We start from the raw sequence: 56,214 nt of genomic DNA on the forward strand, positions 1-56,214 counted from the left end.
CACGCGGGCGAGCTTGGCCGCCGGCGCGGTGCTGAGCTGCGCGATCTTGGTCGCCGGGGCCTGGATGAGGCCGACCAGCTTCGCACGCAGTTCATCAAGGGACGGCATGGTGGCCAGAGCCTTCACACCATCCACATTCAGGGCCGTGGTGCCGAACGCTCCGCCGAGAATGACGAACTTGTCATTCGCCTTGGCGAAGTCGACGGCGACCTTCGGAGCCGCAACAGGATCGCTCGAATAAGCGATGATGGTCGGACCCTTCAGCAGGGAACCGACATGTGCGACGTCCGAACCTTCGAGAGCGATCTTGGCGAGGCGGTTCTTCGCCACCTTCACGGTCGCACCATTCGCCTTCATCTGCCGACGCAGGGTCTGCAGCTGAGCGACGGTGAGGCCGGAATAGTGGGCCACGACGACGACCGACGTGTTGTTGAACACCTCGGTGAGCGACGTGACGAGCTCTTCTTTTTGTGCTCGATCCACTTCACTTGCTCTCCGGTGGCGAGGAAGGGTGACTTCCCCGCCGGGTTTGCGCCTTGCTGCCCCTCCTTGCGGAGCGGCAGCGGTGGTATCCTGTCCCCTGGGACCGGAAAACCGGCCAAGGCGCTGGTTCGAGCCGAAAGCCAGGACCGGCGAACCGGAACCGTGCATCGGTCGTAACCCCGTCTATGCTGGCCCCGGAATGGGATTAAGCCGCCTCGAAGAGGGGCACCGGCAGTCTCGGACAGGACATAAAGCCGGCAAGGCGAACCCTGCCGGCCTCTCCGCCCGGTTTTAAGCGGGCGAAAGCTGAAAATTCATCGGCACGCGGCCGACAATATCGGCAACGAAACCGCCCATATAGTGAGTCGCGTGGGATTTGTCACCCCTGATAGCACCGAGGGCTTGACAAATCCACACCGTCGCAATCACGGGACCGCGACCGGCCCCGTGATGCGCGCGCAGTAACAATCAGCCCGCAACCAGCACAGAAGCCGGCTCGACCTTCAGGCCGGGGCCCATGGTCGAGGAGACGGCGACGCGCTGGACATAAGTGCCCTTCGCGCCGGTCGGCTTGGCCTTGACCACCGCGTCAGCGAAGGCCCGGATGTTCTCGGCGAGCTTGTCGACCGGGAACGAGGCCTTGCCGATGCCGGCGTGGATGATGCCAGCCTTCTCGACACGGAACTCGACGGCACCACCCTTGGCGGCCTCGACCGCACCCTTCACGTCCATGGTGACGGTGCCAACCTTCGGGTTCGGCATCAGACCGCGCGGGCCCAGCACCTTACCGAGACGGCCGACGAGCGGCATCAGATCAGGGGTGGCGATGCAGCGATCGAAATCGATCGTGCCGCCCTGGATGGTTTCGAGCAGGTCCTCGGCACCGACAATATCGGCACCGGCGGCCTTGGCCTCATCAGCCTTGGCGCCGCGCGCGAACACGGCGACGCGCACGGTGCGGCCCGAGCCGTTCGGCAGGTTGCACACGCCACGGACCATCTGGTCGGCGTGACGGGGATCGACGCCGAGGTTCAAAGCCACTTCGATGGTCTCATCGAACTTGGCGTTGGCGCGATCCTTCAGCAGCTGAATCGCCTCGTCGAGACCATACAGCTTGGCGGGATCAATGCCCTCGCGGACGGCGCGAACACGCTTGGAAATCTTGGCCATCAGCTCAACCCACCACTTCGAGGCCCATGGAACGGGCGGAGCCCTCGATCATGCGCACCGCCGCGTCGACGGTATCGCAGTTGAGGTCCTTCATCTTCTTCTCGGCGATCTCGCGCATCTGGTTCTGCGAGATCTTGCCGACGAAGCCGCCCTTGCCCGGGGTCTTGGAACCGGAGCCGGGCTTCTTCTTGGTCTCAAGGCCAGCGGCCTTCTTCAGGAAGTAGGAAACCGGCGGGGTCTTCAGCTCGAAGGTGAAGGAACGATCCTGATAGGCGGTGATAACGACCGGGATCGGCATGCCCTTTTCGAGCTGGCCGGTCTGGGCGTTGAACGCCTTGCAGAATTCCATGATGTTGAGGCCGCGCTGACCGAGCGCCGGGCCGATCGGCGGGGCCGGATTGGCCGAGCCGGCGGGCACCTGCAACTTGATGTAGCCGGTGATCTTCTTCGCCATAGTGAACTCCTCGGCGGCGCGACAGCCAGTCGCAAACGCCAAAGCACGCCGTCGCGACGGCTTCATCGCGTGCGGCGTAAATGGAGGATCGCGGTAGCGGCACGTTTACAACGCTGGCTGGCGAACCGGCCGTGCCTCCCGCGTATGAGTGCATGCCGGAGACCGACGCCTCCTGCTTGCAGGGCCTCGCATACAGGATCAACCGGCCTAATGCAACCGGGCCGACATTTCCGCTGGCCTGCACTACGGCCGGCTCACGCCGCCGACGGCAGCGCCCGGCGGCGGCGATGCGCTTCGCGGGCGAGGATCGCGTCCGCATCAAGGCTGCGAATCGGCTGGCTGAGATCGCGCGGCACATCGCCTTCCATTTGGAGAGCGAGATAGCGCCCGCAGCACACGCGTAGAAAAGACGCGAAGTTCTCGACGCCCCCATGGGCGAAGGTCAGTTCCTCATGCAGCTTGGCGAGCAGCTGCGAGAGACTCATGCCGTCGCGCAGGGCGATCTCCTCCAGCACCTGCCAATACAGGTTCTCCAGCCGCACGCTGGTGGAGAAGCCGTTGAGCCTCAGCGATTTGAGCCGCGTCTGCCACAGGCTCGGATCGGCCTCGATGAAGAGCTTGCACATGGAGCGCCTCCTCGGCGGCGGGGTCCCCTCCCCGCCACACGCATCATAGCCCCGAACCCCGGAGAGGCGAAGATCGGGGCAGGCAGCGTAACTCAGGCCGCCTCGCGCGCCCCGGTCGTTACCTCGCCATGGGCGATGGTCGTGCCGAGTACGGCAAGGAACTGGGCAATCCACGCCGGGTGCGCCGGCCAGGCTGGCGCGGATACCAGATTGCCGTCCGTCACCGCCGCGTCGATGGCGATATCGGCATAGGTACCGCCCGCAAGCTCCACTTCGGCGCGACACGCGGGGTAGGCCGAACAGGTCCGTCCTTCGAGAACGCGGGCGCCGGCGAGCAGTTGGGCGCCGTGGCAGATAGCGGCGACCGGCTTGTCGGCCGCGAAGAAGTGGCGAACGATCTCCAAGGCGCGGTCGTTCATCCGCAGATATTCCGGCGCCCGGCCACCGGGAATCACCAGCGCGTCATAGCGAGCGGGATCGACCTCGGCGAAGGTCGCGTTGAGCGCGAAATTGTGGCCGCGCTTTTCCGAATAGGTCTGCTGACCCTCGAAATCGTGGATCGCGGTCGCGACACTGTCACCGGCCCGCTTGTCCGGGCAGACCGCATGCACCGTGTGCCCGACGGCCAGCAGCGCCTGGAACGGCACCATGGTCTCGTAGTCTTCGACAAAATCGCCGACGATCATCAGAATGCGTTTGCCAGCCATTCTCTCCTCCCAGGTTACGCCGCCGTCCGCAGTCGGGCGGCGGCAGGTCTTGGAGAGAGATTAGAACAGCCGGCGCGCAGAGAGGTGTTAACCCGTTAACGCGCAGGCCAACGAAAAAGGGCGCCGCCGAAGCCGCGCCCTTGCAAAATCTCGGTCGAAAGCGAACTGACCATCAGACCTTTTCTACCTGCCCAAATTCCAGTTCGACGGGCGTGGCGCGGCCGAAGATGGACACCGCCACCTTGAGGCGCGAGCGGCCCTCGTCGACCTCTTCGACCACGCCGTTGAACGACGCGAACGGGCCGTCCGACACCTTGACCGTCTCACCGACCTCGAAGGTGATCGAAGGCTTGGGACGCTCAATGCCCTCCTGCACCTGCTGAAGGATGCGCATGGCCTCCTTCTCGGCGATCGGCATCGGCTTATTGTCAGCGCCGAGGAAACCGGTGACCTTCGGCGTGTTCTTGATGAGATGGAAGGCCTCGTCGGTCAGGTCCATCTTCACCAGCACGTAGCCGGGGAAGAACTTGCGCTCGGCGTCGACCTTACGACCGCGGCGCACTTCGACGACCTTCTCGGTCGGCACAAGCACCTGCTCGAACAGGTCGGTAAGGCCGCGCTGCGCGGCCTGCTCCTTGATGGAGTCCGCGACCTTCTTCTCGAAATTGGAATAGGCGTGGACGATGTACCAGCGCATCGGCATCGCGTCTCTCCTCAACGGCCGATCTGCAGGATCTGAGCAACCGCGAAGCTCAGAATCTGGTCGGCGACCAGGAAGAACAGCGAGGCCAGCACCACCATGACGAACACCATCGCGGTAGTGATGAGCGTCTCGCGACGGGTCGGCCAGGTGACCTTGCGGGCTTCCGCGCGGACCTGCTGAAAGAACTCGACCGGGTTCGTCTTCGCCATGCTCGTCTCGAAACGCCTCTGATGCGGCCCGCGCCGATATCGGCTGATCGCGGCGCGCCGCCTGCGGGTCCCGCCCTGCACGCCTTTCGGCGTCCCGGCAACACGACCCTCTAAAAATGCACGAAGCGGGCGTATAGCCCGCAAAGCCGCCTCGCGTCAAAGAACCTTTGGCGCTCTTGCCTGCCACTTCCAGGGAAAGTGGCAGGAGTGGAGGGACTCGAACCCCCAACCCCCGGTTTTGGAGACCGGTGCTCTAACCAGTTGAGCTACACTCCTAGAAGAGTCGGACGGGGCGACGCCCGGGTCGTCCGACTCTCGAATCGCGAGGCACTATAACCGGCCGCGCGCCTACGTCGAGGGGCGCGAGGCCCGGTTTCAACAGTTCGGCAGCAAAGCGTGAAAAACTTTGTTGCCGGAAAGGGATGCGACCCGCGCACCCCCTGCTCGTGGCGTCACTCGATGATGGAGGCGACGACGCCGGCGCCGACGGTGCGGCCGCCTTCGCGGATGGCGAAGCGCAGCTTCTCTTCCATCGCGATCGGAACGATCAGCGCCACGTCAACCGTGATGTTGTCGCCCGGCATCACCATTTCCGTGCCTTCCGGCAGGGTCACGATGCCCGTCACGTCCGTCGTGCGGAAATAGAACTGCGGACGGTAGTTGGTGAAGAACGGCGTGTGGCGGCCGCCCTCTTCCTTCGTCAGGATGTAGGCTTCGGCCTTGAACTTCGTGTGCGGCTTCACCGAACCCGGCTTGCACACGACCTGGCCGCGCTCGACGTCCTCGCGCTTCGTGCCGCGGACAAGGATACCGACGTTGTCGCCGGCCTGGCCCTGGTCGAGCAGCTTGCGGAACATTTCCACGCCCGTCACCGTCGTCTTCACCGTCGGACGGATGCCGACGATCTCGACTTCCTCGCCGACCTTGATCACGCCGCGCTCGACGCGACCGGTCACCACGGTGCCGCGGCCCGAGATCGAGAACACGTCTTCGATCGGCATCAGGAACGGCAGGTCAACCGGACGCTCCGGCTGCGGGATGTAGGCGTCCACCGACTCCATCAGCTTCAGGATGGCGTCGCGGCCGAGCTTGGCATCGCCGTTCTCGAGAGCCACAAGCGCCGAGCCACGGATGATCGGAATGTCGTCGCCCGGGAAGTCGTACTTCGACAGAAGCTCGCGAACCTCGAGCTCCACCAGCTCAAGCAGTTCCTCGTCGTCGACCATGTCGCACTTGTTGAGGAACACCACCAGAGCCGGAACGCCGACCTGACGCGCCAGCAGGATGTGCTCGCGGGTCTGCGGCATCGGGCCGTCCGCCGCCGACACAACCAGGATCGCGCCGTCCATCTGCGCCGCGCCCGTGATCATGTTCTTCACATAGTCGGCGTGGCCGGGGCAGTCGACATGCGCGTAGTGGCGGTTCGTCGTCTCGTACTCAACGTGAGCGGTCGAGATCGTGATGCCGCGCGCCTTCTCTTCCGGCGCCTTGTCGATCTGGTCGTACGCCGTGAACGTCGCGCCGCCCGTCTCCGCAAGAACCTTCGTGATCGCTGCCGTCAGAGACGTCTTGCCATGGTCAACATGGCCAATCGTCCCGATGTTGCAGTGAGGCTTCGAACGGTTGAACTTCTCTTTGGCCATAACTCGTTTCCTTCAGCGGCATACGGGCCGCGAAAAATCGGGCCGTGGGATAGGCGGTTTCCCGGCTTTCCGCAAGTGGCGCGTTGCGCCGCAGCTGCGGTAGGGACAAACGCATCGCCCTCGGGCTGGTTCGGCGCAGGACCGCGCCGTCGCCTCATATAGGGGCTTGGGAGAAAAGTGGAGCGGGTGAAGGGAATCGAACCCTCGTCATCAGCTTGGAAGGCTGTTGCTCTACCATTGAGCTACACCCGCGAGGTCGGCATAGATTAGCGGAAGGCGACGTGGTGGGGGAGGTAGGACTCGAACCTACGAAGGCATAGCCAGCGGATTTACAGTCCGCCCCCTTTGCCGCTCGGGACACTCCCCCTCGCACGTCGGCCGATCTGCGATGCGTCGAAATGCATCGGCTTGTCGACCTGACCGGAAACCTACGCGATGCGGCTCCCGTGCGGCCGGCTTTATGGTGAGGTGCCCCTTCCCTGTCAACCCCGCTCCGTTCGTCGGCTTTCAAGGCTGTGGATCACGTGGCGATTTCGCGCGAGGCTGGGGGAATGAAAGTCGCGCGCGCCGGACAGGAAGAGCGGCCGCGACAAGGCAAATTGCCAAGCGGCGCGCGCCGTGACAGAACGCGCGCATGAACGATCGCTCCAGCCGTCCGCCCGGCCGTCCCAAGCCTTCCGCCTCCCGTACTCGCCAGCCCCGCCCGCGTCCCGCCGGCCGGCCTTTTGGCGCATGGCCGGACGATGTGGCGATTCTGTATGGCTGGCACAGTGTGGTCGAAGCGCTGCGCAATCCGCGCCGCAAGCTGCGCCGGCTGATGCTGACTGAGAACGCCGCGCGGCGTCTGCAGGAAGAAGGAATCCCGCACCGGCTGGATCCCGAAATCGTACGCCCCGGTGAGATCGACCGGCTGCTCGACCCCGATGCGGTGCACCAGGGCATGCTTGCCGAGTGCGACCCTCTGCCTTCGCTTAGCCTTGCCAAGGCGGCGGAATGCGATCTTCTGCTGGTGCTCGACCAGATCACCGATCCGCATAATGTCGGCGCCATCGTGCGCTCGGCGGCGGCGCTGAAGGTCGGCGCCATCGTCACCACGGCTCGCCATAGCCCCGCCGCGACAGGCGTGCTCGCCAAGAGCGCGAGCGGTGGGCTGGAACATGTGCCCTTTTGTTTTGTGGGCAATCTGGCGCGTGCGCTCGACGAACTGAAGCAGAACGGCGTCCAGGTCGTCGGGCTCGACAGCGAGGGGCCGGCTGATCTGGTCGACACCCCCCTCTCCTCTCCCGTCGCGCTGGTGCTCGGCGCGGAGGGCAAAGGGCTGCGGCAGCTGACGCGGCAAACCTGCGACACGCTAGCGCGCATCGATCTTCCCGGCGCCATCGTCAGCTTGAACGTGTCAAACGCCGCCGTGCTCGCGCTCTATATCGCCCGCCGGGCGATCGGCGCCCCGGCCTGAACCAAGGCATGGTGTCGCCCCGGCTTTACTTGAGAAACGCCGGCTCTTCTGCTGCATTGCAACATAAGCGGCAGTTTACGACCAATTGCCAATCGTCAAAACGCCCCGCTTTCGCCACTCTCCCCTGAGGCAAGCGACGGAATCGGAGAATTCCGCGCGCCAGGACACCGGGGAAAGGCATCATGCCCATCGTGGCGGGCCGCCTCCGGGAGGAGACAGCCCGAGCCTAAGGCGTTCCCCGCAGGGACTCCCAAACTCGGCCATCACAAACGCGGCTCTCACGAGCTGGCTTCATCGCGCGTGCGATCGATCTCGCACGTCACTGCATTGGCGCGACTTTACTTTGGGGAAGGGAAACACATGAGCGTAACCACTGCGGGGCCCGCCGGGAAGGCGGCTCCCATGACCCGCGAGGAAAAGAAGGTCATCTTCGCTTCTTCGCTCGGCACCGTCTTCGAATGGTACGATTTCTATCTCTATGGCTCGCTCTCGGCGATCATCGCGGCGCAGTTCTTCTCGGGCGTCAATCCGACCGCTGCCTTCATCTTCGCCCTCATGGCCTTCGCTGCCGGCTTTGCCGTGCGCCCGTTTGGCGCCATCGTGTTCGGCCGGCTCGGCGATCTCGTCGGCCGCAAATACACCTTCCTCATCACCATTCTGCTGATGGGCGCCTCGACCTTCGTCGTCGGCATCCTGCCCAACTACGCCAGCTGGGGCATCGCCGCGCCGGTGATCCTCATCATTTTGCGCCTCTTCCAGGGCCTCGCGCTGGGCGGTGAATATGGCGGCGCCGCCACCTACGTCGCCGAGCATGCGCCGAATGGTCGGCGCGGGTTCTACACGTCGTGGATTCAGACCACGGCGACGCTGGGCCTGTTTCTCTCCCTGCTCGTCATTCTCGGTACCCGCACCTATCTCGGCGAAGCGGCGTTCGCGGAGTGGGGCTGGCGTATTCCGTTCCTAGTGTCGATCCTTCTGCTCGCAGTGTCGGTCTGGATTCGTCTCACCCTGAACGAATCGCCGGTCTTCAAGAAGATGAAGGAAGAGGGCAAGACCTCGAAGGCGCCGCTCACCGAAGCGTTCGGCCGTTGGGAGAACGCCAAGGTCGGCCTCATCGCGCTGTTCGGCGGCACCGCCGGCCAGGCCGTTGTCTGGTACACGGGCCAGTTCTACGCCCTGTTCTTCCTCACCCAAACGCTGAAGGTCGATGGCTGGACCGCCAACGTCCTGATCGCCATCTCGCTGCTGATCGGCACGCCGTTCTTCATCGTGTTCGGCTGGCTGTCCGACAAGATCGGCCGCAAGCCGATCATTCTCGGCGGCTGCCTTATCGCGGCGCTGACCTACTTCCCGATCTTCGCGGCCATCACCCACTACGCCAACCCGGCGCTTGAGAAGGCGCAGGCCTCCTCACCGGTCACCGTCGTCGCCAATCCGGCCGAGTGCTCGTTCCAGTTCAACCCGGTCGGCACGGCGAAGTTTGTGAGCTCCTGCGACATCGCCAAGTCGTTCCTGGCGCGCAACTCGGTGAACTACGCCAATGAGGCGGCACCGGCCGGCACCGTGGCCAGCGTCAAGGTGGGCGACAAGGTCATCCCGTCGTTCAGCGGCGTCGGTCTCGACGCGGCGGCGATGAAGACCCAGAGCGACGCCTTCAACGCCAGCATGACCGAGGCCATCCGCGCCGCCGGTTACCCGGCGAAGGCCGATCCGGCCGCGATCAATACGCCCATGGTGGTGGTGCTGCTGACCATCCTGGTGCTGTTCGTCACCATGGTGTACGGGCCGATCGCAGCATGGCTGGTCGAACTGTTCCCGACCCGCATCCGCTACACCGCCATGTCGCTGCCCTATCACATCGGCAATGGCTGGTTCGGCGGCTTCCTGCCGACCACCGCGTTCGCCATGGTGGCGGCGACCGGCGACATCTATTACGGCCTCTGGTACCCGATCATCGTCGCCCTGGCGACCTTCGTCATCGGCCTGGTGCTGGCGCCGGAGACCAATAAGCGCGACCTCGAAAACTGGCACTGAGCCAGAGCAAGGCTCCCGGTTCCGCTCGGAGAGCCCCAGAAACGAAAGGCCCCGTCCTGCGACGGGGCCTTTTTTGTATTTAGATCGCCGGCGATGATTGCCGGCGGCCCCTCAGATCGCGGCCGCGACGACGATTTCCACCTTGTACTCCGGCGTCGCAAGCGCCGCCTCGACCGTGGCGCGAGCCGGCGTGTTGCCGGCCGACACCCACGCGTCCCACACCGCGTTCATTTCCGCGAAGGTAGAAATGTCGGCGAGGTAGATGGTGGCGGTCAGCAGCTTGGTCTTGTCGGTGCCGGCCTTCGCAAGCAGCGCGTCGATCTGGCCGAGAACGGCCTGCGTCTGCGCGGTCACGCTGTCGCCCTTGGCAACCTGGCCAGCGAGGTACACAACGGACCCGTGGACCACGGCCTCGCTCATGCGCGGGCCGACTTCGATTCTGGTGATGCTCATCTGCTGAAACTCTGGATGTAACGGGAAACGGGGCGGCCAAAACAAAGCCGGCCGGTGCGTGGGGCACCGGCCGGCTTCCTATCACAGGAAGATGCGAGCGTCCCGTTCAGGGAGCGCTGGTGGGCACCGGATTGCCCATCGGGCCGACCGTGCCGATCGTGAAAATCTGCACGCGGCGATTGATCGGGTCCTGCGGCTTGGAGGGCACCTGCAGCGCCTCCTGGCCGAGGCCGACAGCCTCCAGGCGATCCGGCGAGATGCCGAACACCACGACCAGCGCCTGCACGATGGCGTTGGCGCGCTCCTGGCTGAGCTTCAGGTTGAAGGCGCGCGTACCGGTCGTATCGGTGTTGCCGACCACGATGAACTTGTAGTTCGCCAGGATCGGGTGGTGCATGGCGTCGGCGATGGAGCCGAGCGTCGCGTAGGACTCCGGACGGATGATGTCCGAACCAAGCGCGAACTGGATCTGCACGGTGATCTGCGCGAGCTTGTCGAGCCGCTTGGCGATCTCGGACTTGTCGAGCGTCAGCGGCTGGTTCTTGGTGACGGCGTCCTGCGCCATCTGGCGCAGCACCTGGGCGGTGAGCGACGGGTCGAACATGGTGGCCTGCGACAGGCCCTGCATGATCTGCGCGTCGGAGTCAGCGGTCTGCGCGGTCGCGGCGCCGGCCAGCGGCGCGGCGAGCGCGGCGGCGAGGGCGAGCCCGCCGACGAAACGGGTGATACGGGTCATGATCTGTCTCTTTCCCTAGCGTTTCGTCGTTCCGTCACTGCCACCAGCCGGCATCGACCAGAATGTCCTTGCAGGCCGGCCGGATCACCTTGCTGGCCGACTGCAGGCAGGTCAGGATGTTGGCATCGCCCGGCTGAACGCCGGCGCAGGCCTGGCGGATGTTCGCGTTGCACACATTCCAGGCGTCGCCCTGCGCCGCAATGCGCTTGGCGATAGAAGCCCGCGCGGCGGCATAGTCGTCGAAGCACTGCTGCGGCACCTGGTCCTGATGCGCCATCAGACAGTTGCGAACCTCACCCGTGCCGAGATTGGCCTTGGCACAGAACTTTTCGATCGAGGGGCCGCAGTTCTTGGCGATCAGCGCCCCGGCCTCGGCATAGCTCATCGTCTGGGCCGACGCGCTGCCGGCCATGCCGGCCAGCAGCATCGCCGCCAGTCCGAACAAAAATCGCTTCATAGTCCAGCCTCCCAAATGGCGTGCCCGCGGTGGTCGTCACCCCGGGGGGATTCGGCACGCGCCGGTGCGAACGATTTCCCAAGGATTCGTCTCGCAGAAGGCCGCGCTTGGCGCAATGGCGTATTTTGTCGGTTTTCGGCAGATAGTCGGTATTTCAGGGGTGGATACGACTTCGCATCCTTTTACCAGCGGCGATGGACCATCCTACCGGCACCGAGTGAGCGCGCTGGGGCGAACTGAGGGTGTCGCAGCACCGGGCCGCGCGCCTTGACAGCTCCGCCGGGCCGCCGCAGGCAAAGGTCAGTTCACGGGGGACCACGAATCTTGAAACAGCTGCTTGCGGCCGTGACGGCGGTGCTGGTCACCAGCGCTCCCGCCCTCGCCCAGTATTATCCGCCGCCCGCGCCCTATCCGCCGCCCTACGCGCCGTCTTATCCGGCTCCTTACCCACCGCCCTACCCTACGCCGGACCAGGCCGACGATGCCAAATGCCGGTCCTGGGGGCTTGTGCCGGGCACCCGCGCCTATTCCGACTGCCGGATCACGCTCGATCAGAATCGGTCGCCCCCGCCGCCGCCCTATCCCTATCCGCCAGGTCCGGGCCCCGGGCCGGGGCCCCGGCCAGGTCCTGTGGAGATTTCCGACCGGGACGCCCTCAATTACTGCGAGAAGGCCGCACGGACGGCGCCCGCCTACCCCATCGTGAAGCTTGCCGCGAAGTCTGTGCGTCCCGGTCGCGAGAAGGTGGTGACGCTCTCATTCAGCGTCATCAAGTCCCCTGGCAAACTGGGTTTCTGGAATGTCGAATGCCGGTTCCGCGGCGGCAAGATGACGAGCTTCAGCGGGCCGAGGTGAGTGCCAGACCCGAGGTCGACTACGCGTCCGTCTTGACCGGACGGCGGCCATCGGCGAAGAGAAACGGTCGCTGCCGGCACGATGGCCGGCGCGGCCAAGGGCATCGACCGTGTTTCCGTCGCTCGGGCGGGCCATGTCGGGGCCGAGCCGGGGCCGGCTTAGCACAGCGGTAGTGCAGCGGTTTTGTAATTGGAGGGCCGAGAGGCTAGAAGACGAGTCGGATCATGCGCTTAAGCCGCGCGCGGTCCGAGTAAGTACCGAATAGGCACCGGATTTCGGTGTCCGAGGGCCGGATTAGCACAGCGGTAGTGCAGCGGTTTTGTAAACCGAAGGTCGGGGGTTCGATCCCCTCATCCGGCACCATTCACCACCCAACGGCAGGCGCGCGCCAGAACGCTCCTTTTTCCTCTCATTCCTCGTCGGAATAGCGCTCTTCCTTCCAAGGATCGGCGTGGTTGTGGTAGCCGTTCTCCTCCCAGAAGCCGCGCTTGTCGGCGACGACAAACTCGATCTTCTTCAGCCATTTGGCGCTTTTCCAGAAGTAGAGATGCGGCACCACCAGTCGCGCCGGGCCTCCATGCTCGATGGTGAGCGGCTTGTCCTCCCAGCTGTGGACGATGAGCGCGTCCTCGGCCGCGAAATCCTCCAGCGCCATATTAGTGATGTAGCCGTCATAGGAGTGGACAAGCACGAAGCGCGCGCTCTCACGCGGCATCACCACGTCGAGCAGGTCACGGGTGGCGAGGCCTTCCCAGTGATTATCGTAGCGCGACCACGTGGTGACGCAGTGAATATCGGTCATTTCTCGGGTCTGTTTCTGCGCGCGGAAGGCCGCCCAGTCCCAGGAAATGGGATTTTCCACCTCCCCGGTTATGTCGAGCCTCCAGCGATCAAGGGCGATACGCGGCTGCATACCGAGGTCGAGCACCGGCCAATCGCGCACGAGATGCTGGCCGGGCGGCAGCCGGTCCTCTTCCGGGCGTGCGACGCGACCGGTGAGGAACTTGCCGGCTCGGGCCCAGGCACGCTTGGTACGGGTGAGTTTGCTGTCGGGCGGGAGGTCCCCGCCCTCGTCAGCGGGGAGATGCGGCGCGGGTGTGTCCGCCATGGACCGGGCTCCTTCTCTGGAGGGACGCCCGATCCTATCAGTGTCCGGCGGCGCGGGCTTTTCCTTTCCCACGCCGCCCCTTCACATTCAGGCATTCACGCGGCTGTGTTCGGCAGGCGACGCGTCCGGCGCGGGGCTGTGATGATGCCCCGCAACGGCCTGCCCCGCCGCCGTCGGCCGGCGCTTGCGCTGCAGCATGTTCAGGCCTTCCACCAAGGCCGAGAAGGCCATGGCGGCATAGATGTAGCCCTTCGAAACATGGGCGCCGAAGCCTTCCGCGATCAGCGTCGTGCCGATGAGCAGCAGGAAGCCGAGAGCGAGCATCACGATGGACGGGTTGCGGTTGATGAAATTCGCCAGCGGGCCGGCAGCGAAAAGCATGGTGAGCACCGCAAACACGACGGCGATGACCATGATCGGAATGTGCTCGGTCATGCCGACCGCCGTGATGATGCTGTCCACCGAGAAGACGAGGTCGAGGATAAGGATCTGCACGATCGCAGCGCTGAAGCTGACCTGCAGGGTGCCGCCGAGCGACGCCTCCTGCTCGTCATGCGGCGCCATGCTGTGATGAATCTCCTTGGTCGCCTTCCACACCAGGAAGAGGCCGCCGGCGATCAGGATGATGTCGCGCCAGGAGAAGGGATGGCCGAAGACGGAGAACACCGGCTCGACAAGGGTGACGATGATGGCGATGGTGCTGAGCAGGCCGAGACGCATGACCAGCGCCAGACCGATGCCAATCCGCCGGGCGCGGGGTCGGATATCTTCAGGCAGCTTGTTGGTCAGGATCGAAATGAACAGGAGGTTGTCGATGCCGAGCACGACTTCCATGGCGACAAGCGTAACAAGCGCCGCCCAGGCCGCCGGGCTGGCGGCAAGTTCCATCAAATATTCCACCGGATCACTCCCCAGAGATCGCCAAGAGACGGGTCGGCACAGCCATGGCCGCGCGGCGCATTAACGCACCAACGGGCCGTTCGGATCGAGAGGGGGGTAAAATAATCATCTGCGAGACAATCCTGCCGGCGCGACGTCGGAAAGCGATCCGACATCACGCGAACGCCGGCGGCTCGCGTCAGAGGGGCCCGGATCAACGGGTCGTGAGAAAGTAAGGCAGACGCGCATCAAAGCCAGCCGTCCATTGCATGACAGATTGTCGCACCCTCGACAAGTTGATGGGGCAGCCATATACGACTTTTAGTTGCTTCCGATGAGCGGCCACTACCTCACATTGGTTATTTGCGACAGTGGCTTCCACGCGCGGATTTACCGTGTCATCGTCCGTTCATCGCCCCGAACTAGAGCGAACGCCGTTTCGCCCCCCGGGGGCAAAGGGAGGTACTGATGACCCGCTTTTCTCGTCGCGACCTGATGAAGGCCGGCGCCTTCGCGATCGCCGCGCCCGCCGTGCTCCGCGCCCACGACGCGCTCGCCACCTCCGGCTCGCTCAACGTCTATGCCTGGGGCGACTATTTCGACAAGAACACCCTGCTGGCCGACTTCACCAATGCTACCGGCGTCAAGGTGAATCTGTCGACCTACGGTTCCAACGAAGAATGCGAGAACAAGCTGCGCGCCGCTGGCGGCAAGGGCTTCGACATCATCTTCCCGTCCGTCGACACCGGCCCCAACTACTACAAGGACAACCTGCTCCAGCCGATCGACGAGGCGAAGTTCCAGTCCTCGCTGATCATCCCCTCGATCTATCGTAACTCACTCAAGCTCGGCGCGGCCTATCGCGGCAAACGCTATCTCGTGCCGTTCGACTGGGGCACCGAGGGCATCACCTGGGATTCCACCAAGTTCCCCGGCAAGAAGTCCGGAGAGATCTCCTATGGCGACATGTGGCTCGCCGACCACCCGAAGCAGACCGCCATCCGCCAGAAGTCGGTGTTCAACGGCGTCGCGCTCTATCTCGACGCCACCGGCGAGCTGAAGTCGGACCGCGGCATGGACCTCTACAAGTCCGAGGCCGATTCGCGTCGCGTCTTCGAGGGCGTGCTGAAGTACATCCTCGCGCATAAGGGCAATATCGGCGCCTATTGGAACAACGCCACCGAGGCGACCGCCGCCTTCACCGACGCTGGCTGCACCATTGGCCAGACCTGGGATACGACCGGCATCCTGCTCCACCGCAACACCGACAAGAAGTGGAGCTACGGCATGCCGAAGGAAGGCGGCCTCGCCTGGACCGACACGCTCGGCATCCCCTCGGGCGCCGCGAATGTCGAGCAGGCTTATGCCTTTGCCAACTTCATCTACCAGCCGGAAGTCGGTGCCCGCTTCGCCAACACCACCGGCTACAACAGCTGCGCCGCTGGCGCCCAGCAGTTCCTCTCCGAGGAAGCCCGCGCGGCGTTCGATGCGGCCTATCCGGCAGGCACCATCGACAATCTGTTCTGGTGGCCGATGCAGACGGACTTCTACGCCAAGCTGCGCGGCGAGTATGTCGAGAAGCTGACCAACAGCTGATACGGCGCTGTCACACGACACCACGGCATCTCCGGGCCTCGCCCGGGGGTGCCCGCCGCCCCGGCGGAATGCCTCGATGACGTGGACGGCCGGACAGAACGGCCAGGACGGACCCCACCATGGCTGATGCGACCCCGCTACGCGGCAAAGACGTGCGTCTCGACAAAGTGTCGATCCGCTTCGGCGATTCCACTGCCGTGCAGCCAACCGATCTTTCCATTCACGCGGGCGAGTTCTTCTCCATTCTCGGGCCCTCCGGCTGCGGCAAGACCACATTGCTGCGCACCATTTCCGGCTTTATCGAGCCCACCGCCGGTCGGGTGCTGATCGGCGGCGAGGACATGGCGGGCAAGGGCCCGAATGAGCGCCCCACCGCGCTGATCTTCCAAAATCTCGCCCTCTTCCCCCTGATGAGCGTGGCCGAAAATGTCGCCTTCGGGCTGGAGGCACGCGGCATCCGCAAGGCCGAGCGGCTGAAGCGCGCGCAGGAACTTCTCGAACTCGTGGCGCTTGGCGGCTATGGCGACAAGAAGCCGGCCGACCTCTCCGGCGGCCAGCGCCAGCGCGTCGCCATCGCCCGGGCGCTCGCCGTCGAACCGGCTGTGCTTCTGCTGGACGAGCCGCTTTCCGCGCTTGACCTCAAGCTTCGGCAACATATGCGCAGCGAGCTGCGCGCCATTCAGAAGCGGGTGGGAATCACTTTCATTTACATCACCCATGATCAGGGCGAAGCGCTCGCCATGTCCGACCGCGTGGCGGTGATGAGCCGCGGCAAGCTCGAACAGGTCGCGGACGCTGATACGCTCTATGCCGATCCCGCGACGCCCTTTGTCGCCACATTCGTCGGCGAGCAAAACGTGCTCCGCGGCACAGTGGCTGGCGTCGCCGACACACGGGCGGTGGTCGACACATCCATCGGCCGCCTGGAGGGGCGGGTGAAGGGCCCACTTCGCCTCGGCGAGGAGGCACTCCTCCTCGTCCGCCCTGAACGCATCGTCCTTGGCGGCACGGACGCGAACACCGTGGCCGTCCGCCTCGCGGCCCGCAGCCTGGAAGGGGCGTCCGTGCATCTGCAATGCGCCGCCGCCGGCCAGACTCTCACCGTTACCGTGCCGAACGGCCCCTCGGTGCGCGAATTGCCGGACGAACTGACCTTGTCCTTCGGCATCGATGACGCACTCATTTATCCCGTGGGAGCACTCGCCCATGGGTAGCCTCGCCCGCGCTTATGGCCGGCCCCTCGCCGCTGTCATTGTCGGCATCGCTGTTGCCTGGGTACTCGTGCTGATTCTGGTGCCGCTGGGAGCCATGGTCGAGCAGTCGCTGTGGTGGCGGGAATCAAAGGGCGACGTGTCGCTCACCATCGACCGGCTCTACAACGACATTTCGCTGATCGAACTCGACCGGCAGGCCGAAACCGACCCCGCGAAGAAGGCGGCTTTCGACCAGAGCGTGGCGGAGAAGCAGGCCGAGATTGCCACGCTGGAAGCGCAGGAAAAGAACCCGCCGAAGAGCTACGGCATCGCCAACTTCACCCGCATGAGCGGCCTGCATTTCTACATCTTCGTGCGCACCATCTTCTACGCTCTGCTGGTGACGGCACTGGCGCTCGTCGTCTGCTACCCCGTCGCCTATGTCGTGGCGCTGGCGAGTGGCCCACGCAAGGCGATCATCCTGATGGTGGCGCTAATCGTCCCCTATGCGATCAACGAATTGCTGCGCGTCTATGCCTGGCTGATGATCCTGGACTATCGCGGCGTCATCAACGGCGTGCTGCAATGGATGGGGTTCATCAATCTCGATGCCCGCGAGTGGATACCGTTCCTGGAAAATCCTTCCGCCGTCTTCCTGGCGATGATCTACACCTATGTGCTGTTCATGGTGTTCCCGATGGTGAACACGCTGGAAACGCTGGACCGCAACCAGATTGAGGCCGCACGCGACCTCGGCGCCTCGACGCTGCGCATCCACCGCCGCGTCATCATCCCGCACGCCAAACCAGGCATCGCGGTGGGCTGCATTATGACCTTCATGCTGTCGGCCGGCTCCTACTCCGTGCCGGCGATCATGACGCGCGGCCAAGGCGGCGACTGGTTCAGCCAGCTCGTGTACCGGCAGTTCTATGAGGCGAACAACTGGAACATGGGTTCGGCCTATGCCGTGTCGCTGCTCGTGGTCTGCACCGCCTTCATCCTCCTGATGATGCGCCTGTTCGGCGTCGGGTTGAGGGACATCGCGAAATGAGCACCGCCACGGAGAGCGCCAGCGCGCGGCTGGTGCTGAACATCTATATCGGCCTATTCGTGCTCTATCTCTTCCTGCCGCTGGCGGTGATGTCGGCGGCCGCCTTCAACTCCTTCGATTATCCCTCTGTCACTCAATGGCAGGGCTTCACCCTCAAATGGTTCGTCGCCCTCGCCCATGACCAGCGGCTGCTGCAAGGCCTGGTGAACTCCGTGCTGGTGGCGCTCGGGGTCATCGTGGTCTCGATCCCGGCCGGCCTGTCGGGGGCACTGATCCTCACGCGGCTGGGACAGCGTTCCGGCACGATGCTCTATTCCGTGCTGGTGTCGCCAGTGCTGACCCCCGGCATCATCCTCGGCATTTCCAGCCTGATTTTTTGGCGGGAGTTTGGGGTACCGGGCGGGCTGTTCGTTGCGGTCATGGCGCAGTCGAGTTTCATCGCGTCCTACGCGATGCTGCTCTTCCTCGCCCGCCTGCAGCGACAGGATCGTACGCTGGAGGAAGCCGCACTCGATCTCGGCGCCAGCCACACGCTCGTGTTCCGGCGCATCACCCTCCCCTTCCTGGCACCGACCTGCTTCACCGCTGCCGTGGTCGCATTTCTGCAGTCCTTCGAGAACTACAACACCACGGTATTCGCCATCGGCGGTGAGTGGACGCTCGTGACCGAGATTGCCTCGCGCCTGCGCTTCGGCCTGTCCCCGGTCATCAATGTGGTCGGCGTGATCTTCGTGGCGCTGACGCTTGTCGCCGCCATCGCCTATGTTGTGTTGCAGAAGAAGCCCAAGGCTTAGAATCCACTGCCAACCCAGACATGAGCTCAGGCAGACACGCCGGGCCCGATACTAAGCCGGCTATCATCACCCGAACGTGATGACGCTCGTCGTGACGGCCTCACGCTGCGGCACTAGCCTGCGGCACCCCTCAGGACCCCACGCCAACATAACGGAGCCAGCGATGAGCCAGATGTCCCGCCGCCATGCGCTTGCCGGTGCCGCAGGCCTCGCCGCGATGCCCGCCGCCCTGCCGCTGCTCGCAACGGTCTCCCCCGCCGCAGCGCAAACCGCCACAGGCCAGCAGGTACCGGGACTCTATCGCTACCGTGTTGGCACGGCCGAGATGACCGCCGTGAATGACGGCATGCGAACCTTCCCGCTGACCGACGGCTTCGTGCGAAACGCCTCCCGCGAGGAGATCAATGCCGCGCTGGAAGCCGCCTTCCAGCCGAAGGACACAATGTCGATCCCGTTCAATCCGCTGCTCATCAATAATGGCGGCAAGCTCATTTTCATCGACACCGGCAATGGTCCCCAGTCCGGCAATGCGCCGGTCGGGCGTCTGCAAGCCAATTTGGCCTGGGCGGGCGTCAAGCCGTCGGACATCGAGACAGTGGTGATTTCCCACTTCCACGGCGACCACATTAATGGCCTGCGCACCGCCGATGGCGGGCTCGCCTTCCCCAACGCGGAGATCCTGGTACCGGAAGCGGAATGGGCGTTCTGGATGGATGAAGGCGAGATGAGCCGCGCGCCGGAAGGGCTAAAGGGCAATTTCACCAACGTACGCCGGGTGTTCAAGGATATCGACAGCAAGGTCAACCGCTATGGCTGGGACAAGGAGATCGTCCCCGGCCTGACGAGTGTCGACGCTTCCGGCCATACGCCCGGCCACACCGCCTTCATCTTTGCCTCAGGCAATGAGCGCCTGTTCATCCAGTCCGACACAACCAACACACCGATTCTGTTCGCTCCCCATCCGGAATGGCAGGTGCAATTCGATATGGATGGGCCCAAGGCCGCGCAGACCCGTCGCCGCATCTACGACATGGTGGCGGCGGAGCGGCTCCAGCTCACGGGCTACCACTACCCCTTCCCCGCCACCGGCTTCATCCGGAAGGAGGGCAAGGGCTACGCCGTCGTTCCGGCGCTGTGGCGCCCGGTGCTTTGACGCCGGCTGGCCGGTCGTGACTTGGCAAGACCGGCGGGGCGGGGCTATGTCTCGCCCCACCTGTTTCTGAACGGAGGACCGCCATGTCCGACACTCTTCCCGACCGCCTCTCGAGCGACCCGAACAGCCCCTTCCACAATGCGGAGCTGCTGGAGCGCGGCGTCGGCATCCGTTTCAAGGGCGCGGAGAAGACCAACGTAGAAGAATATTGCGTCAGTGAGGGCTGGATCCGGGTCTCAGTCGGCAAGGCCAAGGACCGTGCCGGCAATCCGATGACGGTCAAACTGGTGGGCCCGGTAGAGCCCTATCTGCGCACGCCGGACGAGTGAGCGTCTCGACGGCGCACGGTGCGTACGTGTAGACCAGCACCGTGCCGTCGCCGCCTTCCGGCCTTGCCATTCTATCGCATCGGGCTGTCCGCATGAACGAAGTCGCCCGCCCCGCTGGTCCGAGCCTTACCGAGGTTGACGCATCAGCCCCCACGAACCGTATCGCCTTCGTGGCCAGTGAGGCGCCGGACGCGCTCCAGGCCCAGGGCCGGCTCGCGGCGCGCTATGGCACCGTGCCGGCGGAAGACGCTGATGTCGTCGTTGCGCTTGGCGGCGACGGCTTCATGCTGCAAACGCTGCACCGCTTCCGCGACAGCGGCACGCCGATCTACGGTATGAATCGCGGTTCGGTCGGCTTCCTCATGAACAGTTTCCGTGAGGAGGACCTGCCCGCGCGTATCGCCGCGTCGCAGCGGGTGGTGATCCATCCGCTGATGATGGAAGCGACCGACATCAAGGGTCGCCAGCACCGGGCCTGGGCGATCAATGAAGTGTCACTCATTCGCCAATCCTATCAGGCGGCGAAGCTGCGCATCGCCATCGACGGCAAGGTGCGGATGGAGGAGTTGATATGCGACGGCGTTCTCGTGGCGACGCCGGCAGGATCAACGGCCTATAACCTCTCCGCTCAGGGCCCGATCCTTCCCATCGGCACGCCGCTTCTGGCGGTCACCCCCATTTCCGCCTTCCGGCCGCGCCGCTGGCGCGGGGCGCTGGTGCCCGACCGCGCGCGCGTCGACATTGCGGTGATGGAGTTCGAGAAGCGTCCGGTGAATGCGACCGCCGATCATTTCGAGGTACGCGACGTGGTGGCGGTGCGCGCACGGCTCGACGCAAATTCCTCGATGACCATGCTGGTCGACCGCGATCACTCGATTGAGGAACGCATACTGGCCGAACAATTTGGCTGACGAGCGCTCATGCCGCGAGGGTTTGCCGTTCCGAACGCTCGCGCGCCTCGCTCTGCCAGCGGTGCAGCATGCCGACGATGCGATTGCCCTGCGCACTCTCACCGGCCTCTTCATAAGCCGCGAGCACCTCGTCGAGAATGCGCAGGCGTAGCCCCGGCTCCTCGTCGAGATCGTCGACATAAGCTTCGGACTGAACGACGCGCAGCGCGGTGCGAAAGGCAATGAACGCCCCGCGCGGCATCCCCAGCCGGTCATAGAGCACACGGAAGGCCTCGCCCGAACGATCGGCAGCGAGAGCCGAGACGTGGTTGACGCCGATACCGGAGAGGACGGAGACCGCCTCAAGGAAAAGCCGCATCTGGCCCGACAGCAGCGAGCGCAGCACCAGCGCGGAGGTCAATTCGCCCCTGGCCTGCAGGTCCTGCACAAGAGCGCGTGTCTGGGTGAAATCCGTGGCCGCGATCTGCGTCACCGTGGCCTGGTCAGCGGCCTCGCGCGCCAGCCGCGCCGCCTGCTGCGGCGACAGCCATTGGCGCTCTTCGACAAAGGCCGACAGCGCGCCGGCCACAACACGGATCAGCGCCTGATGCGCCGCCGCCGGCAGGTCCGGCCGGCCGAGCAGTGCTTCGCGCACTTCCGGCACCCGTCCGAAACGCGACACGATATGACCGAGGGCGAAGCCCGGCACGTCCGCCGTCGGGTTACTCACAAGCGCCAGCACGACCTCGACACTACCGACCTCTGCCAGCAAGGCGGAGACGGGCGCCGGCAGGCTCGCCCGTCGCGCAATCGCTTGCTGTTTGTCGGCCTCGCCATCCGCACAAAGGGCAATGAGTTCGCGCACGTTAAGGACGGCAGAATGTTTCAGCATGGTCTCGCCCGCCGCCCCTGGAAGCCGCGCAAGCTGAAGCGCCACATCGGCCGGCACAAGAGGATGGCGGCACAGGGCGGAAGCGAGCTGAAACTGGACCATCGGCGAGGGGTCGGCCACCAGTGCCGGGAGGGCCTCATCGATCTCGGCACGCTCGGTCGCGCCCAGTTCGGGGCGCACATAGGCGCGGGCCAGAGCCGCAACCGCCTTCACCCGCGCATCCTCCGGAGCGGTACGCGCCCAATCCAGAAACTGCCGCACGATCATCGCGCACTCCCGGCCCGGTTCATCACGACAGCGATCGTGCACCGCAGCAACTTAAGAAAGCGTTGACCATAGAAAACGGGACGGCCGACTGTCAGTCGCCACTGCCGTCCTGCCCATCCAGCGCATCCGGCGTCACCTGATCACCGACGCGTACCTCGACCGACTCGTTCTTGCCCGTCTCGACCGTGAACACCTTCGAGTAGGTCTTCCCCTGGTAACGAGCGACAGCCGTGTACTCGCCTTCGGCCAGCACAAAGGTGGGCTCGGGATTGATCGATTCCTTGACGCTGTCGCCACCCGGCGTGCCGATCGACCATTGCGTCTCGGGCATGGGATCGCCGCCGGCCACCTTCACCAGCCGCAACGTCACCTCGCCCGCGCGGTGGTGCAGTGTCGCATCCGTCACCTTGCCCGCCGCCACCGCGAGATCCGCCTGGATCACCGCATTGCCGTCGCCATAGGTCGAGACGACGTAATAATCTCCGGCCGGCAGGATAATGAGATCTCCCGGATTTGCGCCACGGTAATAGGGGCGGCTCGACGCCCGTCCCTGCAGGAAGCTGCCCTCGAACAAATCGTAGGTGACCTTGTCCGCCGGCACCGGCTTGTCGCCGACATCACTGTGCAGCGTCACCGCACCGGCCGGGACGATGAGTTGCTCGCGCCGCGATTCCTCACCGACCACGATGCGCCGCGCGACGCTGGCTAGGCCATAGGCCACATGCACCACATAACCACCGGGCGAGAGGAAGAACACCGGCGCGGGATCGGCCGCTTCTGCCACCAGCGGATAGGCACCGGACGCTTCCGGCCGGTCGGCGAAGACGCGCCAGACGAGACCACGCGGAATCAGCCCGTCCTTGTCGCCGAAACGGGCACTCATGCCGATCGCGACCTTTCCTGCCGGCGGCTGCGGCAGGATCGTGTGCGGGTCGCCCCCCTCGGCGCGTCCAGTGGCGGGTATACGCGCCGCCGGCCCGGCCGCGCCTGAAGGCGGGGAAGACGGTGCCGGAGCACCGACAAAAGGCATGGCTCGAGATGGCTGAACCGGCGCCGACGTGAAAGGTTGGGGCGATCGCGCTGGGGATGGCGCCTGAAATGGGGCGAGTTGCGCTACGTTCCCCGTCGGCGACGAAAGCGTCACCTGCGCCAGGGCATCGCCGCCGGTAATGATAATGGCGGCCATGCTCAGTACCGCCGCACATCGACGAACGGGTGCGCTGGACCTAAGCCTGAGCGCTCGCCGGGTATGGCCAAGGAACCGTAGCACGAGGGGAAGGAAACGTTGCGACATAGGCGCTGTAGGTGCCTTCAAACAGAGGCGAATTCAAGTCATCGGAATGCCCGATGATCGCCGGAGCCGCTGCTTCGAGCCCATCCGAGAACGAAGAGAAAAGCGAGTGCCCCCCGCTGTCGCACACCGACCGAGCGCGGCTTCCCGCGGGGATAAAACCGGGTCGTGTCCTCAGCCGCCCTAAGTCTTGAGCGACGCCCTCCATCGGCCCGCGCCGCGCTTGGCGCTGCCCAGATCCACGACGCGAAGGCACGACGAAGAGGCGCCCGCAATTTCCGTCTGAGGCGGGAGCGCTGCCGGCATTCCGCTGTTTCCCTGGAACTTGCAGGCAATGACGCTCCGATCGGACATGAACAGAGTCCTCCGCAACGGGACCTCGCAAATTGTCAGGATCGCTATCCGATTCACCGTATGCCCCCCGCGCCGTCACCGCCAGTTCCGGCGCGAAGTCGCGCCTCCCCTCCGAGGGACCATCCCCTGAGCGGCGAGGAGGCCGCCGTCCGGCGGAACTTGGGCCGCTCCAGAGTGGCTGGATGCCAGATGCGAAGGCGCGCGGCGAGGGAACCGGGGCGGCACCATCAGTGCGAACGGCCGGATGCTCCCTGTATCTCGCCCCCCTTCCGAAGGCGTCGGCCATCGCATCACCGACAACCGGTGGGGAGCCGGCAAGGGCGTCGATTAACACTTCTTGCACTGGCCGCAGACGACTGCGCCGGTCTCGCCTGTGTGGAGATCCCGCCCGATTACCGCGTGGCACGACGAAGCGCCTTATCAAAGCACCCGGACCCCGGCCACGCGGCGCCCGAAGCCAGCGGGTGGCCGCTGACCACGAACCAGCGCTATCGCCAGACTGTTCCGCGAAGTGCGTCGCATGCTGGGCATCCAACGTATCGCAACGTGCACTACACGCCGAAGACCAACGGCGAGGCCGAGCACTTCATCCAATTCCAGCTGCGATGTGGCCTATTATAACCGTTCCGGTCTTTCCATCGAAGGGCCGCGGACCTGCCAAGCGAGTCAGTCAGAGAGGGCACTGCCGAGCCTCGCCCGACGACCGCCAGTTCAGCCCTCGCAGGAACGACCTGATCAGACGCACATCTTGGGACTTCATTAATCGGCTCGCGCGCAGGGCATCACTGTCGTCCCTCCGATCCGCCGGCAGGGCGCGTCTCGATCAGCAGATGGCCCCGCCTTCGGGAGAGCGACCAAGCCCTAGTATAATCACGTTGTGATTCTCCGAGCCGCATTCCCGCGCCCGTGAACTGCCGGCCCGTCCCTCCCCGAGGTGGCTCACCCCGCTGCCTCGCCGCTCTTCCAGCGCGCTCACCGTGGAACTTTGCCCATGACTGCCGACAGCTCCACCCTCGACCTGCTCCGGACACGCAAGAGTCCCAAGGTGTTCGACCTCGCCTTGCCGGGCCCGAATGAGATCGAGCTCGAGTCTATGTTGGCGATAGCTACGCGCGTACCGGATCACGGCAAACTCACGCCGTGGCGCTTCATCGTATTCGAAGGCGAGGGACGGGTGCGCGCCGGCGATGCCATCGCGACCGTCTTCAGCCTCGACAACCCCGGAGCGGAGCCGGAACGAATCACTCTTGAACGCAACCGGCTCTGCCGCGCACCGCTCGTCATCGCCGTCGTTTCGCGAGCAGCGCCGCATGTCAAGATACCGGAATGGGAGCAGACCCTTTCGGGCGCGGCGGCCTGCACACTGCTGTTGCTCGCCGCACACGCTCATGGCTATGCCGCCACCTGGCTGACGGAATGGTACAGCTACGACCCTCGCATACGCGCCACCCTGGGCTTGTCTGACGAGGAGCGCTTCATCGGCTTTGTCTATATCGGCACGCTCGCCCGTCCGCAGGAGGATCGCCCCCGGCCCGCCCTCGCCAATCTCGTCACGCGGTACTGATCCATGTTCTACGAACCTGCTCTCGGCAATCACGGCCTACCGCACAATCCGCTGAAGGCGATTGTGGCGCCGCGACCGATCGGTTGGATTTCGACATTGTCTCCGCAGGGAAGGCCTAATCTCGCTCCCTACTCCTTCTTCAACATTGTCAGCGAGAGCCCGGATATCGTGATGTTCTCCAGTGCGGGGCTGAAGGACACTGTGCGCAACGCGATGGCGACCGGGGAGTTTGTCTGCAATCTCGCCACGCGCGAATTACTTGATCGCGTGAACATCACCTCGACTCCGCTGCCCCCTGGCGAGAGCGAGTTCGAATTAGCGGGACTGGCCCAAGCGCCCTGCCGCCTTATCCGCCCACCACGTGTCGCGGCTTCTCCCTGCGCTCTCGAATGTGTCTGGATTGACACAGTCGAAATGACCGATCGCCGCGGCCATCGGGCCGGCTATCACGTCACCTATGGCGAGATCGTCGGCATCCATATCGATGATCGATTCATCGAGGAGGGCCGAGTCTGCACCGAAAAGTTGCAGCCCCTCTCTCGTGCCGGCTACTTCGACTACTCGTGGATCGACACTGTTACATCTGTGCCGCGCCCCCGCTAACGGCCAATCCGGGATGGGCGCAGCCAACGCTGCACGCCATCCCCCGTTCGCCGGTCCAGCAAGTTTGCGAGCGGAAGCTAGCAGGCAACCGCCTGCACATATCCGGTAGCGGCGTAATCCAGCATCACTCGATCGCGGGTCATCAACCGGTAGCCCTGGTCACGTGCTGTCGCGATCAGCACACGGTCGACAGGGTCGAGAGGTGGCAGGCCCGGCAGGAAAGATGACGCGATCAACGTCTCGGGGTTCATGAGCGCGATGCTCATACCAGGCAGGCCGGTAAGCGCCGCAAACCACTTTGCCGGTTCCATCGCCAGCCGCACCCTGCCCTGCTCTACCAACCGGCCGAGTTCCCAAGCGGACATTGGCGAAACCGAAATCGGCGCCCCGCGCAGCCGAGCTTCGATCAGCGTACCCCTGGCCTCGTCCGAGATCGGCGCTCCTTGAGCCACCCAAAGCGCGGCGCAGGTATCGAGAAGAAGCGGCATGCCCATGACTAGTTCTCCTCGGTCCACTCGCGCCCAACTTGCGGATTATATTCCTTTGTCGAACCTTCCGACGATGGCAGGGGCTCCGTCTGCCAGGTATCGTCTGACGGCTCGATTTGATGAATGGGCGTGCCTTCACCCACTCCATCGTACAGGTAAATTGGAGACGTGCTGGGCAGCGTCAAATCGGTTCCAGGCTCGATATGAACCGTCCCTTTTAACCCACCGAACAATCCGGCCAAGGGAGACCCCGTCGACGCTGGCGCAACCCGACTCGCATCTCCCGTCGAGAGCTGGGGATTGCTACGAGAGAACACCAGCCTTCGCGCTGTCATGTCTACGTCTTCTGAACGAAACCCGGCTGCCAGCCATGCTTTGGTCATCACACTGTTGGTTGGGTTGTTGCTCCACCAAGCCCTGTGATTGAACGCCGATTGCGGAAGTTTTGATCCAACAATCCGCTCTATATCCTCGAACGACATTGCTATTTTTGGCTGCGTACGACTTGCCAAGAATGTCGTCAGCGAACTGTATTTGGACATGACGAGAGCCTCCCGATCGCTCTAGATTCTACACATACATAAGTTACTAAAGTACCCTTGCACATTCAAGAGCCGCCAAGTCGGCTGGGGGCGCGCGGACATCGCCCTCGATTCGGCTCCGCCCGATACGTCACGATCGCAAGTTTGCCACAGAGGACTCCGGATAATAATACCATTAACTTAAAACACATCTATGTGTATCCAGCACATATCAGACATTGATATAGATTATTTAATTTATTAGCTTTACTACACAAGTTATTGTTTTTTATCGTTTTTTATACGCCACCTTATCGACTGCCTCCTCCTTCGATTCACTGCCTAATTAGAGTATTATAACTATTTCATAAATACATAAGTTTATGCCGAGAGTAAGGACGAGCAGTTTACCTCTGGTCCGGGCAACTGGATAAGCCGAGAGCGAGTATCGCAAGCTCCCCAGATAGAGGCATCGCCGGTTTAGTGCATATAATCTGCGCCTACCCAACGGCGTATCGCTGAATCCAAGCCGGACCTCGTGAGCGATTAGACCGCAAACTCGACCCGTGTTATCGGCTTTCAGTTACTCCTGAGGAGTTACCTCCATTTGCGCACAAGGCACCCGATAACTTGGTTACGATATAACTTATAAAATATTGATACGGCTAGATTTTTGAGTTTCTGACACTCGCCGTTTTGCGGCACATTTTGGTCGATTCTGCCTGCGCTTCAATTGGTACATGTTCAAAAGTTCAACTGTGTATGCTTGACCACGTTGTTTGAGCGGAACCGCAATTAGAAATAGGCACCGACGAACACTCGAAGCCCGAGCCTCGCGCCGCTGAGCATCCTGAAGCAAATGCAACCAATGTCCGCTTTAAGGCAACGACTTGTTTACCAAAACTGCGTTAAGATTCGGGAAATGAGATCGAAGGGGTTGCGATATGCCTACACTTGATCGTCGTACCGTTCTTGCGCTGTGCATGGCTAGTGCGGCGGTCGCCCTAGCAGGCTGCAAACGGACCTCCGCCACCGGTACTACCCTGCCCTCCGCCAGCCTAAACTCGGCCGCGACGTTCTCGGATCGATACGGTGCCGTTGCGGATAAATTTCCTATTACAGCTGTCGACACCTCCCAGATCAACCCCACTTTCCTCCGCCGCGAGGTTGCCTATCAATCGGCCTATCCGGCGGGGACGGTTGTCATAGATCCGGCCGCGCACTTCCTCTATTTGATTCAGCCCGGTGGCACCGCCATGCGATATGGCGTCGGTGTCGGCAAGGAGGGGTTTGGCTGGTCGGGAGTGGCCACGATAAACTCCAAACAGGAGTGGCCAGATTGGTACCCCCCAAAGGAGATGATCCAGCGACGCCCGGACATTCAGGCGCAACTCACTAAGCTGCAGGGTGGCGACGGGGTACCGGGAGGCTTGTCCAACCCACTAGGCGCCAGGGCGATGTACCTCTGGCAGGACGGGAAAGACACACTCTATCGCATCCATGGGACGTTGGAGCCCGAGACCATCGGCACAAATGTCTCTTCGGGCTGTATCCGCATGATCAATCAGGACGCCATCGATCTCTATGGGCGTGTAGGGGTGGGCACGAAGGTCGTCGTGCTCGGATCAAAGGGCGCCAGTTGAGCCCGCTTGGCCGGCATCTTCCGTACAATCTCTGCGCGCATCGACAACGCACACCTTCCCCGAGCCTTAGGCGGCACAATTCGTGATATTTGAGTGACACGTTAGCGGCGCAGGCAGCTCTGGAGGCGGTTAGATGAGTGGCAGAATCATCACTATCGCGCAGCAGAAGGGCGGCTCCGGCAAGACAACGCTGGCCGCCCATCTCGCTGTGGCTCTTTCACAACGCCGTCTCGAAGGAGAGCCAAGCCGCGTGGCCCTGCTGGACTGTGACCCTCAGGGGAGCCTGGGCGAGTGGTTCGAGGTCCGGGAGAGAACTCTGGGAGACGAAGCGACCGGGCTCTCATTCCGTACCGCTTCAGGCTGGGGGGCCCGACGTGAGGCGCGCAGCCTCGCCCGCGATCACCATTTCATCATTATCGACACCCCCCCGAAGTCGGACGTCGAGTCGCGTCCGGCTATCGAGGTGGCCGATCTGGTGGGAGTGCCTGTCCAGCCGACTCCTGTTGATCTGTGGGCCACCCGGCCGACGCTGGAGATGATCAACAAGGAAGGAGCCTCCTGCCTTCTGATCATCAATAGGGCTCAACCCCGAGCGGCCTTGACCAAGGAGATCGCCTCCGCCATCGAAGCTCTCGCCTATCCCGCTGCTCACACACGGCTCGGCAATCGTGTTGGCTTCGCCGCCAGCATGGGGCAGGGCTTGACGCTGCTTGAGACGGAGCCAGGCTCCAAGGGCGCTCTGGAAGTGGAGGCGCTGGCAGCAGAGTTCACGGCTCTGCTCCGCAGTTAGCTGCACTCGCGAGGAAGCCTGTCCTGGCGGTGATTTCACGGCCGGCTGCGACGGCCGGTACCGGTGCCACGCCGAACGGTAGATAAGAGTTGCCGCTCGGCGCCGTCCCCGTCCCCTTTGTAGATGCGGTCGATTGGATCGTCCCTTCGTACAGTCGGCCATTCATACAGGCGCGGCAGCGGTGGTTGACGGCTGAACTCCCGGAATGCCCCGCTTAGCCAAAACATTCGGCAACAGCCGCGCGACCGCCGATCTGCTATGGAGCTGCTCCCCGCTTTCCCGTTCGATGGCAGCCGTTTGGCGCGCCGGCTCTGCGGCATCCGCGGGGCGGCCGAGCCTAATGGGAAGCCACGCGGGCCGTCGCGACATCGCCCCTTAGCGTTTCGATCGGCGTCGCCTGGGTCGCGGCGCGCTTGGCGCCGGTGAGGTGGCTGCCGGCCGCGTCCAGGCGATGTCACTTAGAGCGTCCTTACAGGGATTAATGGACAAGGCAGAGGCGCCCCCATCAAAAGCCGTCGCAAGGCCGTTCCTGGGCTTGCGGACGTGGTCGACCGGCCGCGCACGCCCAAGCACGCACCGAGCCGCTGGGGCAAGGGGTGCGTTGTCTCGCCGCCGCCCCACTTTTGAGGGGACGCAGGAAGGGGCGCCCGAGGCGCACCGCTGATCCGGACGACACCGGGCATCAAACGGGGCGGATCGCACGCGAACCCGCCCAGCGTTTGGTGACGCAAGTGTAAGAGGGCCCGAGCGAAAGAGGCCGGGTCAACACCTTCCGCCGATGGCCGAAGGCTTCGCCGATTCGGCTAGGCACACCTTGGTGGAAGGCTGGCGACACGCGCCGGATGTCCACCGCGACGGAAGAATGCGTCCAATCAGGTTCGGCCGGATGAATGGCCTGACACGGCCCAGGCATCGATCGTTCGAACGGCACGACAGACGAGGCGCCGGCACGGCTCTTCCGCCCCTTTCGGCACCGTGCAGCTTCTCGCCTCGCATCGCGAGCGTGCACTCTCGTGCAACGGCCGATTGTTACCGGGGCAATGAGACGGAAAATCAGTTCACAGGCTGAAGGCGGGCTCCGGAGCGCGGGGTGGCAGCGTCTCTATACCTCTATGGCCGCACAGACCGCAGAGTCGCTTCCACGCTTCCGGCATTCCCCAAAGCGGCCCGTCTACGTCCATTTGGTCCAGCCATCACATACCCTCCTGACTAAGGCGCAAACGGAACTTTTTGTCGCCTCAGCTGTCATGGCGGGTAGGCAGGCCCCGCGCGTCTGGGCAGCCATCTGTGCGGGCGTTGTCAAGCGGGGTGGGAGTCGACAAGCCCTTGCCTCATGTTGGAAATCGGCCGGGCTTCCGCGCGGAAGTTTGCATTCTTCGGCTGACAAGGTTGACGCTGGCCGGTCTGGCACGGCAATCAGGAGGAGGCTCTCCTATGGAAAGCTGGCGTTCATTGTCGCTGCGTTAGGGTCACGCCGGCAGAAGACCGTGCCAACGGCTTGGGCTCGGAAACACTGAGGGGGAGGAAACGGCTTGGCGTTTGAAAGGCGGACGAAGCGGCTCTGGCTTGTGATCGCCTTTTGCGCGGCGCTGGTTCTGTCTGCCTTCCCCGTTCCGGCCTTTGCCCAACTGTTCGGCGGCCCGCAGGACGGCACGAGCGAGAACGGCGGCGCCGGCGGCTTCTTCGGGCCGATCGTCAATCTCTTCAGCCCCAAGCCGCTGACGTCAGGCCCCCCGGCGCCGGACGCCACGCCCTACACAGTGTCGCTCACCGTGACCGGGGGCGACAGCGCGCTGAAGGACCGCATTGAGGCGGCTTCCGCGCTTGAACGGCTCAGCGAGCGCGCTCCCTCCGGCGCGGCGGGGCTTGTGCGCCGGGCGCTGGCCGATCGGCGCGACATCAACGCCGCCCTGTACGCGGCCGGCTATTATGGCGGCGTCATTCGCATCCGCCTCGCCGGCATCGCGCCGGACGCGCCGGATATCTTCCAGCGCATCGAGGCGGCGCGGGCGCGCGGTCCTGTGCCGGTGGAAATCGACGTGCAGGCCGGCCCGCTGTTCCAGTTCGGGCGTGTCGAGCTGCTCGACGCCGCGAACCGCCGCCCGCTGGCGGACGCGCCGTCGCTGACGCGGCTACGGCTGGAACCCGGCGAACCGGCCCTCGCCACCTCCATCCTCCGCGCCGAAGGCGCGATCGTCGACCACTGGCGACGCCTGGCGCATCCCCTCGCGCGCGTGGCGGACAAGGAGGTCGTGGCTGATCACAAGACGAACAAGGTGGATGTCACCTTCCTCATCGCTCCCGGCCCCGTGGCCACGTTCGGCCGTTTCACCGTCGTCGGCGCCGATTTCCTCACCCCGGGCTTCATCGAAGAGCGTATCGAGATCGCTCCGGGCACGCCCTATTCACCCGAGGTGCTCGACCGCCTCCGCCGTCGCCTGCTGGAATATGAAGCCATCGCCAGCGTGCGCATCAACGAAGCGGACAGGCTGGCACCCGATGGCAGCTTGCCGATCACCATCGAAGTCTCGGCGCGTCTGCCACGCTATGTCGGCTTCAGCGCCACCTATTCCTCTACCGACGGCTCGGCCATCAACGCCTATTGGGGGCACCGCAACCTGTTCGGCGGCGGTGAGACTCTGCGGCTCGACGCGCAGGTATCGTGGTTCGGTGAGAAATCCGAAGCGGTGCCGAACGCGGATCCGTTCGGCTACAAGCTCGCCGCCACTTTCGTGAAGCCGGGCATCTACACCGCGCAGGATGATCTGGTCGCCAATGCCGCGGTACTGCGCGAAGTGACCAATGCCTATGTGCGCGAGGCGGTGACGCTGCTCGCCGGCATTCGTCACCGTTACAGCGACGACCTCACGCTCCAGGTCAGCATCGATCTCGAAGAATCGCAGGTGGAAGACAGTACCGGCACCAATGATTACGGCATTGTTGGCGTGCCCATCGAGCTGACCTATGACAGCACCGACAGCAAGCTCGATCCGTCGCGCGGCTGGCGGGCCACGGCGACGGTCGAGCCTTTCGCCTATCTCGGCGATGCCGGCGCCGGCCCCACGCTGTTCCGCGGCGCCGTTTCGACCTATCACGCCTTCGACGAGAACAAGCGCTTCATCCTCGCAGGACGCATGGCCGCCGGCAGCATCGTCGGCGCGGGTCTCTATGACGTGCCGCCGCAGCGACGCTTCTATGTAGGTGGCGGCGGCTCGCTACGTGGCTATGACTATCAGTCCGCCAGCCCGCGCAATGAGGACGGCATCATCATCGGCGGGCGCAGCTTTTTCGAAGCGTCGGTCGAGGCCCGCCTACGCGTTACCGACACCATCGGCATCGTGCCGTTCTTCGACATGGGCTCGGCCTTCGCCTCCGAATGGCCGGACTTTGATAGCATCAAATATTCGGCGGGCATCGGCCTGCGCTACTACACAGCGATCGGTCCTCTGCGGGTGGACCTCGCCTTCCCGCTCAATCCCGGCCCTGAGGACGGTGATTTCGGAGTCTATGTCAGCCTGGGACAGGCCTTCTGATGACGCGCGCGCTCAAACTGCTCGGAATGGCCCTGCTTGCGCTGCTGCTGGCGCTGGTGGGCCTGTTCGGCGCGCTGCAGACGCCCCCGGGCAAAGCGCTGCTCGCCAACATCGCCTCGTCGCTGGCATCGTCTCCGGGCCTTACCGTCTCAATACGCGGCCTCAGCGGCTTCGTGCCGTTCGACATGAGCGTCGAGGCGATCGAGCTCGCCGATGCCGACGGCCCATTTGCCCGTATTGAGGACGCGCGGCTGGACTGGCGCCCGCTGGCACTTCTGTCCCGGCGGGTGGAGGTCACGTCGCTGTCCGCGGCGCGCGTCAGCCTCGAGCGCCGGCCCGTGCTGCCGTCCACTCCAGCGCGTGACGATGAAGGGTCAGGTTTCGCCCTTCCCGTCCGGATTGAGTCGCTTTCCATTCCCGAGATTACCCTCGCCGAACCGGTGCTCGACCATGCGGCGCGACTTTCCTTCAATGGCGCTGCCGACCTCGCCTCGTTGACACAAGGCCTGTCGCTGACATTTGCACTTGAGCGGCTCGACGCGTCGGGCTCGCTGAAGGGTTCTGTCGGCTACGCACCGGACGCCGGCTTCCTCAATCTGGACATCACCGCGCGCGAACCAGCTGGTGGCCTGATGGCACGCGCCGCCGGTTTCGACGGATTGCCCGAGATTTCAGCCGACGTGAAAGGTGCCGGTCCGCTCGATGCCTGGGATGGCCATTTGCGCCTGCGTGCCGGCGAACTGGCTGAGGCCAGCGGCGCCGTCGGCATTCGCGCCGTCGCCAACGGGCACAAGATCAACCTCGCTCTTGACGCCGACATAGCGCGTATTTTGCCGGCAAATATATCGGCACTCTTTGAGGGTCGAAGCGAAATAGCCGGCTCAGCAATGGTGGATGCCGGGCTGAATCTGGCTATTGAGAGCTTTTCCGCCCGCACTGCAGGCTTCCAAGGACGCCTGAGCGGCTCGCTCATGGCCGACCAGTCCGCCGATCTCGCCTTCGAGGCCCAATTAGGCGACGCCGCGCGCTATGCCGGGTTTGCTCCTGGCATAAACTGGCAGGAACTCGCCCTGTCTGGCACGCTCAAAGGCGCGGTGGTCCGGCCAGCCATTGAGGCGCGAATCAGCGCCGCTCAACTGGCGGGAAAAGACTACCGCGCCGCCACCGTCGCCGCCACACTCCGGACCTTGCCTGATGCCGAAGGCACCCTCACCTTCGCCATTGAGGGAACAGCGAATGGGCTGGCGGCGCCGGACCCGGAAGTGGCGGCGGCGCTGGGCACCGAGGCACGCTTTTCTGCCTCGGGAACTCTCCCCGCCACCGGGGACGCCGTGCTTGAGGCGGCCTCTGCCGATCTCGCGGCGATAACCGCACGCTTCGCCGGGCGCGCCGACCTGCGCGCAATCGACGGCGACCTCAATGTCAGTCGGCTCAACCTCGCCGCCTTCTCGCCTCTTGCCGGCCGTCCGCTCGCGGGTTCAGCCGCGGTTGACGCCCGGCTTTCCGCCTCAACCGATTTCAACCGCGCCAGCGCCGTCGTAAAGGGCCGCGCGGAAAAGCTTGAGACAGGCATCGAGAGGCTCGACGCCCTTATTGGCCGCAGCGTCAGCATCGACGGCGCCCTCGCCCGCGACGGCGCCAACGCACTGGCCGTGGACAATCTGAAGATCGATGCCGACGGCATCTCAGCAACGGTCAATGGCCGCCTCGCCACGGATGTCGCCAACCTCACCGCCGCGCTTACCCTGGACGATCTCGCGCGGCTCGACCCGCGCCTCGCCGGCGGCGCCGAGGCTAAGGCCGCCTTCTCCGGGACGCTCGACGCGCTCGGCGTGACGGCGACGTTACGCGTGCCGAATGGCATGGCGGAAGGCCGGCCGCTGCGCGATATCACCGTCGACATTACCGCTGCCGACATCACTGGAGAAATCTCGGGCAATTCCGCCCTCGCCGGCGAGATCGGCGGCAAGCCGGCGCGTGGAACCGCCGCGCTCCGGACGCAGACAGACGGCACGCGCCAGCTTTCGAGCCTCGACCTCGCCATCGGCTCGGTGACCGCGCGCGGTGACCTCGCGCTCGATACCGCCGGGCTCGCCACGGGGCGGCTCGCAATCGTCGCCGGGGACCTCGCGGATATCGCCGCACTCACCCTCACCGACATGGCCGGCGCGCTGAACGCGGATATCAACTTGAGCGTCGCGCAGGGCCGCCAGAACGCCGATATACGCGCGAGCGCCCAGCAGTTGCTGGCGTTCGACCAGAGCGTCGGCGCGGCCGATATCAATGGCCGCGTTCTCGATCTGCGCGGCGTGCCGATGCTTGATGGCACGGCCGCCTTGCGCGCCGTCTCCGTAGCGGGCGTCGTGCTCGAGACCGCAACCCTTCAGGCAACCGGTAACGCCAGTGGGACCGACCTGACGGTGGAAGCGCTCGCCCAAGGCACCAATCTGCGTGCCGGCGGCCGGCTGGAGCCACGGCCGGACGGCGCGCGTCTGCGGCTCGACCGGCTCATCGCCAATCGCCCCGGGCTGAATGCGGCCCTGAGCGCACCGGCGACCTTTACGCTCATCGGCAACAGTGTCGCGATCGACCGTTTTGCGCTTGCCGCCGGTGGTGGTACCGCCACGGTCTCGGGCAACGTGGGAGAGCGGCTCGACCTCTCGGTAGACCTCCGCGCTCTGCCGCTCTCGCTGCTCAATATCGTGGCGTCGGACTTGAACCTCTCCGGCACGCTGGCCGGCACCGCGCGCCTCGGCGGCACCGCCTCGTCCCCGACGGGACCGTTCGACCTGCGCATCACCCGCCTTAGCCGGCCCGACCTCGCCAGTTCCGGCGCCGGGCCGTTCGACATCGCGGCCAATGGCACGCTCGGCAATGGCCGGGCGCAGCTCAGGGCGACCATCTCCGGCGCCAACCTGCAGAATTTCACCGTCAGCGGCTCGGTTCCGCTCGGGGCCGGCGATCTGGACCTCGCTTTGCGCGGCGCGATCAATCTCGCCATCGCCAATCCGATGCTCGCCGCCACCGGCGCCCGCATCACCGGCATCGCGAATGTCGACGCTACGCTGCGCGGAACGGCCGCCGCGCCCCGGGCGGGCGGCACGGTGCGGATAAGCGGCGGACGCTTCGACGATTCCGTCAATGGCGTAGCGCTCAGCAACATCGACGCCGTACTCACCGGCACCGATCGCTCGGTCACCATCACCAGCTTCCGCGCCGCGACCACCAATGGCGGCAGCATCACCGGCCGCGGTAATGTCGCGCTCGACCCCGGCGTCGGCTATCCCGGCCGCATCGACCTTGATCTCGTCAACGCCGCGCTGGTGAACAGCGACCTCATGCGGCTGGTAGCGGAAGGCCGCCTCGGCATTGAAGGCGCGTTCCTCAATGGACCCCGCCTGACCGGTCGGCTGGTGCTGCGCGCGCTCGACATCAACGTGCCGGACCGCTTCCCCGGCGGCGTGCAAGACCTCAATGTCCGCCACGTCAATGCCAGCGCCGAATTCAAGCGCAAGAGTCCGACCGTGCAACGCCAACAGGGCCCCGCGCCCCCCGCGCGCAACGGCGTAGCGCTCGACCTTGTGCTGTCGGCGCCGAACAACAACGTGTTTGTCCGCGGCCTCGGCATCGAGGCGCAACTCGGCGGCGAATTGAAGCTGACAGGAACGACACGCGCGCCGGTAACCCTCGGCGCCTTCCAGCTCCGGCGCGGCTCGTTCGATTTCGGCGGGCGTCGCCTCACCTTCACGCGGGGCACCATCACCTTTACTGGCAACACCGATCCGGAGCTCGATTTCATCGCGGAGACGACCACAACCGACATCACCGCCCGGGTGCTGGTGTCGGGGCCCGCCTCCCGCCCGGTGGTGAGCTTCTCGTCGACCCCCACACTGCCGCAGGACGAGGTGATCTCGCGGCTGCTGTTCGGCCGTTCCGCCGGTTCGCTCAATGGCGGCCAGGCGCTGCAGCTGGCCCAGGCCGCCGCGCAGTTCTCCGGCGGCGCCGGCGTCCTGGAAAATGTGCGGCGTTCGCTTGGCGTCGACAGTCTCGAATTGGGCACCGATGCTGCTGGCACCGGCGGACAGGTCGGCCTTGGACGACGGCTCAACGACAACATCTATCTCGGCGTGCGTCAGGGCACGTCGGCGGGATCCAGTCGGGTCACCGTCGATGTCGATGTGACCCGGAACATTCGCCTGCAGGGCGCCACCGGGGCCGATGGCGCCGCCGAAGTCGGCATCGGCGCCCAGTGGGATTATTGAGCGGTCAGGCGGACACAGCCTCGCCTAGCCCGTAGCGCGCGGCTGGCCGGCTGAGCGACAGGCCGGGCATCATCCGCATCCGGGCGTCGACCAGCGCCTGCCAGGCTGCCATGTCCGGTAGGGAGGGAATGGTGATCGCCTCCCCCGCCTCAAGCCCGCGCAGCGCGGCTTCGACCAGATCCTCGGCGGACATCACCATTTCAGCCGGAGTGCCGCAGCGTCGATGCCCGCACGGTCGAAGAACTCCGTCCGCGTATAGCCCGGCAGCACCGCCTGCACGCGCACCGGCCCGTGCCTCAGTTCACTCTGAAGCGATTGCGTGAAGGCCAGCACATAGGCCGTGGTGGCGGCATAGGCGCCAGGGAAATGCTCCGGCACCAGGGCGACGACGGATGCGATGTTGACCAGCGTTCCTTCGCCACGCTGGGCAAAGGCGGTGACAGCAGCCAGCGAGAGCCGCGTCAGCGCGGCGACGTTGAGCTGCACCATGGCATCGGTCTTTCCCGCCGCAGCGCCCAGGATCGGGCCCTCCGTACCCATGCCTGCATTGTTGACCAGCACGGTGATTCTCTGATCCGAGGCGAGCCGGTCGGCGACGGTCTCAATGCCTTCGCTGCGCGAAAGATCGGCCGCGAGCACTTCCGCCCGTCGGCCGGTCTCGCCGGCAATGGTTGCCGCGAGCGCTTCGAGCCGGGCGCCATCGCGAGCAACCAGCACAACGTCATGACCGCGTCGGGCGAGCTTTTCGGCATAGACCCGGCCAATGCCGCTGGAAGCACCCGTCACCAGTGCGGTGTTCAGGGAGGAGGTCATCGTGGAGGTTTCCCATCTGTCCCGGCCCGCATCGGACAATTTTCATGACGATCATCATTATTAAATCGGTCACGCTTGCGCCAGAGGGGCTGATCGGTTCTGCGTGCGGTTCCGTAAAAGCCGCGCAATGTCCGGAACGCCCATGCCCTCCTCCACTGAACGCCCCGCCCTTGTCTGGCTTCGCGACGACCTCCGTCTCGACGACAATCCCGCCCTCGAGGCAGCGCAGGCGAGCGGGCGCCCGCTATTGCTTGTCTTCCTTCTCGACGAAGAAAGCCCCGGCCTGCGCCCACTCGGTGGGGCCGCGCGCTGGTGGCTGAACCACTCGCTCAAGGCCCTTACGGCGGCCATCGAGGGGAAGGGCGGGCAATTGCTGCTGCGGCGCGGCGCGGCGCTCGCCGCGCTGACCCGCCTCGCCCGAGACGTGAATGCGCAGGCCGTCTACTGGAACCGGCGCTATGGCGCGGCCGAGATCGCGGTCGATACGGCGGTGAAATCCGCCCTTGCCGCGGCTGGAGTCGCGGTGGAGAGTTTCGGCGCCAACCTCCTGCACGAGCCCTGGACGGTGGCAACGCAGTCAGGCGGTCCCTTCCGGGTGTTCACCCCGTTCTATCGCCGCGCGCGAATGCAAGCCCCGCGTACGCCGTCTCAGGCACGCTTGGCCTGGCGCTTCGCCCCCGGCCCGAAGGGCGAGCAACTCGAGCGCTGGGCACTAGAGCCCTCCCAGCCCGACTGGGCGGGAGGCCTCCGGGCGACCTGGACTCCGGGTGAGGCAGGCGCGCGTGACGCACTGACCCGCTTTCTCGATGGCGGGATCGCGGGCTACGCGGAAGAGCGCGACCGGCCGGACCGGCCGTCGACCTCTCGGCTCTCCCCGCATCTCCGCTTCGGGGAGATCTCTCCACACCGCATCCTTGCCGCCGTGCAGCACGCGGAAGCCGATGGAAGGGCGGCCCCTCGCGACGCGGAGAAGTTTGTCAGCGAGCTCTATTGGCGCGAGTTCAGCTATCACCTGCTGTTCCATTATCCGAGTATCGGCACCGCCAATTTCAATGACCGTTTCGATGCCTTCGCGTGGCAGAATGCGCCCGCACTCCTGCGGGCCTGGCAGCGCGGCATGACGGGCTACCCCATCGTCGATGCCGGCATGCGCCAGCTCTGGCAAACGGGCTGGATGCATAATCGCGTGCGCATGGTCGTCGCCTCCTTCCTGATCAAACATTGCCTGACAGACTGGCGCCAAGGCGAGGCGTGGTTCTGGGACACACTGGTGGATGCCGACCCCGCCAACAATCCCGCGAGCTGGCAATGGGTCGCCGGGTCCGGGGCCGACGCAGCCCCCTATTTCCGCATCTTCAATCCCGTCGCCCAGGGGGAGAAGTTCGATCCCGATGGTGACTATGTCCGCCGCTACGTGCCGGAACTGACGGCTCTGCCGTCGAATGCCGTCCACCGCCCTTGGGAAGCATCACCCGACGTGCTGCGCCGGGCAGGTGTGCGGCTCGGGGAAACCTATCCCCGCCCCATCGTCGACCATGCCGCCGCCCGCGACCGCGCACTCGACCGCTTTCAGGCCATTCGCGGGGATTAGCCGGCCGCCCGGTTGCCGAGACGGGGATGCATGACTAACTTTGTGGACCATCAATTCGGCAAAAGAAACAGGTCCATGGAAATCCGCAACGGTCTCGTCGAGGCGATCGGCAATACGCCGCTCATCAAGCTCAAGCGCGCCTCCGAGGCTACGGGCTGCACCATTCTCGGGAAAGCCGAGTTCCTCAATCCCGGTCAGTCGGTGAAGGACCGCGCGGCCCTGTTCATCATTCAGGACGCCGTAGCGCGCGGGCAGCTCCGCCCCGGCGGTGTCATCGTCGAAGGCACGGCGGGCAATACCGGCATCGGATTGGCGCTGGTCGGCAATGCGCTCGGCTATCGCTCGGTGATCGTGATTCCTGAGACGCAGAGCCAGGAAAAGAAGGACATGTTGCGCCTCGCGGGCGCCACCCTGGTGGAAGTACCCGCCGTCGCCTACGCCAACCCGAACAATTATGTGAAGGTCTCCGGCCGGCTCGCCGAAGCGCTGGCCGCGACCGAGCCGAACGGCGCCGTCTGGGCCAACCAGTTCGACAATGTGGCGAACCGCCTCGCCCATATCGAAACCACCGGACCGGAAATCTGGCAGCAGACCGATGGCAAGGTGGACGGCTTTGTCTGCGCCGTGGGTACAGGCGGCACGCTGGCCGGCACCGGCATCGCGCTCAAGGCGCGCAACCCGGCGATCCGGATCGGCCTCGCCGACCCGTTCGGCGCGGCGCTCTACAGCTATTACACCACGGGCGAATTGAAGGCCGAGGGATCGTCGATCACTGAAGGCATCGGCCAGGGCCGCATCACCGCCAATCTGGAGGGCGCGCCAATCGACTGCGCTTATCAGATTGGTGACGCGGAGGCGCTTGAGATCGTGTTCGATCTGCTGGAGCATGAAGGCCTGTGCCTTGGCGGCTCCTCCGGCATCAACATCGCCGGTGCCATCCGCCTTGCGAAAGAGCTCGGGCCGGGCCACACCATCGTCACCATTCTTTGCGACTTCGGCACCCGGTATCAGTCGAAGCTCTTCAACCCCGTCTTCCTGCGCGAGAAGGGCTTGCCCGTGCCGGGCTGGCTTGAGCGCAGCGTCGACGTGCCCAACGTGCTGGTGTGATGGCAACGCTTCTGCTCTTTCGCGACGACGCCTACCAGACCGAAACCTCCGCTGTCATCACCGCGCTGACGCCGGAGGGAGGTATCGTCGTCGACCGCACCGTGTTTTACGCCAGCGCCGGTGGCCAGCCGGGTGATCGCGGCACGCTGATCCGGGCCGATGGCTGCGAGATCGGCATTGAGACGGCGGTCTATGGCCCATCCAAGGTCGATGTGATCCATGTCCCGGCACCCGCAGCCGCGTTGCCCGAACTGGGCGAGGCCGTGACGCTGCGCCTGGACTGGCCGACCCGCCACAAGCGGATGCGCATGCATACCGCGCTGCACCTTCTCTCCGTCGCCCTGCCCTTTCCTGTCACCGGCGGGTCGATCGGCGAGGAGGAGAGCCGCCTCGACTTCGACATTCCCGATGCCGGCCTCGACAAGGACGCCATCACCGCCAAGCTGACGGAGCTGATCGCCACCGGCGCCAGAGTGACCGAACGCTGGATTTCCGATGACGAGTTGCTCGCCAATCCCGGGTTGGTGAAGACCATGTCGGTCAAGCCCCCCATGGGAAGCGGCAAGGTTCGCCTGGTCGATATCGAAGGGATCGACCTGCAGCCTTGCGGCGGCACCCATGTTCGCAGCCTCGATGAGATCGGCGCGGTGCAGGTGACCAAGATCGAAAAGAAGGGCCAGCAGAACCGCCGCGTGCGGCTGGCCTGGGCTTGATGTCCGCGCGCGGTTCCGGAGTTCCCGATGCCCGAATCCGATCTGCCTGACGTCAGCCACTTCGTCTCCACGGAATGGCTCGCTGCCCATCTCGGGGCGCCCAACCTCGTCGTGGTGGACGGTTCCTGGCACATGCCAGCCGCCGGCCGGAAGGCACGGGAGGAATACCTCAAGGCGCATATTCCGGGCGCGGTATTCTTCGACATTGACGGCATTTCCGACATCACGAGCCCGCTGCCGCACATGCTGCCCTCCGAGACGTTGTTCCGGGCGGCGATGGAATCGCTCGGCATCGGCCGGCAGATGAAGATCGTCGTTTACGACACGCAGGGCCTGTTCTCGGCGCCGCGCGTCTGGTGGACGCTGCGTGCCTTCGGCGCGGTCGATGTGGCCATTCTCGATGGCGGCTTTCCAAAATGGCTGGCCGAAGGCCGCCCGACCGAGGCGGGGGAGGCCCCTTATCTTCCCGCCCGCTTCGACGCGAAGCTGGACAAGGACTGGGTGGCCTCCATCGACGATGTCGCCGCCCGACTTGCCGATGGCAGCGCGCAGGTGCTCGACGCGCGCGCGGCGGAACGCTTCCGCGGCGAGGCACCGGAACCGCGCGCCGGCGTTCGTCCGGGGCATATTCCCGGCGCCCGCAACCTTCCGGTGTCCGAGGTGGTGAAGGATGGCCGCCTGGCGGACGCCGCGACCATCCGCCAGGCGGTGAAGGAGGCAGGTATCGACCTGTCCCAGCCCGTCATCACCAGCTGCGGCTCCGGCGTCACCGCCGCCATATTATGGCTAGCGCTGGATACGATCGGGACGCCACCGGTGGCGCTGTATGATGGTTCGTGGACCGAATGGGGTTCCTCCGACAAGCCCGTGGCGACGGGCCCAGCGGCCTGAGCAAGCACCGGCCGGTGCAACGGACCACCGGCCGCTGTCGCTTCGCCCCAAACCAAAAACGGCCGGAGCGCCCAAGCGCTCCGGCCGTTTCTGTTTGGCACGCTCGTTCAGTGCAGGATCTGGCTGAGGAACAGCTTGGTGCGCTCATGCTGCGGGTTGGAGAAGAACGCCTCCGGCTCGTTCATCTCGATGATCTGCCCGGCATCCATGAAGATCACCCGGTTGGCGACCTGACGCGCGAAGCCCATTTCGTGGGTCACGCACAGCATGGTCATGCCTTCTTCCGCCAGGCTCACCATGGTTTCCAGCACTTCCTTCACCATCTCCGGGTCGAGCGCCGAAGTCGGCTCGTCGAACAGCATGATCTTTGGCTTCATGCACAGCGCACGGGCGATGGCGACGCGCTGCTGCTGGCCACCGGAGAGCTGGCCCGGATATTTGTTCGCCTGCTCAGGGATCTTCACCTTGCGCAGGAAGTGCATCGCCAGTTCGTCGGCATCCTTCTTGGGCATCTTGCGGACCCAGATCGGCGCCAGCGTCAGGTTTTCCAGAATGGTGAGATGCGGGAACAGATTGAAGTGCTGGAAGCACATCCCCACCTCGCGGCGGATTTCGTCGATCCGCTTGAGGTCGTTGGTCAATTCGATGCCGTCAACGATGATCGAGCCCTGCTGGTGCTCCTCCAGCCGGTTGATGCAGCGGATCATGGTGGACTTACCGGAGCCCGAGGGGCCGCAGATCACGATGCGCTCGCCGCGATGCACCCTGAGATTGATGTCCTTCAGCACATGGAACTCACCGTACCATTTGTGCACGCCGACGAGATCGACGGCGACCTCCCGTCCTGGGCGCGTGTGGACGGCGGGGAGTTCGTCAGGGGAAACGGTCGAATGAAGTTCACTCATAATGGTTTCTCCGTTTCTCAATGCCGGTGGGAGGTGTTGAGCCGCCGCTCCACGAAGAGCGAGTAGCGTGACATGCCGAAGCAGAAGAAGAAATAGACCACGCCGGCAAAGGCGAAGCCGGTATAGAGCGTCACTGGCGTCGCCCAGTTGGGGTCGGTGAAGGCGGCGCGCAACTGGCCGAGGAAGTCGAAGATCGAGACGATCAGCACCAGCGTCGTATCCTTGAACAGGCTGATGAAGCTGTTGACGATGCCGGGAATGACGAGGGTCAGGGCCTGCGGCAGGATGATGAGGCGCATCATCTGGCTCCAGGTGAGTCCGACGGCCATCGCCCCCTCATACTGTCCCTTGGGGATGGCCTGCAGGCCGCCGCGCACCACCTCCGCCATATAAGCCGCGGAGAACAGAGCGACGCCCACGAGCGCCCGCAGCAAGGCGTCCGGATTCGTGCCCTGCGGCAGGAACAGCGGCAGCATGTAGGTGGCGAAGAACAGCACCGTGATCAGCGGCACGCCGCGCCAGAACTCGATGAAGATCACCGAGAGCAGTCGAACCACCGGCATTTGCGAGCGCCTTCCAAGCGCGAGCAGAATGCCCAGCGGCAGGGAGGCAACGATCCCGGTCACCGCGATCACCAGCGTCACCAGCAGCCCACCCCACTGCCGCGTCTCGACATAGGTGAGACCGACATCGACGTCCCAGCAGAAGATCACGGCGCCCAACGCCAGGAACACGAACAGGGTGGTGCGCGCGGCGGAACGGCCATTACCCCCCAACAGCGCGATAAACCCGCCGATGGCAGCCATGAACAGCAGTACCGTCAGCGCGAAGTCGACCCAGAAGGCGAGATTGATGCCCGCCACCCGCGCATCGCCAATGAAGGGCCGGATCAGGCCGAAGCGCTCCAGCAGGAAGGCCGAGGCGTTGATGTTGCCGCCGGTCAACAGCACGAAGGCAACCACGGGATAGACGACGAAGAAGAGGAACGATCCGGTCCGCTTGAACGGGAGGCTCGGCACCAGAAGCGGCACCAATAGTACCGCGCCAAGAGCGAAGACGATATCCACGCGCCAGCGCTCGGCGATCGGGTAGAAGCCATAAATCAGCTGGCCGAACTTGGCGTGGATGAACGGCCAGCAAGCCCCGACTTCCGGGCCGAGGCAGGCTTCGCGGTTCTCGCCGGTCCACACCGCGTCAATGAACATGAAGCGGACAAAGGGCGGCACCACCGCGATCACCATCAGGATGCCGAGAAGGGTCAGCAAGGTATTGAAAATGCCGGAGAACAGGTTCTCCCGCATCCAGGCCACCGGGCCGATGCGCAGCTTGGGCGGCGGAAGGACCGGCGCCATCTCGTTGCGGATGAAGGTTCCGTCGTCGAAGGTCATGCTCATGGCCGGCTCACCGTTCCACCAGCGCGACGCGCTTGTTGTAGGCGTTCATGATGACCGCAGTGATGATCGAGAGCAGGAGATAGACGCCCATAGTGATGGCGATGATCTCGATCGCCTGACCCGTCTGATTGAGCGACGTGCCGGCGAAGACCGCGACAAGATCGGGATAGCCGATGCCGACGGCAAGCGACGAGTTCTTGGTGAGGTTCAGATACTGGCTGGTAAGCGGGGGAATGATCACCCGCATGGCCTGCGGAATGACAACCAGCCGCAGCGTCTGGCCGTGGCGCAAGCCGAGCGAATGTGCCGCCTCCGTCTGCCCGTGGCTGACCGACTGGATACCGGCGCGGACGTTCTCGGCGATGAAGGCCGCCGTATAGGTGGCCAGCGCTAACGTCAGGGCGACGAATTCCGGAATGACCCGCAAGCCGCCGACAAAGTTGAAGCCCTTGAGTTCGGGCACCTCGAAGCTGATCGGGAAGCCGGTCGCGATCATCGCAACCAGCGGCAGACCAATGAGCAGGCCTAGCGAGACCCACAACACCGGCAGCCGGCGCCCCGTCTCCTCCTGCCGGCTCGCCGCCCAGTGGCGGAACAGGATGACGCCGAGGATGGCGAGGCCGATCGCCCAGACGACGATGCCGGCGCCCTCCCCGAACAGCGGGCGCGGGATGATGATGCCACGATTTGAAATGAAGACTTCGCCAAAGACGCTGATACTGTTGCGCGGCCCGGGCATGGCGCTCAGAACGGCAAGGTACCAGAACAGAATCTGGAACAGCGGCGGCAGGTTACGCAGCACTTCGACATAGACGGTCGAAATCGTGCGCACCATGAAGTTCTTCGACAGGCGGCCTATGCCCACCAGGAAGCCGATAATCGTAGCGAAAAAAATGCCGACCACCGCGACCAGGATGGTGTTCAGCAGGCCGACAATGAAGGCGCGGCCATAGGTCGAGGTTTCGGAATAGGGGATCAGCGTCTGGTTGATGCCGAAGCCGGCCGTGTTGTCCAGAAAACCAAATCCGGTGGCGATCTTCTGCGCCGCGAGGTTGTCGCGCGCGTTCTCGGCGAAGCTCCAGCCGAGAAAAATGACCACAATCAGGGCCACAAGCTGAAGGCCGATGCTGCGGACCTTCGGGTCGTTGATGAATGAAGTCTTCTCGTGCCCGCCGGCGGGCCCAGCCAAATCCGTCATAGTCCCCCTCGCCTCGGATCGAGGCCCGAAATGTTCCGGTGCCGGACTTTTGCCAGCTTCTCCGGAGCGGGGAGGCTCCCGACGCGCGGGAGCCTCCTTATGTCGATGTGTCAGCGGATCGGCGGGGCGTACTGGATGCCACCCTTGTTCCACAGCGCATTGAGGCCGCGGGTGAGCTTCAGGGGCGTGTCGGGACCGACGGTGCGATCATACATCTCGGCGTAGTTGCCGACATTCTTGATGATCAGGTAGCCCCAGTCATTGCCGATGCCCATGCCCTCGCCATACTTGCCCTCGGTGCCGAGCAGACGCTTGATCTCGGGGTTGGTGGCGTTCTTGAGCTGGTCGTCGACGTTCTTGGAGTTAACACCGAGCTCTTCGGCGTTGAGCTGAGCGTACAGAACCCACTTCACGATGTCGAACCACTGGTCGTCGCCATGGGCGACCACCGGACCGAGCGGCTCCTTGGAGATGATCTCGGGCAGCACCACGTGGTCGTCGGGATTCGTCAGCTTGAGGCGTTCACCGGCGAGGCCGGAACGGTCGGTGGTGAGCACGTCGCAGCGCCCGGCGTCATAGGCCTTGACCACTTCGTCATTGGTGGCGAAGGCGATGACCTCATAGGTCATGTTGTTGGCGCGGAAATAGTCGGCGAGGTTCTGCTCGGTCGTGGTGCCGGTCTGCGTGCAGACCGAGGCGCCGGACAGTTCAAGCGCCGAATTCACCTTCTTGTCCTTGCGGATCATGAAGCCCTGGCCGTCATAATAGGTGACGCCGGTGAAGTTCAGGCCGAGCGACGTGTCGCGGGTGATGGTCCAGGTCGTGTTGCGCGACAGGATGTCGATGTCGCCGGACTGTAGAGCTGTGAAGCGGTCCTTGGCCGAGAGCGGCGTGAACTTCACCTTGGTGGCGTCGCCGAAGATGGCAGCCGCAACCGCACGGCAGAATTCCACATCGAGGCCGCTCCACTCACCCTTGTCATTAGGGTTGGAGAAGCCGGGCAGGCCCTGGCTGACGCCGCACTGGACAAAGCCCTTCGACTTCACCTGCTCAAGCTTGGTGGCCGCCTGCGCGCCGAAGGCGCAAAGGCCCATGGCACCCGCAAGGGCGAATGTGGAGAGGAGGCGTTTCATGATGGCAGCCTTCTTCATTCGGATTGGAGCTGACGTTTCCGCCGCAAAGGTGCGGAACGGAACGGGCGACAGAAAAGGCAATTCGCATGCCGCGGAGGACTTCCGGCAACGTGAATGCCTGCGTCCTTCGTCTTATAGTGCCCAGAAGACCCCCTCGGGCACCGTTACAGCGAACGCAGCGTCATCAGAGCGCCGCAATCAAGCCCGGTCAAGCGCTTGACGGCTCAACGTCCGTCCCTTCCCTATGCGACCTTCGATATTCTCGCTTCAACAGGCTACAACCATGGCGAACAAGGCAAAAACGACCCTCCCCGGAAATCTCTCCGTGGAGACCGAACTCGTCCTCGCCGGACGCGATCCGTTTCGCCATGACGGCTTCGTGAACACCCCCATCGTCCGAGGCTCGACCGTTCTCTCGCCCAGCGTCGCGGATCTTGAAGGCCATACCGGCCGCTACACCTATGGCCGGCGCGGCAACCCGACGGTCGAGAGCCTGGAATCCGCCCTGACCCGCCTCGAAGGCGGTGCCGGCGTCGTGCTGACCCCGTCCGGCCTTTCCGCCGTCAGCATCGCGCTTCTCTCCGTGCTGAAGACGGGTGACCATCTTCTGATGGTCGACAGCGCCTATCAGCCGACCCGCCGCATCTGCGACGAGGTGCTGACGCGCTACGGGATCGAAACCACCTACTATGATCCGCTGATCGCCGGCGACATCAGCGGCCTTATCCGTCCCAACACGCGCGCCATCTTCCTTGAGTCCCCAGGCTCCCAATCCTTCGAGATTCAGGACGCACCCGCCATCGTCGCTGCCGCCTCCGCGCGCGTTATCACGACGCTGATGGACAATACGTGGGCAACGCCGCTGTTTTTCCGCCCGCATGATTTCGGCGTGGATGTCTCCATTCAGGCCGGCACGAAATATCTCAGCGGCCATTCGGACCTGAATATCGGCACTATTTCCGCCAACGAGCGCACGTTCCGACGTGTCCTCACCACCCATGGCGATCTCGGTATCACCGTCGCGCCAGAGGATGCCTTCCTCGCTTCGCGCGGCCTGCGCACCATGGCGTTGCGGCTTGAACGTCACCAGAAATCGGCGCTCGCGGTGGCACGCTGGCTCTCGGCACGGCGGGAAGTGCGACACGTTCTGCATCCGGGTCTGCCTGAGCACCCCGGGCACGCCTTGTGGAAGCGCGACTTCAAGGGCGCGTCGGGCCTGTTCAGCATCATCCTCGAACCGGTGCCGAAGCGGGCCGTCGACGCCTTCCTCGACAGCCTGGCCCTTTTTGGCCTCGGCTATAGCTGGGGCGGCTATGAGAGCCTTGCCATACCGTTCGACTGCAGCGCCTATCGCACGGCAACGCCGTGGAACCCGGGCGGCCCGGCGATCCGTCTGCAGATCGGCCTTGAGGACCCCACCGATCTCATCGCCGACCTCGATTCCGGCTTCACGGCCCTCGCGGCGGCGCTCTGAGCGCCTCGCCACGTCCGGGCGGCGGCTTGCCGTCAGCCCGGACGATAAGGCGCCAGCCGCACCTCGCGCAGCCCGTTATAGTCGAAGCCGCGCAGATCCGCCCCCCGCTGGATGCGCAAGCCGATGGCCTCCGCCCGGCGGGCAAAGCGCGGCTCCTGCCGCTTCTCCACAAATGCCACCCGGCAGGTGCCGCCGGCCTTGAGGAAGTCCGCAGCCGCGGCACCGTCAAGAAAGCGCGGCGCATTCGGCAGCAGGAGCGCAAAGCTCGGCTCATTATAGCCGGCTATGGCCACCTCGATCGGGCCCGTTTCAGACCCGCAGGACTCGCGCGCGGTCGCGGCCACCACGCGCGGCGCCATCCAGAAGCTCTCAATGTTCGGCAGCACCAGCTGCATCACGCCTAAGCCGGATACCAGCATGCCGGCAATGGCGACCAGCGCCGCTTTCTCCACGCCATAGTCGCGGGCCGAGGCGGCGGCGATCACCAGCGCGAAGAAGCCCATCAGCAGCAGCGGCCACGCCAGCACGCTGGTCGTGCGATCGAACACCGCCATGCCCAGCAGCGCTCCCACCGCGATCACCGCGCCAATCACTGGCCACAGCCAGAGCACCCGCGTGAGCCGCGTATTGCCGATCGCCAAGGCTCCCCGCTCGACCGCCAGAGCGATCAGAATGGCAATAGCCGGCAGCGTGGGCGCCACATAGGCCGGAACCTTGGTCGGCAGGATTTCGAAGAGAACCCAGACCGGCACGACCCAGGCCAGCAAAAAGCGCACGGTGCCGATGCGTCGGGCTTTCCAGAGAATGGGCACCGCGAGGGGAGCCAGCGGCGCCGCCGGCCAGAACAGGGCGAAGAACAACAGCAGGTACACGCCCGGCAGACCGGTAAATCCCTGGTACTCACGCGCCACGGGCCCCAGCAGCGTGCGCGCGAGCAATTCCGGCTGGGTCTCCACCGGCCCATAGCGGCGCAACACGACCCAGCCAATGACGACCACCAGGAGGAGGCACAGCCCGGCATAGGAACGCGCACGCCGCAGGAAGAGTGCCGACCGGTCCACCGCCACCAGCGTCACCAGCGGCAGCACAACGTAGAGGGGGGTCATCAGCCCCTTGGTGAACAGCCCAAAAGCCAGAGCCGCCCAGAACACCAGCGCCACGCGCGATTCATAAGCGGACTGGTGCCAGGCACCTGCCGCTCCGCGCTGGCGCTCGGCAAGATAGAGCCGGCCCATCGCTCCGAGCATTGCCGCGACCGCCGCAATCAGGAACACTTCCGGCACGGCGAGCCGCCCGGCGACACCAAGGGCGACGCTGCTGGCGAGCAAGCTGCCGGCCAATAGCGCTCCGCGGCGATGGGTGAAGGCCAGTGCCGCCCAGAAGGTCAGCAGCACGGCCGCGATCGCACCCGCCAGAGACGGCAGGCGATAAAGCCAGACTCGGGTCGGCGCATCTGGGATGCCGATGGCGTCGGCTGCTTTGACCAGGCCGGCCTGCATCCAGTGCAGCCCCAGCGCCTGTGTCCGCTTGGGCTCCCAACCGAGCCTCGTCTCCGTCAGCGCGCCCGTTTCCACCATGTGGCGACTGATCAGCGCATAACGCGCACCGTCCCTGTCCACGGGCGGGATCGAGAAGAAGCCGGGCAGCAGCGCCACCAGGCACAGGCCGATGAGGAACAGGCAGGCCCGGCGGTCGGTACGGCAGCACGCCTCGAACAGCGCGACGATGCGATCCGGAAGGCGCGGGCCCCGCGCGGAGTAGAGCGGGGCGGAACGTGCCTTGCGGCCCGAAGCAAATGACTTCATCGAATGGAATCCCTCCCGGATCGATGAAACCTTAGCAGACAGAGCCGCTACCCCGCATCCAGGAGTGCCGCCGATCCGCCGCAGCGCGGTCAGGTCAGGCCGGTACCTTCTCTCCGCCCGCACCCGCCGTCGCCGCGAGCCCGCCCGCTTCCTCGATAAAGCGCGCCACCTCGGCAACACCGTCGCCTGCCCGCACATTGGCGAACACAAAGGGGCGGCGCCCCCGCATGCGGCGCGAATCCCGGTCCATCACGTCAAGCGAGGCGCCCACCAGAGGGGCGAGATCCACCTTGTTGATGACGAGGAGATCGGAGCGGGTGATGCCCGGCCCGCCCTTGCGCGGAATCTTCTCGCCAGCGGAAACATCGATGACATAGATCGTCAGGTCCGCCAGCTCCGGCGAAAAAGTCGCGGCGAGGTTGTCGCCGCCGGATTCGATGAGGATCAGGTCGAGCCGAGGGAACCGGCCGCGCATCTCGGCGATAGCGGCAAGGTTGGCCGAGGCATCCTCGCGGATGGCTGTGTGCGGACAGCCACCCGTCTCCACGCCCATGATGCGCTCGGCGGGCAGCGCGCCGGCGCGGGTGAGGATTTCCGCATCCTCCTTGGTGTAGATGTCGTTGGTGATGGCAGCGAGGTCGTAGCGCTCGCGGAAAACCCGGCACAGCGCCTCCATCAGCGCCGTCTTGCCCGAACCGACCGGCCCGCCAATGCCGACCCGGAGCGGGCCGCTCGTCTCGCCTGCCATGAAACTCTCCTCGCCTTCAGCTTCGGAACAGCCGCGTGTACTGCGTCTCGTGACGCATCGACGCGATATCGGATTTGAGCGCCGCCCCGCCGAGCTGGTCCAACGGTACAGTGGCGACGCGCAGGCCAACCTCTCGGACGGTCGCCAGGGTCGCAGCCAGCGCCCGGTTGCCGTCGGTCTGCCCGAGCGGCACGAGCCTTACGGCGGCAGAGATGAGGTTCGCCGCGACGGCGTTGAGGAAGGCGGAAACCGTGGCCGCCAGCGGCAGGCCATGCGCCGCCGCCGCGAGGCCCACGGCTGCGGGATAGGCGACACGCCCCTCCCACAGTGCCGGCAACCGCTCCAGCAGCGGCGCTGGCCATGCGGCGCGGGTGGCCGCGAGGAAGGCGTCGCCCTGGTTCAGCGTCTCCATCTGCCGTTCGCGCGAGGGAGCAAAGGCGGCGGCGAGTTCCAGCACCTCGCGCAGCCGTGGGTCGTCGCCATCTCGCGCCGCCTCGAAGGCGTGAGCCAGCAGCACGGCGTCGGCAAAGGGCCCACCATGGCGCAGCAGATCGTCAACCCAGCTGGTAAGCGAGGCGAGATCGGAGACTTCCTGCGTCTCCACCGCCCATTCGAGGCCGTGCGAATAAGCGAACGCCCCAACGGGATAAGCCGGAGACAGCCAGACGAACAAGGCCAGGAGATCGGGCGAGGCGCCAGGCGGCGCCACAGGTGCCTCGCTCATCGCTGCGCCCTAGTGCCCGTGCTTGTGGCCATGATGATGGTGATCATCGCCATGATGGTCATGGTCATGGCCATGCTTGTGGTCGTGGCCATGCTCATGCGCATGGTCATGGCCGCAGCCACAGTCAGAACCGTGCTCATGCGCGGCCGGCTTGCCGTCCTGAACGTGCAGCACATCGCGCTCGCGGGAAGGCGCGTGATGGGCGTGCTCATGGCCATGGTGCTCATGGCCATGGTGATCATGATGCGCATCGTCGTGATGTGCGTGGCCGTGATGCTCGTGATCATGGTGCGCATGATCGTGGTGGTCATGAGCGTGATGGTCGTGATCATGATGGTCATGGCCGCAGCCGCAGGCCTCGCCATGGGCGTGGTCATGATGGTGCTCATGGCCGTGGGCGTGGTGCCCGTCCGCCTCGGCGGCTTCATAGGCACCGCCCTCCGGCTCGAAGGCCGCTTCGACCACCTCGACGGTGGCGCCAAGGCCACGCGCCATCTCTTCCAGCACGTTGTCGCGGGCGATGCGGATGCGATCCGCGAGAAGCTCCGCCGGCACATGGCGGTTGCCGAGATGCCAGGCGAGTCGCGCCAGATGATGCGGGTCCTGCGCCACGATCTCCGCCACCGGCTCCTCGGCCGCCACCACCCCCACGATGCGCCCATCTTCGAGCGAGAGGCCGTCACCATCCTTCAGCCGCGTCGCCTCGACGAGGTCGAGCAGAAACGCCACGTCGCCCTCGCCGCGCATGGCGATACGGCGGCGGTAGCGTCCGTCATGCGGCAGCACCACACGGTCGGCGGCGGTGGCGGCATCCCAGCTGCCGGCGGGAAGCACAGTGCGGGCACGGATCATGGGACAACTCCGGTGGGGCGACGCGCGGTCTGGGCGTCCTTCCCCAACCCTTAGAACAGGAAATAGCGCTGCGCCATGGGCAGCTCGGTGGCAGGGGCGCAGGTCAGCAATTCGCCATCCGCCCGCACCTCATAGGTTTCCGGGTCGATCTCCAGATGCGGTGTCGCGGAATTGTGAATCATCGACGCCTTGGAAATACCGCCGCGCACATTCTCCACCGCCACCGTCCGCTTCTCCAGGCCAAGCTTATGCGCGACATTCAGATCCATCGCCGCCTGCGAGACGAAGGTGAGCGAGGTCGCGGTGCGCGCCTTGCCATAGGCGCCCCACATCGGCCGGTAATGCACAGGCTGCGGAGTGGGGATAGAGGCGTTGGGGTCGCCCATGACCGCCGCCACGATGGTCCCGCCCTTGATCACCATGTCCGGCTTGGTGCCGAAGAAGGCCGGCGTCCAGACCACGAGATCGGCCAGCTTGCCGGTCTCCACCGAGCCGATATGGCGGGAAATGCCGTGGGCGATGGCGGGGTTGATCGTGTATTTGGCGATATAGCGCTTGGCGCGTTCATTGTCGTTGTGCTCGCTGTCGCCCGGCAGGAGGCCGCGCTGCAGCTTCATCTTGTGCGCGGTCTGCCAGGTGCGGGTGATCACCTCGCCCAGCCGGCCCATGGCCTGGCTATCGGAGCTGATCATCGAGATGGCGCCCAGATCGTGCAGGATGTCCTCTGCCGCGATGGTCTCCTTGCGGATGCGGCTTTCGGCAAAGGCGAGGTCTTCGGCGATCAGAGGGTCGAGGTGGTGACACACCATCAGCATGTCGAGATGCTCGTCGAGCGTGTTGATGGTGAAGGGCCGCGTCGGATTGGTCGAAGACGGCAGCACGTTCGGCAGGCCGGCCACCTTCATGATGTCAGGGGCATGGCCGCCGCCGGCACCTTCGGTGTGGAAGGCGTGGATGGTGCGCCCTTTGAAGGCGGCGATGGTGTCCTCGACGAAGCCGCTCTCATTGAGCGTGTCGGTGTGGATCATGACCTGGATGTCGTAGTCGTCGGCCACCGACAGGCAATTGTCGATCGTCGCCGGCGTCGTGCCCCAGTCCTCATGCAGTTTCAGCGAACAGGCACCGGCCTCGATCTGCTCGACCAGCGGGCCCGGCAGCGAGGCATTGCCCTTGCCCGACAGGGCGAGGTTGACCGGGAAGCTGTCGAACGCCCGCAGCATCATTTCGATGTGCCACGGGCCGGGCGTGCAGGTGGTGGCGTTGGTGCCCGCCGCCGGCCCGGTCCCGCCGCCGAGCATGGTGGTGACACCGCTCATCAGCGCGTGCTCGATCTGCTGCGGGCAGATGAAGTGGATGTGGCAATCAAACCCGCCGGCGGTGATGATCTTGCCTTCGCCGGCGATGATCTCGGTGGAGGCGCCGATGACGATGGTGACGCCCGGCTGGATATCCGGGTTGCCGGCCTTGCCAATGCCGCAGATCCGGCCGTCGCGGATGCCAATATCCGCCTTGACGATGCCCCAGTGGTCGAGGATCAGCGCGTTGGTGATGACGGTGTCCACCGCCCCTTCCGCCCGCATCACCTGCGACTGGCCCATGCCGTCGCGGATAGTCTTGCCGCCGCCGAACTTCACCTCCTCGCCATAGACGGTAAGGTCCTTCTCCACCTCGATGACGAGGGCGGTGTCGGCGAGGCGCACCCGATCGCCCGTGGTCGGGCCGAACATCTCGGCATAGGAGGCGCGGGACATCTTCAGGGACATGGCGGCAATCCGTTTCAGGCGGTCAGGTAAGACGAGCGGCGGCGATCTCGTGGGGCGGGGTTCAGAGCTTGCCCATCACGTCCTGGCGGAAGCCGTAGACCTCCCGCTTGCCGGCAAGAGCGACCAGCGTCACCTCCCGGCTCTGCCCGGGCTCGAAGCGCACCGCCGTGCCGGAGGGGATGGCGAGCCGCATGCCCCGCGCCTTCTCCCGCTCGAAGGCGAGCGCCGGGTTGGTCTCGAAAAAGTGGTAGTGGCTGCCGACCTGTATCGGTCGGTCGCCCGTATTGGCGACAGTGACAGAGACGAAGTCACGCCCGGCGAGCAATTCGATCTCGCCCTCTTCCAGCAGCATTTCGCCAGGCGCCCCTGCAGAATGAGCGGAGGCGATCGGCTCATGCACGGTGACGAGCTTGGTCCCGTCCGGAAAGGTCGCCTCGACCTGGATTTCGGCGATCATTTCCGCGACGCCCGGCATCACCTGGCCGGCCGTCAGCACCGTGGTGCCGAGGGTCATCAGCTCGGCGACTGTCTTGCCGTCGCGCGCACCCTCAACCACCACATCGGTGATGAGCGCCACCGCCTCGGGATAGTTCAGCTTCACGCCCCGTTCCAGGCGACGGCGGGCCACCAGGGCCGCCATGGCGACGAGCAGCTTGTCCTTCTCGCGCGGGCTGAGGTTCATTGAAGCGTCTCCGGCTCTGCAAAGGCGATGGTCGCGGCAAAAGTCCGCCTTACTTGCATCAGGAATGCCAAATGCGCGGCACCTCGCCGACACCGAGCACGCCGAGCACACGGCGGATGGCACTTTCCAGCGGCGCGCCATCACGGGCGAGCAGTCGCACGGAGAGCATGCCGTCCCACGCGCTGGCGCCGGCGTCGAGGCCATCGGGCAGTTCGGCGGGCAGGAACCCGTCATCCCCCGCGGCGAGGCCTAAGGCGCCGCGCACGGCGTCAAGCCGCGCCTCGGCATCTGGTGCCACCAGAAGCAATGTGGCGAAGGCGGCCCAGCCACCGGCGGTGGCGCGGCGGTCGAGCGTGGCGGCGATGTCGCCATCGAGTTGCAGGCCGTCGGCATAGATCAGCCGACCGCCGCGTCGAACGCGCCAGCGGTCCCGCAGGCTGCCATAGGAGAGCCGTTCGCCGCGGGCGGTGCGACCGAGAATGACCGGCTCGACCAGCAGGAGCCGCGCATCCGGCGCTACCTCGGCGACGATGGAGCGTTCGACCCGCGCACCATCGAACACGATGGTCGACTGCGGCAGCCAGTGCAGGCTGGCGCACGCTTCCGCGACCAGTTCGACTTCGATGCGCGAGGTGGCGCCGTCCGAGCGATAGATCTTCTCCGCCGCCTGGGTGGTGACCACCAATTGGGCATCACGCCCAGCAACAAGGCAGCTTTGCGAGGCGTCGCCTCCGGCAAGTCCACCCCCCGTGTTGATCATCACCGCTTCCAGTGCCCGCCCCCGGCGACCGGAGCGCGGAAAACGCACGCGCGCGAAGCCCTCCTCCTCGATCCGCCCCCGCACCGTGCACCCATCCAGCGCCCGCGCTTCGACCAATAACCGCCCCTGCCCTCGCCGCTCGACCGGGATGGTGGCGGCGGCGTCAGACGGCAATGCGGTTGCGAACATCGGGATCCTCAAGCGCGGCACCATCGCCGGACATCACCACAGCGCCACGCTCCATGACGATGAAATGGTCGGCGAGTTCCTTGGCGAAGTCGAAATACTGCTCGACCAGTACAATGGCCATGTCGCCCTTGGAACGCAGATAGCGGATGGCGTTGCCGATATCCTTGATGATCGAGGGCTGGATGCCCTCAGTCGGCTCGTCCAGCACCAGCACCTTGGGCCGCATGGTCAGCGCCCGGCCGATGGCCAGTTGCTGCTGCTGGCCGCCGGAGAGATCGCCGCCGC

General features: G+C 64.9%; 50 protein-coding genes, 4 tRNA genes and 1 pseudogene (2 of these 55 cut by a window edge). 22 read left to right on the top strand and 33 right to left on the bottom strand.

Annotated features, from left to right (window positions below):
- The 11 genes from rplJ to ACP2AH_RS02130 form a co-directional block, all read right to left on the bottom strand.
- Positions 1-483, bottom strand: partial view of a 50S ribosomal protein L10 gene (gene rplJ, locus ACP2AH_RS02080; RefSeq protein ID WP_371345855.1) — the 5' portion only. 36 nt of this gene lie to the left of the window's left edge; the window shows 483 of its 519 coding nt (coding positions 1-483); its start codon is at positions 481-483; its stop codon lies off the left edge, out of view.
- Between the two features lie 468 nt (positions 484-951).
- Complete coding sequence (gene rplA, locus ACP2AH_RS02085) at positions 952-1,653, bottom strand: 50S ribosomal protein L1 (RefSeq protein WP_421697478.1); 702 nt, start codon at positions 1,651-1,653, stop codon at positions 952-954.
- A gap of 4 nt (positions 1,654-1,657) precedes the next feature.
- Entirely contained in the window at positions 1,658-2,107 is a 450-nt protein-coding gene (gene rplK, locus ACP2AH_RS02090; protein ID WP_244376929.1) for a 50S ribosomal protein L11, read from the bottom strand.
- A 254-nt stretch (positions 2,108-2,361) separates the two neighbouring features.
- On the bottom strand, positions 2,362-2,733 hold the full coding sequence (locus ACP2AH_RS02095) for a ribbon-helix-helix domain-containing protein (protein ID WP_421697477.1): 372 nt from the start codon (positions 2,731-2,733) through the stop codon (positions 2,362-2,364).
- A gap of 92 nt (positions 2,734-2,825) precedes the next feature.
- Entirely contained in the window at positions 2,826-3,440 is a 615-nt protein-coding gene (locus tag ACP2AH_RS02100) for a DJ-1/PfpI family protein (protein WP_425104279.1), read from the bottom strand.
- A 172-nt stretch (positions 3,441-3,612) separates the two neighbouring features.
- Positions 3,613-4,143, bottom strand: a complete 531-nt coding sequence (gene nusG, locus ACP2AH_RS02105; protein WP_244376932.1) for a transcription termination/antitermination protein NusG — start codon at positions 4,141-4,143, stop codon at positions 3,613-3,615.
- Positions 4,144-4,154: 11 nt separating this feature from the next.
- Complete coding sequence (gene secE, locus ACP2AH_RS02110) at positions 4,155-4,352, bottom strand: preprotein translocase subunit SecE (protein ID WP_421697474.1); 198 nt, start codon at positions 4,350-4,352, stop codon at positions 4,155-4,157.
- Positions 4,353-4,551: 199 nt separating this feature from the next.
- A tRNA-Trp gene (locus ACP2AH_RS02115) sits at positions 4,552-4,628 on the bottom strand.
- A gap of 176 nt (positions 4,629-4,804) precedes the next feature.
- Complete coding sequence (gene tuf / locus ACP2AH_RS02120) at positions 4,805-5,995, bottom strand: elongation factor Tu (RefSeq protein WP_244376921.1); 1,191 nt, start codon at positions 5,993-5,995, stop codon at positions 4,805-4,807.
- Positions 5,996-6,173: 178 nt separating this feature from the next.
- Positions 6,174-6,247, bottom strand: a tRNA-Gly gene (locus ACP2AH_RS02125).
- Between the two features lie 30 nt (positions 6,248-6,277).
- A tRNA-Tyr gene (locus ACP2AH_RS02130) sits at positions 6,278-6,362 on the bottom strand.
- 267 nt (positions 6,363-6,629) lie between these two features.
- Between ACP2AH_RS02130 and ACP2AH_RS02135 the strand changes: the two genes are divergently transcribed.
- On the top strand, positions 6,630-7,451 hold the full coding sequence (locus tag ACP2AH_RS02135) for a TrmH family RNA methyltransferase (protein WP_425104280.1): 822 nt from the start codon (positions 6,630-6,632) through the stop codon (positions 7,449-7,451).
- 402 nt (positions 7,452-7,853) lie between these two features.
- Positions 7,854-9,485 (top strand): MFS transporter, encoded by a 1,632-nt coding sequence (locus ACP2AH_RS02140; RefSeq protein ID WP_425104281.1) that lies wholly within the window; start codon positions 7,854-7,856, stop codon positions 9,483-9,485.
- Positions 9,486-9,596: 111 nt separating this feature from the next.
- On the opposite strand, the gene ACP2AH_RS02145 is transcribed toward ACP2AH_RS02140, so the two are convergent.
- The 3 genes from ACP2AH_RS02145 to ACP2AH_RS02155 form a co-directional block, all read right to left on the bottom strand.
- Positions 9,597-9,938 carry a RidA family protein gene (locus ACP2AH_RS02145; RefSeq protein ID WP_421697470.1) on the bottom strand — a complete coding sequence of 114 codons (342 nt, stop codon included), beginning with the start codon at positions 9,936-9,938 and terminating at the stop codon, positions 9,597-9,599.
- 106 nt (positions 9,939-10,044) lie between these two features.
- Positions 10,045-10,674 carry an OmpA family protein gene (locus ACP2AH_RS02150; RefSeq protein WP_425104282.1) on the bottom strand — a complete coding sequence of 210 codons (630 nt, stop codon included), beginning with the start codon at positions 10,672-10,674 and terminating at the stop codon, positions 10,045-10,047.
- Positions 10,675-10,708: 34 nt separating this feature from the next.
- Positions 10,709-11,131, bottom strand: a complete 423-nt coding sequence (locus ACP2AH_RS02155) for a hypothetical protein (RefSeq protein WP_421697468.1) — start codon at positions 11,129-11,131, stop codon at positions 10,709-10,711.
- A gap of 324 nt (positions 11,132-11,455) precedes the next feature.
- Here ACP2AH_RS02155 and ACP2AH_RS02160 point away from each other — a divergent pair, with 324 nt between their 5' ends.
- Together ACP2AH_RS02160 and ACP2AH_RS02165 are read left to right on the top strand one after the other, a co-directional pair.
- A complete protein-coding gene (locus tag ACP2AH_RS02160) occupies positions 11,456-11,986 on the top strand; it encodes a hypothetical protein (protein WP_425104283.1) in 531 nt (176 codons plus the stop codon).
- 288 nt (positions 11,987-12,274) lie between these two features.
- Positions 12,275-12,349, top strand: a tRNA-Thr gene (locus ACP2AH_RS02165).
- Positions 12,350-12,395: 46 nt separating this feature from the next.
- Here the strand turns inward: ACP2AH_RS02165 and ACP2AH_RS02170 are convergent.
- Both ACP2AH_RS02170 and ACP2AH_RS02175 read right to left on the bottom strand, forming a co-directional pair.
- A complete protein-coding gene (locus ACP2AH_RS02170; RefSeq protein WP_425104284.1) occupies positions 12,396-13,094 on the bottom strand; it encodes a sulfite oxidase-like oxidoreductase in 699 nt (232 codons plus the stop codon).
- Between the two features lie 87 nt (positions 13,095-13,181).
- Positions 13,182-13,994, bottom strand: coding sequence for a TerC family protein (locus ACP2AH_RS02175; protein ID WP_425104285.1), 813 nt, complete (start codon positions 13,992-13,994; stop codon positions 13,182-13,184).
- Positions 13,995-14,441: 447 nt separating this feature from the next.
- On the opposite strand from ACP2AH_RS02175, the gene ACP2AH_RS02180 reads away from it, so the two are divergent.
- The 7 genes from ACP2AH_RS02180 to ACP2AH_RS02210 all read left to right on the top strand — a co-directional run bounded on the left by ACP2AH_RS02180 (position 14,442) and on the right by ACP2AH_RS02210 (position 21,000).
- Positions 14,442-15,569, top strand: coding sequence for an extracellular solute-binding protein (locus tag ACP2AH_RS02180; RefSeq protein WP_425104286.1), 1,128 nt, complete (start codon positions 14,442-14,444; stop codon positions 15,567-15,569).
- A gap of 119 nt (positions 15,570-15,688) precedes the next feature.
- Entirely contained in the window at positions 15,689-16,783 is a 1,095-nt protein-coding gene (locus ACP2AH_RS02185) for an ABC transporter ATP-binding protein (protein WP_425104287.1), read from the top strand.
- Positions 16,776-17,813, top strand: coding sequence for an ABC transporter permease (locus ACP2AH_RS02190; RefSeq protein ID WP_425104288.1), 1,038 nt, complete (start codon positions 16,776-16,778; stop codon positions 17,811-17,813). The genes ACP2AH_RS02185 and ACP2AH_RS02190 overlap by 8 nt, the downstream gene beginning before the upstream one ends.
- Positions 17,810-18,607, top strand: coding sequence for an ABC transporter permease (locus ACP2AH_RS02195; protein WP_425104289.1), 798 nt, complete (start codon positions 17,810-17,812; stop codon positions 18,605-18,607). The genes ACP2AH_RS02190 and ACP2AH_RS02195 overlap by 4 nt, the downstream gene beginning before the upstream one ends.
- Positions 18,608-18,770: 163 nt before the next feature.
- On the top strand, positions 18,771-19,760 hold the full coding sequence (locus tag ACP2AH_RS02200; protein ID WP_425104290.1) for an MBL fold metallo-hydrolase: 990 nt from the start codon (positions 18,771-18,773) through the stop codon (positions 19,758-19,760).
- Positions 19,761-19,843: 83 nt separating this feature from the next.
- On the top strand, positions 19,844-20,089 hold the full coding sequence (locus ACP2AH_RS02205; RefSeq protein WP_307022962.1) for a DUF3297 family protein: 246 nt from the start codon (positions 19,844-19,846) through the stop codon (positions 20,087-20,089).
- A gap of 92 nt (positions 20,090-20,181) precedes the next feature.
- Entirely contained in the window at positions 20,182-21,000 is an 819-nt protein-coding gene (locus ACP2AH_RS02210; RefSeq protein ID WP_425104291.1) for an NAD kinase, read from the top strand.
- Between the two features lie 7 nt (positions 21,001-21,007).
- Here the strand turns inward: ACP2AH_RS02210 and ACP2AH_RS02215 are convergent, their stop codons facing one another.
- A complete protein-coding gene (locus tag ACP2AH_RS02215) occupies positions 21,008-22,138 on the bottom strand; it encodes a DUF2336 domain-containing protein (RefSeq protein WP_425104292.1) in 1,131 nt (376 codons plus the stop codon).
- A 91-nt stretch (positions 22,139-22,229) separates the two neighbouring features.
- Positions 22,230-23,021 (bottom strand): hypothetical protein, encoded by a 792-nt coding sequence (locus ACP2AH_RS02220; RefSeq protein WP_425104293.1) that lies wholly within the window; start codon positions 23,019-23,021, stop codon positions 22,230-22,232.
- 1,753 nt (positions 23,022-24,774) lie between these two features.
- Here ACP2AH_RS02220 and ACP2AH_RS02225 point away from each other — a divergent pair.
- Positions 24,775-25,347 carry a nitroreductase family protein gene (locus tag ACP2AH_RS02225; protein ID WP_425104294.1) on the top strand — a complete coding sequence of 191 codons (573 nt, stop codon included), beginning with the start codon at positions 24,775-24,777 and terminating at the stop codon, positions 25,345-25,347.
- Between the two features lie 3 nt (positions 25,348-25,350).
- Positions 25,351-25,950, top strand: coding sequence for a flavin reductase family protein (locus ACP2AH_RS02230; RefSeq protein WP_425104295.1), 600 nt, complete (start codon positions 25,351-25,353; stop codon positions 25,948-25,950).
- A 77-nt stretch (positions 25,951-26,027) separates the two neighbouring features.
- Here ACP2AH_RS02230 and ACP2AH_RS02235 read toward each other — a convergent pair whose 3' ends face one another.
- Both ACP2AH_RS02235 and ACP2AH_RS02240 read right to left on the bottom strand, forming a co-directional pair.
- Entirely contained in the window at positions 26,028-26,444 is a 417-nt protein-coding gene (locus ACP2AH_RS02235; RefSeq protein WP_425104296.1) for a type II toxin-antitoxin system VapC family toxin, read from the bottom strand.
- A gap of 2 nt (positions 26,445-26,446) precedes the next feature.
- Positions 26,447-26,980 (bottom strand): DUF7662 domain-containing protein, encoded by a 534-nt coding sequence (locus tag ACP2AH_RS02240; RefSeq protein ID WP_425104297.1) that lies wholly within the window; start codon positions 26,978-26,980, stop codon positions 26,447-26,449.
- Positions 26,981-27,903: 923 nt separating this feature from the next.
- On the opposite strand from ACP2AH_RS02240, the gene ACP2AH_RS02245 reads away from it, so the two are divergent.
- The 4 genes from ACP2AH_RS02245 to ACP2AH_RS02260 all read left to right on the top strand — a co-directional run bounded on the left by ACP2AH_RS02245 (position 27,904) and on the right by ACP2AH_RS02260 (position 37,187).
- Entirely contained in the window at positions 27,904-28,602 is a 699-nt protein-coding gene (locus ACP2AH_RS02245) for a L,D-transpeptidase (protein WP_425104298.1), read from the top strand.
- A gap of 133 nt (positions 28,603-28,735) precedes the next feature.
- Positions 28,736-29,392 carry a ParA family partition ATPase gene (gene parA, locus ACP2AH_RS02250; protein ID WP_425104299.1) on the top strand — a complete coding sequence of 219 codons (657 nt, stop codon included), beginning with the start codon at positions 28,736-28,738 and terminating at the stop codon, positions 29,390-29,392.
- 1,532 nt (positions 29,393-30,924) lie between these two features.
- A complete protein-coding gene (locus tag ACP2AH_RS02255) occupies positions 30,925-32,925 on the top strand; it encodes an autotransporter assembly complex protein TamA (protein ID WP_425104300.1) in 2,001 nt (666 codons plus the stop codon).
- A complete protein-coding gene (locus ACP2AH_RS02260; RefSeq protein ID WP_425104301.1) occupies positions 32,925-37,187 on the top strand; it encodes a translocation/assembly module TamB domain-containing protein in 4,263 nt (1,420 codons plus the stop codon). Before ACP2AH_RS02255 ends, ACP2AH_RS02260 begins: the two co-directional genes overlap by 1 nt.
- A 4-nt stretch (positions 37,188-37,191) precedes the next feature.
- Here ACP2AH_RS02260 and ACP2AH_RS02265 read toward each other — a convergent pair.
- Positions 37,192-38,000: pseudogene (locus tag ACP2AH_RS02265) on the bottom strand (SDR family NAD(P)-dependent oxidoreductase).
- A gap of 142 nt (positions 38,001-38,142) precedes the next feature.
- Here ACP2AH_RS02265 and ACP2AH_RS02270 point away from each other — a divergent pair.
- The 4 genes from ACP2AH_RS02270 to sseA all read left to right on the top strand — a co-directional run bounded on the left by ACP2AH_RS02270 (position 38,143) and on the right by sseA (position 42,302).
- On the top strand, positions 38,143-39,591 hold the full coding sequence (locus ACP2AH_RS02270; protein WP_425104302.1) for a cryptochrome/photolyase family protein: 1,449 nt from the start codon (positions 38,143-38,145) through the stop codon (positions 39,589-39,591).
- Between the two features lie 75 nt (positions 39,592-39,666).
- Positions 39,667-40,698 carry a cysteine synthase A gene (locus ACP2AH_RS02275; protein ID WP_425104303.1) on the top strand — a complete coding sequence of 344 codons (1,032 nt, stop codon included), beginning with the start codon at positions 39,667-39,669 and terminating at the stop codon, positions 40,696-40,698.
- A complete protein-coding gene (locus ACP2AH_RS02280; RefSeq protein ID WP_425104304.1) occupies positions 40,698-41,411 on the top strand; it encodes an alanyl-tRNA editing protein in 714 nt (237 codons plus the stop codon). Before ACP2AH_RS02275 ends, ACP2AH_RS02280 begins: the two co-directional genes overlap by 1 nt.
- A 27-nt stretch (positions 41,412-41,438) precedes the next feature.
- Positions 41,439-42,302, top strand: a complete 864-nt coding sequence (gene sseA, locus ACP2AH_RS02285) for a 3-mercaptopyruvate sulfurtransferase (protein ID WP_425104305.1) — start codon at positions 41,439-41,441, stop codon at positions 42,300-42,302.
- 107 nt (positions 42,303-42,409) lie between these two features.
- Here the strand turns inward: sseA and ACP2AH_RS02290 are convergent, their stop codons facing one another.
- The 4 genes from ACP2AH_RS02290 to ACP2AH_RS02305 all read right to left on the bottom strand — a co-directional run bounded on the left by ACP2AH_RS02290 (position 42,410) and on the right by ACP2AH_RS02305 (position 46,932).
- Positions 42,410-43,207, bottom strand: coding sequence for an amino acid ABC transporter ATP-binding protein (locus tag ACP2AH_RS02290; protein WP_307022994.1), 798 nt, complete (start codon positions 43,205-43,207; stop codon positions 42,410-42,412).
- Positions 43,208-43,224: 17 nt separating this feature from the next.
- A complete protein-coding gene (locus ACP2AH_RS02295) occupies positions 43,225-44,601 on the bottom strand; it encodes an amino acid ABC transporter permease (RefSeq protein WP_425104306.1) in 1,377 nt (458 codons plus the stop codon).
- 7 nt (positions 44,602-44,608) lie between these two features.
- The gene (locus ACP2AH_RS02300) at positions 44,609-45,799 is read right to left on the bottom strand and encodes an amino acid ABC transporter permease (protein WP_425104307.1); all 1,191 of its coding nucleotides are present in this window, start codon (positions 45,797-45,799) and stop codon (positions 44,609-44,611) included.
- Positions 45,800-45,909: 110 nt separating this feature from the next.
- Positions 45,910-46,932: an amino acid ABC transporter substrate-binding protein gene (locus ACP2AH_RS02305; protein ID WP_425104308.1), complete on the bottom strand. Its 1,023-nt coding sequence runs from the start codon at positions 46,930-46,932 to the stop codon at positions 45,910-45,912.
- 283 nt (positions 46,933-47,215) lie between these two features.
- Between ACP2AH_RS02305 and metC the strand changes: the two genes are divergently transcribed.
- Positions 47,216-48,406 carry a cystathionine beta-lyase gene (gene metC / locus ACP2AH_RS02310; protein WP_425104309.1) on the top strand — a complete coding sequence of 397 codons (1,191 nt, stop codon included), beginning with the start codon at positions 47,216-47,218 and terminating at the stop codon, positions 48,404-48,406.
- A gap of 32 nt (positions 48,407-48,438) precedes the next feature.
- On the opposite strand, the gene ACP2AH_RS02315 is transcribed toward metC, so the two are convergent.
- The 8 genes from ACP2AH_RS02315 to urtE all read right to left on the bottom strand — a co-directional run.
- Entirely contained in the window at positions 48,439-50,211 is a 1,773-nt protein-coding gene (locus tag ACP2AH_RS02315) for an ArnT family glycosyltransferase (protein ID WP_425104310.1), read from the bottom strand.
- 94 nt (positions 50,212-50,305) lie between these two features.
- Positions 50,306-50,959, bottom strand: coding sequence for an urease accessory protein UreG (gene ureG / locus ACP2AH_RS02320; protein ID WP_425104311.1), 654 nt, complete (start codon positions 50,957-50,959; stop codon positions 50,306-50,308).
- A gap of 16 nt (positions 50,960-50,975) precedes the next feature.
- Positions 50,976-51,683 carry an urease accessory protein UreF gene (locus ACP2AH_RS02325; RefSeq protein ID WP_425104312.1) on the bottom strand — a complete coding sequence of 236 codons (708 nt, stop codon included), beginning with the start codon at positions 51,681-51,683 and terminating at the stop codon, positions 50,976-50,978.
- Positions 51,684-51,692: 9 nt separating this feature from the next.
- On the bottom strand, positions 51,693-52,535 hold the full coding sequence (locus ACP2AH_RS02330) for an urease accessory protein UreE (RefSeq protein ID WP_425104313.1): 843 nt from the start codon (positions 52,533-52,535) through the stop codon (positions 51,693-51,695).
- A 50-nt stretch (positions 52,536-52,585) separates the two neighbouring features.
- On the bottom strand, positions 52,586-54,298 hold the full coding sequence (gene ureC / locus ACP2AH_RS02335; RefSeq protein ID WP_425104314.1) for an urease subunit alpha: 1,713 nt from the start codon (positions 54,296-54,298) through the stop codon (positions 52,586-52,588).
- A gap of 61 nt (positions 54,299-54,359) precedes the next feature.
- A complete protein-coding gene (locus ACP2AH_RS02340) occupies positions 54,360-54,980 on the bottom strand; it encodes an urease subunit gamma (RefSeq protein WP_425104315.1) in 621 nt (206 codons plus the stop codon).
- Positions 54,981-55,038: 58 nt separating this feature from the next.
- On the bottom strand, positions 55,039-55,929 hold the full coding sequence (locus ACP2AH_RS02345; RefSeq protein WP_425104316.1) for an urease accessory protein UreD: 891 nt from the start codon (positions 55,927-55,929) through the stop codon (positions 55,039-55,041).
- On the bottom strand, positions 55,904-56,214 hold the end of the coding sequence (gene urtE / locus ACP2AH_RS02350; protein ID WP_425104317.1) for an urea ABC transporter ATP-binding subunit UrtE. The gene runs 385 nt beyond the window's last position; the window shows 311 of its 696 coding nt (coding positions 386-696); its start codon lies beyond the right edge, outside the window; the stop codon is at positions 55,904-55,906. Before urtE ends, ACP2AH_RS02345 begins: the two co-directional genes overlap by 26 nt.

The organism is Ancylobacter sp., from assembly GCF_965249975.1.
GTDB lineage: Bacteria > Pseudomonadota > Alphaproteobacteria > Rhizobiales > Xanthobacteraceae > Ancylobacter.

Excerpts from the sequence above, each read along its gene's own strand:
- ACP2AH_RS02195 (WP_425104289.1), top strand. The coding sequence starts at position 17,810 with ATGAGCACCGCCACGGAGAGCGCCAGCGCGCGGCTGGTGCTGAACATC.
- ACP2AH_RS02185 (WP_425104287.1), top strand. The coding sequence starts at position 15,689 with ATGGCTGATGCGACCCCGCTACGCGGCAAAGACGTGCGTCTCGACAAA.
- rplK (WP_244376929.1), bottom strand. The coding sequence starts at position 2,107 with ATGGCGAAGAAGATCACCGGCTACATCAAGTTGCAGGTGCCCGCCGGC.
- ACP2AH_RS02330 (WP_425104313.1), bottom strand. The coding sequence starts at position 52,535 with ATGATCCGTGCCCGCACTGTGCTTCCCGCCGGCAGCTGGGATGCCGCC.
- ureC (WP_425104314.1), bottom strand. The coding sequence starts at position 54,298 with ATGTCCCTGAAGATGTCCCGCGCCTCCTATGCCGAGATGTTCGGCCCG.
- ACP2AH_RS02345 (WP_425104316.1), bottom strand. The coding sequence starts at position 55,929 with ATGTTCGCAACCGCATTGCCGTCTGACGCCGCCGCCACCATCCCGGTC.
- ureG (WP_425104311.1), bottom strand. The coding sequence starts at position 50,959 with ATGGCAGGCGAGACGAGCGGCCCGCTCCGGGTCGGCATTGGCGGGCCG.
- tuf (WP_244376921.1), bottom strand. The coding sequence starts at position 5,995 with ATGGCCAAAGAGAAGTTCAACCGTTCGAAGCCTCACTGCAACATCGGG.
- ACP2AH_RS02225 (WP_425104294.1), top strand. The coding sequence starts at position 24,775 with ATGACTGCCGACAGCTCCACCCTCGACCTGCTCCGGACACGCAAGAGT.
- ACP2AH_RS02240 (WP_425104297.1), bottom strand. The coding sequence starts at position 26,980 with ATGTCCAAATACAGTTCGCTGACGACATTCTTGGCAAGTCGTACGCAG.
- sseA (WP_425104305.1), top strand. The coding sequence starts at position 41,439 with ATGCCCGAATCCGATCTGCCTGACGTCAGCCACTTCGTCTCCACGGAA.
- ACP2AH_RS02245 (WP_425104298.1), top strand. The coding sequence starts at position 27,904 with ATGCCTACACTTGATCGTCGTACCGTTCTTGCGCTGTGCATGGCTAGT.
- ACP2AH_RS02300 (WP_425104307.1), bottom strand. The coding sequence starts at position 45,799 with ATGACGGATTTGGCTGGGCCCGCCGGCGGGCACGAGAAGACTTCATTC.
- metC (WP_425104309.1), top strand. The coding sequence starts at position 47,216 with ATGGCGAACAAGGCAAAAACGACCCTCCCCGGAAATCTCTCCGTGGAG.
- nusG (WP_244376932.1), bottom strand. The coding sequence starts at position 4,143 with ATGCCGATGCGCTGGTACATCGTCCACGCCTATTCCAATTTCGAGAAG.
- ACP2AH_RS02170 (WP_425104284.1), bottom strand. The coding sequence starts at position 13,094 with ATGGCGGACACACCCGCGCCGCATCTCCCCGCTGACGAGGGCGGGGAC.
- ACP2AH_RS02290 (WP_307022994.1), bottom strand. The coding sequence starts at position 43,207 with ATGAGTGAACTTCATTCGACCGTTTCCCCTGACGAACTCCCCGCCGTC.
- ACP2AH_RS02295 (WP_425104306.1), bottom strand. The coding sequence starts at position 44,601 with ATGAGCATGACCTTCGACGACGGAACCTTCATCCGCAACGAGATGGCG.
- ACP2AH_RS02260 (WP_425104301.1), top strand. The coding sequence starts at position 32,925 with ATGACGCGCGCGCTCAAACTGCTCGGAATGGCCCTGCTTGCGCTGCTG.
- ACP2AH_RS02100 (WP_425104279.1), bottom strand. The coding sequence starts at position 3,440 with ATGGCTGGCAAACGCATTCTGATGATCGTCGGCGATTTTGTCGAAGAC.
- ACP2AH_RS02315 (WP_425104310.1), bottom strand. The coding sequence starts at position 50,211 with ATGAAGTCATTTGCTTCGGGCCGCAAGGCACGTTCCGCCCCGCTCTAC.
- ACP2AH_RS02325 (WP_425104312.1), bottom strand. The coding sequence starts at position 51,683 with ATGAGCGAGGCACCTGTGGCGCCGCCTGGCGCCTCGCCCGATCTCCTG.
- ACP2AH_RS02270 (WP_425104302.1), top strand. The coding sequence starts at position 38,143 with ATGCCCTCCTCCACTGAACGCCCCGCCCTTGTCTGGCTTCGCGACGAC.
- parA (WP_425104299.1), top strand. The coding sequence starts at position 28,736 with ATGAGTGGCAGAATCATCACTATCGCGCAGCAGAAGGGCGGCTCCGGC.
- ACP2AH_RS02140 (WP_425104281.1), top strand. The coding sequence starts at position 7,854 with ATGACCCGCGAGGAAAAGAAGGTCATCTTCGCTTCTTCGCTCGGCACC.
- ACP2AH_RS02150 (WP_425104282.1), bottom strand. The coding sequence starts at position 10,674 with ATGACCCGTATCACCCGTTTCGTCGGCGGGCTCGCCCTCGCCGCCGCG.
- ACP2AH_RS02220 (WP_425104293.1), bottom strand. The coding sequence starts at position 23,021 with ATGAGTGCCCGTTTCGGCGACAAGGACGGGCTGATTCCGCGTGGTCTC.
- ACP2AH_RS02275 (WP_425104303.1), top strand. The coding sequence starts at position 39,667 with ATGGAAATCCGCAACGGTCTCGTCGAGGCGATCGGCAATACGCCGCTC.
- ACP2AH_RS02305 (WP_425104308.1), bottom strand. The coding sequence starts at position 46,932 with ATGAAACGCCTCCTCTCCACATTCGCCCTTGCGGGTGCCATGGGCCTT.
- ACP2AH_RS02190 (WP_425104288.1), top strand. The coding sequence starts at position 16,776 with ATGGGTAGCCTCGCCCGCGCTTATGGCCGGCCCCTCGCCGCTGTCATT.
- ACP2AH_RS02095 (WP_421697477.1), bottom strand. The coding sequence starts at position 2,733 with ATGTGCAAGCTCTTCATCGAGGCCGATCCGAGCCTGTGGCAGACGCGG.
- ACP2AH_RS02135 (WP_425104280.1), top strand. The coding sequence starts at position 6,630 with ATGAACGATCGCTCCAGCCGTCCGCCCGGCCGTCCCAAGCCTTCCGCC.
- ACP2AH_RS02340 (WP_425104315.1), bottom strand. The coding sequence starts at position 54,980 with ATGAACCTCAGCCCGCGCGAGAAGGACAAGCTGCTCGTCGCCATGGCG.
- ACP2AH_RS02230 (WP_425104295.1), top strand. The coding sequence starts at position 25,351 with ATGTTCTACGAACCTGCTCTCGGCAATCACGGCCTACCGCACAATCCG.
- ACP2AH_RS02200 (WP_425104290.1), top strand. The coding sequence starts at position 18,771 with ATGAGCCAGATGTCCCGCCGCCATGCGCTTGCCGGTGCCGCAGGCCTC.
- ACP2AH_RS02210 (WP_425104291.1), top strand. The coding sequence starts at position 20,182 with ATGAACGAAGTCGCCCGCCCCGCTGGTCCGAGCCTTACCGAGGTTGAC.
- ACP2AH_RS02180 (WP_425104286.1), top strand. The coding sequence starts at position 14,442 with ATGACCCGCTTTTCTCGTCGCGACCTGATGAAGGCCGGCGCCTTCGCG.
- ACP2AH_RS02155 (WP_421697468.1), bottom strand. The coding sequence starts at position 11,131 with ATGAAGCGATTTTTGTTCGGACTGGCGGCGATGCTGCTGGCCGGCATG.
- ACP2AH_RS02205 (WP_307022962.1), top strand. The coding sequence starts at position 19,844 with ATGTCCGACACTCTTCCCGACCGCCTCTCGAGCGACCCGAACAGCCCC.
- ACP2AH_RS02145 (WP_421697470.1), bottom strand. The coding sequence starts at position 9,938 with ATGAGCATCACCAGAATCGAAGTCGGCCCGCGCATGAGCGAGGCCGTG.
- ACP2AH_RS02235 (WP_425104296.1), bottom strand. The coding sequence starts at position 26,444 with ATGGGCATGCCGCTTCTTCTCGATACCTGCGCCGCGCTTTGGGTGGCT.
- secE (WP_421697474.1), bottom strand. The coding sequence starts at position 4,352 with ATGGCGAAGACGAACCCGGTCGAGTTCTTTCAGCAGGTCCGCGCGGAA.
- ACP2AH_RS02280 (WP_425104304.1), top strand. The coding sequence starts at position 40,698 with ATGGCAACGCTTCTGCTCTTTCGCGACGACGCCTACCAGACCGAAACC.
- ACP2AH_RS02215 (WP_425104292.1), bottom strand. The coding sequence starts at position 22,138 with ATGATCGTGCGGCAGTTTCTGGATTGGGCGCGTACCGCTCCGGAGGAT.
- rplA (WP_421697478.1), bottom strand. The coding sequence starts at position 1,653 with ATGGCCAAGATTTCCAAGCGTGTTCGCGCCGTCCGCGAGGGCATTGAT.